The sequence below is a fragment of the Burkholderia sp. KCJ3K979 genome (genome assembly GCF_016759955.1).
GTDB lineage: Bacteria > Pseudomonadota > Gammaproteobacteria > Burkholderiales > Burkholderiaceae > Burkholderia > Burkholderia orbicola.
Window position 1 is genome coordinate 57,672 of sequence record NZ_JACFYV010000003.1, and the last position, 45,580, is coordinate 103,251.

Annotated in this window: 39 protein-coding genes and 3 pseudogenes (1 of these 42 running past the window's edge); 33 read left to right on the forward strand and 9 right to left on the reverse strand. The window is 62.1% G+C overall.

Features of this window, described 5'->3' with window-relative positions; all coding sequences use genetic code 11:
- The 4 genes from H3O04_RS01610 to H3O04_RS35965 all read left to right on the forward strand — a co-directional run.
- Nucleotides 1-601, forward strand: the 3' portion of a protein-coding gene (locus H3O04_RS01610; RefSeq protein WP_202586996.1) for a SphA family protein. 413 nt of this gene lie to the left of the window's left edge; only the last 601 of its 1,014 coding nucleotides appear in the window; the start codon falls outside the window, past its left edge; the stop codon is at nt 599-601.
- A gap of 635 nt (nt 602-1,236) precedes the next feature.
- Complete coding sequence (locus H3O04_RS01615; protein WP_237666137.1) at nt 1,237-3,285, forward strand: hypothetical protein; 2,049 nt, start codon at nt 1,237-1,239, stop codon at nt 3,283-3,285.
- A 3-nt stretch (nt 3,286-3,288) separates the two neighbouring features.
- Complete coding sequence (locus H3O04_RS01620; protein ID WP_202586997.1) at nt 3,289-4,269, forward strand: ATP-binding protein; 981 nt, start codon at nt 3,289-3,291, stop codon at nt 4,267-4,269.
- Nucleotides 4,270-5,213: 944 nt separating this feature from the next.
- Nucleotides 5,214-5,690 (forward strand): hypothetical protein, encoded by a 477-nt coding sequence (locus tag H3O04_RS35965; protein ID WP_237666138.1) that lies wholly within the window; start codon nt 5,214-5,216, stop codon nt 5,688-5,690.
- Between the two features lie 202 nt (nt 5,691-5,892).
- On the opposite strand, the pseudogene H3O04_RS01630 reads toward H3O04_RS35965, so the two are convergent.
- Both H3O04_RS01630 and H3O04_RS36610 read right to left on the reverse strand, forming a co-directional pair.
- A pseudogene (locus tag H3O04_RS01630) lies at nt 5,893-7,755 on the reverse strand (YadA family autotransporter adhesin); the annotation flags it as partial.
- Between the two features lie 95 nt (nt 7,756-7,850).
- Nucleotides 7,851-8,624: pseudogene (locus H3O04_RS36610) on the reverse strand (ESPR-type extended signal peptide-containing protein); the annotation flags it as partial.
- A 624-nt stretch (nt 8,625-9,248) separates the two neighbouring features.
- On the opposite strand from H3O04_RS36610, the gene H3O04_RS01635 reads away from it, so the two are divergent.
- From H3O04_RS01635 to H3O04_RS01715, 17 genes are all read left to right on the forward strand, one after another.
- Nucleotides 9,249-10,946: a site-specific integrase gene (locus H3O04_RS01635; RefSeq protein ID WP_202586998.1), complete on the forward strand. Its 1,698-nt coding sequence runs from the start codon at nt 9,249-9,251 to the stop codon at nt 10,944-10,946.
- A gap of 104 nt (nt 10,947-11,050) precedes the next feature.
- Nucleotides 11,051-11,458, forward strand: a complete 408-nt coding sequence (locus tag H3O04_RS01640) for a hypothetical protein (protein ID WP_202586999.1) — start codon at nt 11,051-11,053, stop codon at nt 11,456-11,458.
- 807 nt (nt 11,459-12,265) lie between these two features.
- Nucleotides 12,266-12,913, forward strand: a complete 648-nt coding sequence (locus H3O04_RS01645) for a lytic transglycosylase domain-containing protein (protein WP_202587000.1) — start codon at nt 12,266-12,268, stop codon at nt 12,911-12,913.
- A 24-nt stretch (nt 12,914-12,937) separates the two neighbouring features.
- Nucleotides 12,938-13,291, forward strand: coding sequence for a TrbC/VirB2 family protein (locus H3O04_RS01650; protein WP_012493064.1), 354 nt, complete (start codon nt 12,938-12,940; stop codon nt 13,289-13,291).
- Between the two features lie 19 nt (nt 13,292-13,310).
- Nucleotides 13,311-13,631 carry a VirB3 family type IV secretion system protein gene (locus H3O04_RS01655; protein WP_202587023.1) on the forward strand — a complete coding sequence of 107 codons (321 nt, stop codon included), beginning with the start codon at nt 13,311-13,313 and terminating at the stop codon, nt 13,629-13,631.
- Nucleotide 13,632: 1 nt separating this feature from the next.
- A complete protein-coding gene (locus H3O04_RS01660) occupies nt 13,633-16,113 on the forward strand; it encodes a VirB4 family type IV secretion/conjugal transfer ATPase (RefSeq protein WP_202587001.1) in 2,481 nt (826 codons plus the stop codon).
- Complete coding sequence (locus tag H3O04_RS01665; protein ID WP_202587002.1) at nt 16,110-17,261, forward strand: type IV secretion system protein; 1,152 nt, start codon at nt 16,110-16,112, stop codon at nt 17,259-17,261. The genes H3O04_RS01660 and H3O04_RS01665 overlap by 4 nt, the downstream gene beginning before the upstream one ends.
- 15 nt (nt 17,262-17,276) lie before the next feature.
- A complete protein-coding gene (gene virB5, locus H3O04_RS01670) occupies nt 17,277-17,984 on the forward strand; it encodes a P-type DNA transfer protein VirB5 (RefSeq protein WP_200161572.1) in 708 nt (235 codons plus the stop codon).
- A gap of 181 nt (nt 17,985-18,165) precedes the next feature.
- On the forward strand, nt 18,166-18,870 hold the full coding sequence (locus H3O04_RS01675; RefSeq protein WP_202587003.1) for a VirB8/TrbF family protein: 705 nt from the start codon (nt 18,166-18,168) through the stop codon (nt 18,868-18,870).
- Nucleotides 18,867-19,691 carry a TrbG/VirB9 family P-type conjugative transfer protein gene (locus tag H3O04_RS01680; RefSeq protein ID WP_202587004.1) on the forward strand — a complete coding sequence of 275 codons (825 nt, stop codon included), beginning with the start codon at nt 18,867-18,869 and terminating at the stop codon, nt 19,689-19,691. Before H3O04_RS01675 ends, H3O04_RS01680 begins: the two co-directional genes overlap by 4 nt.
- Entirely contained in the window at nt 19,684-20,907 is a 1,224-nt protein-coding gene (virB10, locus tag H3O04_RS01685) for a type IV secretion system protein VirB10 (protein ID WP_202587005.1), read from the forward strand. Before H3O04_RS01680 ends, virB10 begins: the two co-directional genes overlap by 8 nt.
- Complete coding sequence (virB11, locus tag H3O04_RS01690; protein ID WP_202587006.1) at nt 20,904-22,055, forward strand: P-type DNA transfer ATPase VirB11; 1,152 nt, start codon at nt 20,904-20,906, stop codon at nt 22,053-22,055. The genes virB10 and virB11 overlap by 4 nt, the downstream gene beginning before the upstream one ends.
- A 363-nt stretch (nt 22,056-22,418) precedes the next feature.
- A complete protein-coding gene (locus H3O04_RS01695; protein ID WP_200161567.1) occupies nt 22,419-24,131 on the forward strand; it encodes a type IV secretory system conjugative DNA transfer family protein in 1,713 nt (570 codons plus the stop codon).
- Nucleotides 24,128-25,975 (forward strand): PriCT-2 domain-containing protein, encoded by a 1,848-nt coding sequence (locus tag H3O04_RS01700; protein ID WP_202587007.1) that lies wholly within the window; start codon nt 24,128-24,130, stop codon nt 25,973-25,975. The genes H3O04_RS01695 and H3O04_RS01700 overlap by 4 nt, the downstream gene beginning before the upstream one ends.
- A gap of 74 nt (nt 25,976-26,049) precedes the next feature.
- On the forward strand, nt 26,050-27,063 hold the full coding sequence (locus tag H3O04_RS01705) for an LPD7 domain-containing protein (protein WP_202587008.1): 1,014 nt from the start codon (nt 26,050-26,052) through the stop codon (nt 27,061-27,063).
- A 6-nt stretch (nt 27,064-27,069) separates the two neighbouring features.
- Nucleotides 27,070-27,588 (forward strand): hypothetical protein, encoded by a 519-nt coding sequence (locus H3O04_RS01710; RefSeq protein ID WP_202587009.1) that lies wholly within the window; start codon nt 27,070-27,072, stop codon nt 27,586-27,588.
- Nucleotide 27,589: 1 nt separating this feature from the next.
- Nucleotides 27,590-28,645: a relaxase/mobilization nuclease domain-containing protein gene (locus H3O04_RS01715; RefSeq protein WP_202587010.1), complete on the forward strand. Its 1,056-nt coding sequence runs from the start codon at nt 27,590-27,592 to the stop codon at nt 28,643-28,645.
- A 510-nt stretch (nt 28,646-29,155) separates the two neighbouring features.
- Here H3O04_RS01715 and H3O04_RS01720 read toward each other — a convergent pair.
- The 3 genes from H3O04_RS01720 to H3O04_RS01730 all read right to left on the reverse strand — a co-directional run bounded on the left by H3O04_RS01720 (nt 29,156) and on the right by H3O04_RS01730 (nt 32,356).
- Nucleotides 29,156-29,965: a TlpA family protein disulfide reductase gene (locus tag H3O04_RS01720; protein WP_202587011.1), complete on the reverse strand. Its 810-nt coding sequence runs from the start codon at nt 29,963-29,965 to the stop codon at nt 29,156-29,158.
- Nucleotides 29,966-30,542: 577 nt separating this feature from the next.
- The gene (locus tag H3O04_RS01725) at nt 30,543-31,133 is read right to left on the reverse strand and encodes a DUF4410 domain-containing protein (protein ID WP_011548462.1); all 591 of its coding nucleotides are present in this window, start codon (nt 31,131-31,133) and stop codon (nt 30,543-30,545) included.
- 221 nt (nt 31,134-31,354) lie between these two features.
- Nucleotides 31,355-32,356 (reverse strand): hypothetical protein, encoded by a 1,002-nt coding sequence (locus H3O04_RS01730; protein WP_202587012.1) that lies wholly within the window; start codon nt 32,354-32,356, stop codon nt 31,355-31,357.
- A 183-nt stretch (nt 32,357-32,539) separates the two neighbouring features.
- Between H3O04_RS01730 and H3O04_RS01735 the strand changes: the two genes are divergently transcribed.
- The 3 genes from H3O04_RS01735 (at nt 32,540) to H3O04_RS01745 (ending at nt 34,057) form a co-directional block, all read left to right on the forward strand.
- A complete protein-coding gene (locus H3O04_RS01735) occupies nt 32,540-32,791 on the forward strand; it encodes a type II toxin-antitoxin system Phd/YefM family antitoxin (protein WP_011548460.1) in 252 nt (83 codons plus the stop codon).
- Nucleotides 32,791-33,210, forward strand: coding sequence for a type II toxin-antitoxin system VapC family toxin (locus H3O04_RS01740; RefSeq protein WP_202587013.1), 420 nt, complete (start codon nt 32,791-32,793; stop codon nt 33,208-33,210). Before H3O04_RS01735 ends, H3O04_RS01740 begins: the two co-directional genes overlap by 1 nt.
- Nucleotides 33,211-33,331: 121 nt before the next feature.
- Nucleotides 33,332-34,057 carry a class I SAM-dependent methyltransferase gene (locus tag H3O04_RS01745; protein ID WP_202587014.1) on the forward strand — a complete coding sequence of 242 codons (726 nt, stop codon included), beginning with the start codon at nt 33,332-33,334 and terminating at the stop codon, nt 34,055-34,057.
- A gap of 162 nt (nt 34,058-34,219) precedes the next feature.
- Here H3O04_RS01745 and H3O04_RS01750 read toward each other — a convergent pair whose 3' ends face one another.
- A complete protein-coding gene (locus H3O04_RS01750) occupies nt 34,220-34,684 on the reverse strand; it encodes a hypothetical protein (protein WP_011548457.1) in 465 nt (154 codons plus the stop codon).
- A gap of 86 nt (nt 34,685-34,770) precedes the next feature.
- Between H3O04_RS01750 and H3O04_RS01755 the strand changes: the two genes are divergently transcribed.
- Nucleotides 34,771-35,031: a hypothetical protein gene (locus tag H3O04_RS01755; RefSeq protein WP_202587015.1), complete on the forward strand. Its 261-nt coding sequence runs from the start codon at nt 34,771-34,773 to the stop codon at nt 35,029-35,031.
- A 266-nt stretch (nt 35,032-35,297) separates the two neighbouring features.
- Nucleotides 35,298-35,669, forward strand: coding sequence for a helix-turn-helix domain-containing protein (locus H3O04_RS01760; RefSeq protein WP_200161559.1), 372 nt, complete (start codon nt 35,298-35,300; stop codon nt 35,667-35,669).
- A gap of 265 nt (nt 35,670-35,934) precedes the next feature.
- On the opposite strand, the pseudogene H3O04_RS35975 reads toward H3O04_RS01760, so the two are convergent.
- Nucleotides 35,935-36,316, reverse strand: a pseudogene (locus H3O04_RS35975) (GNAT family N-acetyltransferase); the annotation flags it as partial.
- Between H3O04_RS35975 and H3O04_RS01765 the strand changes: the two are divergent.
- Complete coding sequence (locus H3O04_RS01765; protein WP_237666141.1) at nt 36,315-38,225, forward strand: ABC transporter ATP-binding protein; 1,911 nt, start codon at nt 36,315-36,317, stop codon at nt 38,223-38,225. The pseudogene H3O04_RS35975 and the gene H3O04_RS01765 sit on opposite strands and share 2 nt — an antisense overlap.
- Nucleotides 38,226-38,243: 18 nt before the next feature.
- Here H3O04_RS01765 and H3O04_RS01770 read toward each other — a convergent pair whose 3' ends face one another.
- Nucleotides 38,244-39,281, reverse strand: coding sequence for an aldo/keto reductase (locus H3O04_RS01770; protein ID WP_202587016.1), 1,038 nt, complete (start codon nt 39,279-39,281; stop codon nt 38,244-38,246).
- 127 nt (nt 39,282-39,408) lie between these two features.
- On the opposite strand from H3O04_RS01770, the gene H3O04_RS01775 reads away from it, so the two are divergent.
- The 3 genes from H3O04_RS01775 (at nt 39,409) to H3O04_RS01785 (ending at nt 42,141) form a co-directional block, all read left to right on the forward strand.
- Nucleotides 39,409-40,290 carry a LysR family transcriptional regulator gene (locus H3O04_RS01775; protein WP_202587017.1) on the forward strand — a complete coding sequence of 294 codons (882 nt, stop codon included), beginning with the start codon at nt 39,409-39,411 and terminating at the stop codon, nt 40,288-40,290.
- A gap of 178 nt (nt 40,291-40,468) precedes the next feature.
- Entirely contained in the window at nt 40,469-40,768 is a 300-nt protein-coding gene (locus H3O04_RS01780) for an ArsR/SmtB family transcription factor (RefSeq protein ID WP_202587018.1), read from the forward strand.
- Nucleotides 40,769-40,788: 20 nt separating this feature from the next.
- Nucleotides 40,789-42,141: a pyridoxal phosphate-dependent decarboxylase family protein gene (locus H3O04_RS01785; RefSeq protein WP_202587019.1), complete on the forward strand. Its 1,353-nt coding sequence runs from the start codon at nt 40,789-40,791 to the stop codon at nt 42,139-42,141.
- Nucleotides 42,142-42,144: 3 nt separating this feature from the next.
- Here H3O04_RS01785 and H3O04_RS01790 read toward each other — a convergent pair whose 3' ends face one another.
- Nucleotides 42,145-43,062, reverse strand: coding sequence for a LysR family transcriptional regulator (locus H3O04_RS01790; RefSeq protein WP_200161554.1), 918 nt, complete (start codon nt 43,060-43,062; stop codon nt 42,145-42,147).
- Between the two features lie 144 nt (nt 43,063-43,206).
- On the opposite strand from H3O04_RS01790, the gene H3O04_RS01795 reads away from it, so the two are divergent.
- The 3 genes from H3O04_RS01795 to H3O04_RS01805 form a co-directional block, all read left to right on the forward strand.
- A complete protein-coding gene (locus H3O04_RS01795) occupies nt 43,207-44,430 on the forward strand; it encodes a Zn-dependent hydrolase (protein WP_202587020.1) in 1,224 nt (407 codons plus the stop codon).
- 121 nt (nt 44,431-44,551) lie between these two features.
- Nucleotides 44,552-45,019 (forward strand): cupin domain-containing protein, encoded by a 468-nt coding sequence (locus H3O04_RS01800; protein WP_006488377.1) that lies wholly within the window; start codon nt 44,552-44,554, stop codon nt 45,017-45,019.
- A gap of 254 nt (nt 45,020-45,273) precedes the next feature.
- On the forward strand, nt 45,274-45,580 hold a 307-nt coding region (locus H3O04_RS01805), incomplete at its 3' end, for a hypothetical protein (RefSeq protein WP_202587021.1).

Below are 45,580 nucleotides of genomic sequence, written 5' to 3' on the forward strand. Positions count from 1 at the left end.
GGGCGGCGGCACGGCATTGGGCGACGTGACGTTCGGACCGCAACTTCAGTATGCGCCCATTCTGGGTTCTTCGGGGGAGCCCCTGTTCGTGCAGCGCTTCGAGTTCGACGTGATTGCGCCGACAGGGCAGTACAAGCACAACGCAGATCTCAACCAGAGTTCCGGCTATTTCTCGCTTAATCCGTACTGGGCAGCGTCGCTGTTTCCGCTGCCCAAAGTCGAGATTAGCTGGCGGCTGCATTACCTGTACAACTTCAGGAACCGTGATCCGGCCGCGAGTTACCCGCTCGCGTTCGACAACCAACCCGTCAGCGACACTCAAGCCGGCCAGGCGGCCTGGATCAACTTCACCACCTCGTATGCGCTCACACCTTCATTGCATGTGGGCGTGAATGGCTACTTTTTCCGCCAGCTTGTGGACAGCCGCATCAACGGTACGTCCGTGGCTGGCCGCGAGCAGGTGCTCGGCATCGGCCCGGGACTCTTCTGGCAGATGACCCGAACCCGCGCGCTGTGGTTCAACGCATACACGGAAACCGCTGTACGTAACCGCACGCGCAACAGCCTCATCCTTCAGGCGCAGGTCGCCACGTCGTTCTGAAAACGCGACGGGCCACTGAAGCGGTCGTATGGCCGTAAGCAGAGGGGCGTGTGGATCAACGGGGTGGGTCATTGTCAAGGCAAGCGGCCCATCGACGGCACTCACGGCTACCTCGGCACAACCGCCGTCCTCTCCGCCCCGCGGGCTTGTATAGCGTGATGACGTTCGACTGTCCGGTGTAGACCGCTTGGATTTCTAGAGCAGATCAGATCGAGTTTGACAGTCGTGAGCCTCAGTTCGGGCAATTTACTCAATCAAACAACGAGATTTCCGACCCGCGCAGAATTCGGTGGAATACACACGCCGATCCAACTCAAAAGTAGCTTGTAGTCCGAGTGCTAGCCGGGGGCTCAATCCGGGACGACAAACCAGACAACGTCGTTGATCATACAAAACGTTGGTTTAAGCAATTTTGTTCCCACCGGTTTGGCGAGAATCGGGCGTCTGACGCCGCAATAGGAACAATTTTTCCTTGATAAATTCTTAGAGAAATTGTTCCTTCGCCGCAGAGGCAAAGCAATTTTGTAACTTTTTCGACGTGTTGCCGAAGAGGCGGCTTGCTTTCTGCCGAATGCCCTCTATCTTTGAACTTCGTCTGCCCCTGTAGCCTCGGTAATTGCTTTATCGGAGGGGCCATGCAAGCAGCCGACGTTGACGACAACCTTCGCTATTCTCGCCGGACGGTGGGTGGGCGGAGCATTGATACGTCGCAATGGGCCACGCCAGACGAGGGAGCGCTCAATGACGCGAGGCGCGCCCTGTATCTTGCGAGAAAGCGGGCTGTCTCACTATATCTTGAAGGTGCTTCGGCTCAGACCATCAGGCAATTGACTTCACTCGGCGCCAAACAAGCCTACCGCCTCATCAGGGAGCGTTGCCTGGAGACGCATCCCGACGGGCAACCTTTCGGATGGCGAGGCCTTGTTCCTTGGTACAGGGTAAAGCGCTACCAGCGACGTACGAAGATTCGCGTCGATCGGTTTGGCAGTGGTGGAGCTGGTGCGCTACAGACGCTGCTGGATCATCGTCCCGATCTGCGTCGGGCATTCGATGCGCGAATTTGCGCAGGTAGCTCGTGTAAACTGCTCGTGGAAACCCGAAAGTCGAGACGGCGTCATTGCGCTTGGTTTTTGGATCAGTTGCGTGTGCTCGGATACGAGGTGCGCAACGAGTGGCCATTCAATACCGCCAGCTTGGGTTACGTTTCGATCTGCCGGTACATCGACGGCGTGCTGGCGGCGGATCCGCGTGCACTGGCAGCCGTCACGGGTGGTCCGGATCGGGTGTCGAAACTGAAGACAGGTGATGGAACTGGGCGTCCTGTTTTGAAATTCATGCAGCGTGTCGAGATGGACGCGCACAAGCTGGACGGGCGCTTCTGCGTTTCACTGCCACTGCCCGGTGGAGGTTTTCGCGACAAGATCATTCATCGTCTCTGGGTCATCGTCATCCTTGAGGTCGTCTCGCGCGCTGTCATAGGCTACTACTTCAGCATGAGGCGGGAGGTTTCCAAGGATGATGTGCTGCGTGCGATGAAGCGCGCGTTAGTTCCATGGAGCCTGCGTCCTGTTAGCTTCTGCGCTACCCCGTACCTGCCCGAAGCCGGGCTTCTTTCCACGTTAGGGGATGAGTTCAACGGGTTGTGTTGGGACGAAACCAGCGTGGACGGAGCTTTGGCGCAGACCTGCCAGCATGTGCGCGAGGCACTACGCGACGCGGTTGGTTCCACGTTGCTCGAGCCTGCAACTTCGTTCTCGAAGCGGCGAAGCAAGGACGATCGACCCTTTATCGAGACGTTCTTCCGCAATCTCGCTGGCCAAGGTTTTCAGCGTATGTCGAACACGACCGGGGCCAAACCGCAGGATCGTAAGGGGAAGGAGCCGGAGGCTGTCGCACTGGCAAGCCGTTTCCAGTACGAATACGCGGAAGAACTGCTGGACGTGCTTATTGCCAACTATAACGCCTCGCCACACAGCGGCATCGGTAACCGTACGCCGCTCGCCTACGCGAGATTTCTGTATCAGCACACCGACCAGCACTTCCGCCGGGCTGACCCCACGGTGATCGAGGCATTGTTCAGCATCCGCAAGCGCTGTGTCGTGCGTGGTGGGGCCGAGGCGGGGCGTGCACCATTTGTCGAATTTTATTACTGCCGCTATACGAGCGAACTGCTACAGAACAGGCATGACTTGGTCGGGACCGGGATTTGGGTAATCTGCCACAAGGAGGATGACTGCAGGGTCATGCTCGCCTCAACGCTGGATGGCACGTCGCTCGGTGTTCTGAGGGCAGCACCGCCCTGGCACATTTCGCCCCACAGTCTTGCCGTGCGTACCGCGATTTGCCAAGTCTGCGCACGCGGACAATTCACGATTCCCGCAGGCGGCGACGCGATCGAGGCTTTCATACATTTCGTAGAAAGCCAAGCTCATAGCAAATTGCCGGTTCACCCCGCCTATCTGGAGGCAAGGCGAATCCTTGCTGCAGCGGCCGAGACCTCAATTGGCCCCGCAATGCTGGATGCTGCGCTGGCCCGTGCCAAACCCGGTAACGTTTCTTCCCAAGCTACTTCGCAAGTGGGAGAAGTAACCGATAGACGTGCACGTCCCGACTCGGCTACATCCAGAGCCTCGGCCATCGGCGACCCAAGGTTACCTCCGCGCCGCATGGCTGCGACGAGATAAGCCGTGGCGTTCGAATTGCCCGAGCGCATTGATCCACGGCACTGTATCGTTACGCGGCAGTATGCGGTTTATACACCGCCCATGCACGAAATGATTGCGCAGATTGGAGACTGGATCGATCAGCAGCGACCCGGCGGCTATATTTATGGTGCTTCCCGTCTGGGTAAAACGCGATGCGTGCAATGGTACCTCGCTAGCGTACTTGAGGAGCGCTTCAAAGCCGTGCTGCCGCTGGTCGTGTGGAACCGGCGCGCGGACAGTCATACGAGTGAAGCGGGATTCTGGCACCAGATTCTCCTGGCTTCTCGATTCGAATTTGCCAATCCGCTGAAGCCTCCTCGAAAGGCAGAGGCGATGTATCTGTGCCGGCAGCGTTTCATTGCCATAGCGAACAATTCCGAAAGAAACTATCTGGTTTTGCTGATCGATGAAGCACAGGACCTTACCCTACGGGAATGGAAATGGCTCGTCGGACTGCAGAACGACCTCGACTACGAGGGCTACCTGCTTAGCGTATTTTCGGTCGGATCGCATCAATTGAGTTACCACCATGAATATATGGCTAGCACGGGGAACGCGCACGTTGCAGCCCGTTTCATGGCGGCGCATGCCCGATTTCACGGGTTGCGATCATGCAGCGAACTCGGCTATGTGATGAACGGCTACGATATCGACTCTGAATGGCCACCCGGCAGTGGGATTTCGTATCTCGAATATTTTGCGCCGGCAGACTTTGCAGCCGGGAGGCGCCTGACCGATAGTGCCGGTGATTTATGGAAGGCGTTGACAGAACTTTCCCCTGATGCTGCGCGCCGGCACATAGAGTTTCCTATGCAGCACGTCGCGAGGGCAACCGAGGCGATGCTGTTCCGGTTATCCAGGGGAGAGGACTGGAACGAGGTAACCTCCTACGAAAGCTGGCTGAATGAACTGGCAAGGGCGAATTTCTCCGACCACATGCGTATCATCTCGACGGGCACCTGAAAAATGTCGGGGTATCCGTCTGTCAACTGGTGGCCTCGCAACCTCCGCCCGTACGAGTCGAGGCTTTCTTTCCTGGCCCGGTTCAGTGAGCTGAACGGCATCAATGCCCGCCAATGTCTGAAGTTTCTCCAGGTCGACCTCGATGGGAGTAAATCGCTTCCCGATAGGGAAATCACGCGCATTTCCTCCGTCCTGAACGAAACGTTGTCGCTTGTCCATGGCGTATTCTCGCCGTCGCTGAACTTTACTGATTGCGGTTACTACGCCCCACCGGGGGCGATGCGCGATCGGAGTTTCATCCGTTACTGCGAAGAGTGCGCGCAGCATGGCTACCACAGCTACCTGCACGAAGCCACATGGCTTTCGCGGTGCCCATTTCATTTGACTGAGCTCAGCATCGCCCCAATTGGGATACACACAAAAACCATCGTCGTGCAGCACGTGGAGGCACTTAAACGCGTCATGCTCAAATGTTGCAGAGGATGGCCGCATGGCGACAGCGACGGTTTTCCTGCGCTCGAACAAGCGCATATTGTGTCGCTGACCGATTGGGTGATACGTGCGAGTGGTGTTGCTGCCAGCCTATCGCGAGGAGAGATATGGCGCTCAGGCGACGGCGCGTTCCTCGGGGATCTATCGCTCGGCCAGGCAATCGGTCAGATACGTATGCTCGCGACAATGCCCGCTAGTATTGAACCGCTTTTCCGCGAACACTGCCACACATGGCGGATGGAGTCACGGCCGTTTGCACGTCAAGCTAGACTCGAACTTGAGCGACTCCGGGAACATCACCTTTCGTTTGATCGTGTCTTTGACTTCTACAAGAATCTCGGTGCGCATCTACCCAATCCCCCGCCGTTTGTTGCACGTTGCCGAACAGTACAAGATGTTCTCAAGAGCCGCCATGGTTCGTGCCATTGCCGGTGGGGACTTGTCTATGGGGGATGGACAACTGGCACTGGATTCCGGTGCATCCAGATGAATGGCCCCACGAAGGCTGCACATGTCCGTTTGAGGTTGCGTACAAAGAACTTGAACTAGGGTGGGGGCGGTTTGAGCAGACGCTTTCCAGCCGCAAGGAGGATCAGGAATATTTTCGCTTCATAGCCCTCTCGAAAGAAATGCGTGATGCCGGCCTGATCAGTTATGCGAAGGATGCAATGGTGACGCCAGACGGATTTTTGCATATCGACCAGGATCTTTGGTCCTGCTGTGAGTGGCGTCAGGATTCACCGCTGACCGATCTTTTCAACACGGCCGCAGCCTGGGAAGTCGAATCGGCCTTTGACGCACAGATCGCATGGCTTGATAGCCTTGAGCAAGGTATTGGACCATCCGAACGCGACGATCCGAAATATTGTGTTCGCCTGCGTGCGACCGAGGAAGGCCTATTGCTCATCCGATGGACCAAAACTGCATGAATCCATGCAACGCGCGCAGTTGTTCGCGAAGCTGAACGTCGTAGAAGTTGATGATTGTGGCAAACCCACGAAAAAGGGCTCCGGATAACCGGAGCCCTCCCCCTAAATTGCGCACGATCCTCGCGTCGCCCTCACTGAAAGGAGGTGTGAACAAGGTTCGGGCGAGACGCGATTCTCGTACGCACTAGAGCCAGCTAACCGCTTACCAGTAGAAGCCGCCGCCGATCACCGCGCCGACTTCGCCGCGGCTGCTGGTGTTGGCCGACGCCTTGACCGTCCACTTGCCGTCACGCGTCATGTACGACACGCCGAGCGCACTGCCGTACTCGCCGCCGTACGTGCTGCCGGCCATCGATACGAAGGTACGGCCCGGGATCGTCGACTGGGGCAACCCGGCCACGGCCATCGCCGCCGCCACGCCCCCCATCGCATCCTGGCGGGCGCTGTGGACCGTGTTGTTCATCTGCTGCACATTGACCGCGTCAGTCGGCGCGGTGCCGGCTGCGACGTTCGTGATCTGCCGTTCGTTGCCGGCCGAACCGACCGACACCGCATTGTCGCGATCCGCGACCGAGCCCGCGCCGAGCGCGACCGAATTGTTGCCGGATGCGACCGAGCCCTGACCGAGTGCCGTGCCGTTCGTACCCGACGCAACCGAGCCTTGACCGAGTGCCGTGCCGTTCGCACCCGACGCAACCGAGCCTTGGCCGATGGCCGAGCTGTTAGCGCCGGACGCGCTCGAATTCTGGCCAAGCGTCGAGCTGTTTTCGCCTGACGCGACCGAACCTTGGCCGACGGCCGAACTGTTGCTGCCCGATGCGACCGAACCTTGGCCGACGGCCGAACTGTTGTTGCCGGACGCGACCGAGCCCTGACCGATGGCTGAGCTCTTGTCACCCGATGCGACTGCACCCTGGCCGATGGCCGAGCTGTACGCACCGGACGCGTCCGCGCCTTCGCCAACGACGACCGAACCTACGCCCGTGCCTGAGCCACCCGTTCCCGTTCCAGGGTTGCCTTCGAGGTCGCCGAGACGATCGGCCATGTCGTCGAAGCGGTTCGACAGATCGCCGACCTGTCCGCTTAACCGGTCGTATTGATCGGCGAACCGCTCTTGCAGGTCGTAGAGCTGGCCACCGTTGATCGCGTCCATGCTCGTTGCGCTGACCTCGCCGGCTGCAACCCGGTGCAGGACCGTCCCGTTCGAGCCGGCAAACGTCACACTATCAAACGACAAGCCGTTGTCGTATGTGACTGCGCCGACTTCCTTGCCCGTGTAGTCGATGAGGCCAGTCGCGCGAAGTTGCGAAACCGTCACGACATCGTCGTCGTCAACGCCGTTCGCGACGCCGGACAACTTGCGCAGCGTGCCGCCTGAGCCGGCGAAGTTCACCGTCGTGCCGCCCGTCGTCGCTGCGACCGTAATCGCACCGGTCGTCGGATTCTGCTGAACGAGGCCGAGCGTGCCACTACCGATGTCACTGGCCAGCTTCGAGATCGCGCCTTCGTTGGTCGTGACGCGCCCGTCAAGGTTTGTGACGACGTCGCCGACCGAGTTGACGACCTTGGTGCCGCCGCTACCGTCGCCGACTGTGAAGGCCGGTGCCGAGATCGAGCCGTCGGCGTTGACCGTCGCACCACCGCCGATCGCCGACGCAACGCTGTCCGATACACCGTGCAGTTGCGAACCGTTGATCGCATCGGTACTTGCAGCCGAGACGTCGCCTACGGCGATGCCCGTCAGCTTGCGATTGCCAGCGGTACCGGCGAAGTTAACGGCCGCGCCGTCGGTTTTCGCGCCGACCGTGAGATCGTCGCCTGCGGCGGCCTGCTGAACGAGGCCGAGCGTACCGCTGCCGATTTCGTCGGCGAGCTTCGAGATTGCGCCTTCGTTGGTCACGACACGCCCGTCAAGGTTTGTGACGACGTCGCCGACCGAGTTGACGACCTTGGTGCCGCCGCTGCCGTCGCCGACCGTGAAGGCGGGTGACGAGATCGAGCCATCGGCGTTGACCGTCGCGCCACCGCCGATCGCCGACGCAACGCTGTCCGATACACCGTGCAACTGCGAACCGTTGATCGCATCAGACCGCTGCCTCCTTGCCCGGCTGCGCGATCCGCGACCGAGCCACTTCCCAGCGCGACGCCGTCGTTGGTGACGGCAGACGCACCGGTGCCGAAAGCCATCGCCCGATCCGAGCTTGCTCGCGCGCCCGTACCGAACGCGATCGAATCGTCACCCGAGGCGGCTGTATTGTCGGTGGTGTTCTGGCCTGTTTCAGTACCTGCGCCGTTAGTCAGGTCCGTCGCCGCGGCACCGATTGCGATCGAGCGCTTGCCCGACGCGTTGGATGACGTGCCGATGGCAGTGGCATCCGTGCCGTTACCGGTGGCTAGTGTACCGATGGCCGTGGTGCGAATACCGTTTGCGGCAGAGAAGGAGCCAATGCTCAGTGCCTGGAGGCCCGTGCTGTACGCGCCTGTACCCAGAGCCGTGCCGAATCGGTTTATTGCATTGGCATATGTGCCGAGGGCCACACTACCAATACCGGAGCTCGTGGAATGTGATCCGATGGCGACCGCGCCTGGAGAGCTTGCATTGGCGTTGTCGCCGAAAGCGGCTGCATATCCATAGCCACTGATCATGCCGGGCATGAGGCCCAAATTATCAACCCGTCGTCCCCCCATGTTGAGTCCGATGTCCCAGCCGCCCCCATCGGCGGCGGCACTGTCCCCATACTGCGTCGCGGCGGCGGCTACAGGTTGGACAAACAGCAAACTCGTCATTCCGGCAGCCGCGGCGATAACGCATAGGCGGCCTGCGATGCGGCGAGGCGATGACGAGACGCCTTTCGAGCGAGACTTCGCCGTTTCGGCTGCGGCCGTCCACGTGTTCGTCTCTGCGTTCCAGATGCTGCGATAGATCTTGTTCATTTCCCCAATCCTTTCAGTTTGTCAGGTAATAAACCCATGGTAGGGATCGGCCGCGTTCCAATCTGTCGTCCGCGACCTATTCGAGATAGCGACTACGTAGGCCGAGTCCTACGTGTCGCTTTCGTCGACGAAGACCTATCGCGAAGACGCTCGGGCAGAAAAACGGGATGGGTCGGAGAGGTGAGCCGCGCAGGGCGGGGCGGCCAAGCAATATGCAGATAGACGGCGCTTGTGTCGCGCAAACAGAAGCCGCTGCCGGGTACAGCACGTGCGCGGTCACGTCTCGCGACGGCCGCGACCTTGTTGTACGTGGCGGCCGCTCAGTGGCGTACTCATTTGGCGAAGCTCAAGCAAAATCCGGAAAGGGACGGGCAGACGCGGCGCCAAAGCCGCCTCTGGCCAACGCTGCGCCAATGCTGACTGCAGCCTTTGATTGGCCGCCCGTCATCGGCGGCGGTGCCGACGATCATGGCACCACATCCCGACCGGTAAGCCGGAGCCGACTGCGGTCACGGCGGGTACCGGAAAGCGAAGATTGAAAGGAGCGTGTCAGGGCGCTCGTGACGAATAGGCAGATAAATAACATTATCAGACCATCATCAAATTTGATCTAAACTGGCAGTCATGAAAACGCGCGACACCCTCCCCATCGACCAGACCGGGCCTGGTTTTCCCGACGAAGCCGAACTCGCCGCATTGCGCAGTTGGTATGCCGGCGTGGACGCGAGGGCAGCCGTCGCCCGCTATCTGGGCGATCGCCGGGCAGTCGGGGCATCGTCGCGCGGCGTGCTCGGCCGGATTCGCAGGCGGCTCATTGCGTACGCGCAAGCCCGCCATCGTGCTGACATCGCAGCCGTATTCGTTGCTCGCTCGACGAGCGCGTCGGCCGAAGGCGTCGCCCGCGCGATCGAGCTCCTTCGCAACCTGCCCATACCGGCGCCGCTGATCACCGACACCGTCGAGCAATGGCTGCCGCCCCGCATCGTCGAAGCGCTGCACGCGTACGGTGTTCGGACACTTGCGGACCTGACCGTGCGGATTCAGCGACGACGTCGCTGGTGGTCGGCGATCGCTGGACTCGGCGTCTCCGGAGCGCGCCGCATTGAGGCGTTCTTCACCGAACATCCGGCACTGACCGAACGAGCGCGCGCATTGATCGTGGTGGCGCCGTCCGGCAGCATCGTGCCGTGGGAACAGTTGTGTGTGCCGCACGAGGTCGACGGTTCGCGCGGCCAGTTCCGCGCCCCGGCAAGCGCCTGCCTGCTGAAGGCTTCGAACGACTACGAGGCGGTTCAGTCGTGGCTGTCGCTGCACGAATCGGCCGCCACGCAGCGCGCCTACCGGAAGGAGGCTGAACGCCTGATCCTGTGGGCAATCGTCGAGCGCAGTTGTGCACTATCGTCGCTCACCACCGACGATGCGATCGCCTACCGGAGTTTCCTGCGGCGGCCAACGCCGTGCGAGCGCTGGATTGGTCCATCACGGCCCCGGCACCACGTCGAATGGCGGCCGTTCACCGGTCCGCTGTCCGCCCGCTCGGCAGCGTATGCCCTGAACGTCTTGTCGGCGCTGTTTCGATGGCTCGTCGAGCAGCGCTACGTGCTCGCGAATCCGTTTGCCGGTGTCAAGATCAAGCGCCACGCGCAGCGCGCAGGACTGGATGTGTCCCGCGGCTTTACTGAAGGTGAGTGGCTGCTGATCCGCACGCTTGCCGATGGCCTCGAATGGTCATACGGCTGGAGCGCGCCGGCCGCCCAGCGCCTGCGGTTTATGCTGGATTTGGGCTACGCGACTGGCCTGCGCGTGAGCGAACTGGTCAGTGCAACGCTCGGCGATGTCCGTCGCGACGAGCACGGCGATCACTGGCTGCATGTGCTAGGCAAGGGCGGCAAGCTCGGCAAGGTGGCGTTGCCGTCGCTCGCGCGAACCGCGCTGGATCAGTATCTTGTGCAGCGCGGACTGCCGGTCACGCCGGCGCGTTGGAACCCGGCGACGCCGCTCGTCGTGAGTCTCGACGAGGATGGCGCGGGTATCGAAAGTACGCGACTGGGGCGCGTGCTGCGCCGGTTCTTCGTGCTGTCCGCTGACGCAATCCAGGACGAACGGCCGGCAACCGCTGAGAAGCTGCGGCGCGCGAGCCCGCACTGGATGCGGCACACGCACGCGTCGCACGCGCTCGCGCGCGGCGCCGAGCTGATCATGGTGCGGGACAACCTGCGCCACGCGTCGATCTCGACGACGTCGACCTATCTGCATAGTGACGAGGTGCAGCGAGCCCGGCAATTCGATCGGGCGTTTCGGTCACGGGATTTCCAGCGGTAGGCTAGGGCGCCGGAAGACGCGGTTTCGCGAAATCGCCGTCTTGAAAATTGTGCTATGTAGAAGATTCGAAGACTGTCGAATGTCCGTTGGCGAGAGGAAATACCATGTTAAGCAGGGGTGATCGGGCACAGGTCGTCAAGGAGTTTCCCGAGCACTTGGCCCGGATGAGGAAATGCCTGGCGGACACGGGACGTATCGTGTCTGACAGTGACATCGCGCTCGCCTGGGCCAGATATTCAGATAGCCTATGCGCTAGCTGGCTGGAACCGCCGCACGACGATATCGCCTTGACCGAGACGTTGCTTCGATATTTGCCGCAGACCGACGCTGCCGCGGAAGGCGCGTTTCGGGCGCGACTTGAGGACGCTGACGACGATACAGGCGACGCCATCCTTGAGTTGCCTTTGCAATGTTTGGATCGGCTCGGGTGGGAAATCGGAGACACGCTGTCGATCAGTCAGGACGCGCAAGGTAGATTGATATTGCGTCGAATCTCAGATGAAGAGGTTTGACGTTGTATGTTCTTGATGTACGCACGGCCATGCGAAGTTTCCCGCCTAGGGGGCTGGGAACAAAATTACTTTAAAAGCGGGAACAAGATTGCTTAAACAGACGCAAAAGTCAAACAGACACTCCGATTCCGAGGAATTTGACATAATTGTATCTGTCGTCGGAAAGCCTTGTAGTGCCTAGGTCGAAATTTCCGCACTTGAACGCACCGACATACCGAGTATTCGGTTCGCGGCGATATGGAAGTAAATCTCAGCTGGACATTGGGGCTTCAATTACGCCGATGCCGCCACCCGGACAGTCCGCTGGTTAGTCTAGGAAGCGAGCCCTGATAGTGCCGGGGTCGGGCACAGGCCCGCGCATTGTTGTGTCTGTGGACAACGCGACGAGCCGGTTCGGATGCGGTACTTCACGCAACCTGAATCGACCTTCAGCTGCTTCGGAGCGACGTGAGCGGGTATCGAGCGGCGCGGCAAACCGGCGCGCACTGACACGGTTTAATAGACACACACGTTCGAGCCGATTCCGTTTTCAATCGGCGATACAGAGCCAACCCGACGGGAAAACCCGTCGACAAGACGGGTTTGGGTCTGTGCTTGACCGCTGCTTGAATTCCCTCGTGTTCCCGCCATCGTTTGCGCGGGACCAACGGCGAGGGGACAGATCATGCGTGTGAACGATAATATGGACGTGATATCGCTTCGCGGCCGAGCCGAGAGTGCGACTGCCATGCGGATGGCCGGTCCGGCCGTATTGATGATATGTCGATCCGATAATATCAGCGCGGGCTGCGCCAGCGGAGATGGGCGATGACCACGCAGGACTTCGTGGCGATGGCTCAGCAGTGTGCGCCCGCCGTCGCTCCGCAGACGTTGGCTGCCATTGTGCGCATCGAATCGGGATTCAATCCCAACGCTATCGGCGTCGCCCATGGTCGATTGGCGAGACAGCCTCGGCATGAGGACGAAGCGATCGCCACGGTCGAGGCATTGCAAGCGGCAGGCTGGAACTACAGCGCCGGCCTCGCGCAAATCAATCGCGAAAACTGGTCTCGTTACGGATTGACCGCGAGGACCGTCTTCGACGTCTGTCGGAACCTGAGCGCTGGTGCGGCGATTCTTCGGGCATGTTTTCTGCGCGCTCGCGTCATTCATATCCATCCACAAGAGGCGTTGCGCGCTGCGCTGTCGTGCTATGCGAGCGGGAATTTCGTAACCGGATTTCGCGTCGGATATGTGCGACGGATTACGGAAGCAGCGGCGTCGGGCGACACTTTCGTCCCTGCGCTGACGTCAGTTGCAAAGCCGATTCCGGTGATACCCGACCGTGTGACTGGGTCTCGGGCTGAGAGCCGCGGGCGCTCGACTCCTGTGTCTCCTCCACCCTCGAACCCGAACGACGATACAGCGCGAAGCCAAAATAACGGTGGAGTCGCAGGCAGTGCCGTGATCTTCTGAGCAAGGCAGGCAGAATTCGGCCGGATGGAGTGCATCATGAAATCTGTATTCCTAATTAATATAAGCGTCGTGAAATTGAGAAAAACGTATGTTGCGTGGATCTCGTTGAATTGGCGCCGCATCGCAGTGCTCAGCGTGCTTGTCATGGCAACCCCCACGGCATCTGCGCAACTCAGTCAGGTCAATACCTTGCTGATCACTATCCAGAACACGTTGCTCGGTGTAGGCGGGGTGGTGTGTTCGATTTCCATCATCTGGGCTGGCTTCAAGATGATGTTCCAGCACGCCCGGTTTGGCGATATTGCGCATGTTTTCATCGGCGGCCTTTTCGTTGGGTGTGCAACGGTCATTGCTGGCATGTTGATTCCGACGGCCTAACGTGAACACGGAGATGATTGTGGACACACTCTCTGATCCCGTATTCAAAGGCTGCACGCGGCCAGCGATGCTATGGGGCGTTCCACTTGTACCGCTGTTGACGGTCGGTGGCGGTATGCTGATCCCGGCAATCTGGGTATTGATGGCGAGTGCGGCTTTGGGCGTCGCAATCGTACTGTTGATCGTTCCCGTGTTCGCGACGATGCGCATGATTACGCGTCAGGACGACCAACGTCTCGCTCAGCGCATGCTACGCGCGAAAATGAGACTGCGCCAGCGCAACCGGCGCTTCTGGGGCGCGCATGCCTATGCGCCGATCCGATTGAAGGCGCGAGGGTGACATGAGCACACCGTCGGCACACGCAACCCTCGTACCGCGCGAAGTGGTGCTCGCAGATTTCATCCCATTTTCGTCGCATGTCACGGACCGCGTGATTCGCACACGCGAGGGTGACTATATACAAATCTGGAAAATTCCCGGGATTGCATTCGAGACGGCCGATCCTGCCGATATTCTCGCGCGCCATGTCACCTTCAATCAGCTGGTGCGCAATCTGCCGGGTGGCCACGTCGCGCTATGGACGCATCGGCTGCGGCGGCGTACCGCGGACAGGTTCGAGACGACCTATCTCAACCGATTCTGTCAGGACTTAGCTGAGCGCTACTACGCGAGCTTTGCCGGTTACACGATGATGACCAACGAGCTCTACGTGAGCGTCGTATATCGTCCTCACCGGACGCGATTGGGGCGGCTGTTCAGCCGTGCAGCACGCCGTACAGTTGACGACATTCAGCGCGATCAGCAAGACGCATTGCGTGCGCTGGCCGATATCGCCGCGCAGATCGAGACTGGTCTCAAACCGTGGTCGCCATGCGCGCTCGGTGTGTATGAACGCCGCGATCCATTGACCAAGCGGCTCTGTCGCTATTCCGCCGCGCTCGAGATGCTTGGTTACCTAGTCAACGGAACGTGGGAGGCGGTACCGGTTGGATACGGTCGAATTTGCGACACGTTACCAACCTCGCGCCTGTTCTTCCACCGTGAGAAGCTCGAGATCCGCACACCTACGCGCACCCGCTATGCGGCGTTGCTCGACCTGAAGGACTATCCGGAGCAAACCGAGCCAGGCATGCTCAATGGATTGCTCTACGGCGACTTCGAGTACATCGAAACGCAAAGCTTTACCGTGCTTGACCGTCCCAGTGCCAAGGAGGCGCTCGAGCGCCAGCGCAACCAACTGATTGCGGGAGATGACGTTGCTGTCTCGCAAATCGAGGCAATGGATCAGGCCGCGAACGATCTCGTCAATGGCGATTTCGTTTTGGGCGAGTACCACTACACGTTGGCTGTGCTGGGAGATACCTTGGATGAGGTAGTGCGGCATGTCGCCCAAGCACGAACGAAGCTTGCAGACGCCGGCTTCCAGAGTGCGCTCATTGATCTGGTCGCCGATGCTGCGTGGTTCGCGCAGTGCCCCGGCAACTGGCGATACCGACCGCGAGAGGCGAAGCTCACATCACGCAACTTTTGCGCGATGGCCAGTTTGCATAATTTCGCGACTGGAAAGCGAGAGGGTAATCCGTGGGGCGAAGCTATCACGATTGTCAAAACGCCCAGCGGGCAACCGCTCTATCTGAATTTTCACGCGACGCCCGAGAAAGTCGACTCAAACGACGAGAAGGCGCTTGCCAACACGCAGATCATCGGCCGAGCCGGCGCAGGCAAGACTGTGCTTGAACTGTTTCTGCTCGCGATGGCAATGAAGTACGGTGTGATGGGCCTGCTCTTCGACAAGGACCGAGGAGCGGAAATCGGGATTCGCGCCATGGGTGGTCAATACATGGTATTTCACCGTGGTGAGCCCACCGGCATGAACCCGTTCCAGTTGGAGGCGGACGAGGCGACACACAGTTTTTGGATACGTCTCGTGTGCAAGCTGGTCGACAACGGAGTACCGCTGTCCGCGAAGGATGAGCTCGATATCTCTCGCGCGATCCGGGAGGTTGCACGCATGGATCGATCGCTGCGTCGGTTGTCTATGGTCAGGCAACTGTTGCCAAACGTTGGAGATAACAGTCTTCATGCGCGGCTTGCCAAATGGTGCGCCGGCGGGCGCCTCGGGTGGGTGCTCGATAACCCGGTTGACCGGATTGATCTAGATGCGCACCGATTGTTCGGTTTTGACGACACGGAACTGCTCGACGATCCGGAGGTATGTGCGCCACTGACGATGGTGCTGCTGCATCTGACCGAACGCCTGATCGATGGGCGGCGTTTCATCTATGTGATGACGGAGTTCTGGAAGCGCCTGCGCGACCCGGTGTTCAGCGAGTTTGCCAACGACAAGCAAAAGACCATTCGCAAGCAAAACGGCCTAGGTATTTTCGATACCCAGTCCCCTGCGGATGTGCTTAGCAGTCCAATCTCTCGTGCGCTTGTAGAGCAGACGGCTACATTTTTCTTCCTCCCCAACCCGAGCGCAGACCACGATGATTATGTCCACGGTTTCAAGCTGACCGAAGCAGAATTCAACATTGTGAGACGCATGGGTGAGCACAGCCGGCTGTTCTTGGTCAAGCAGGGTCATCGTTCGGCAATCGGGCGACTCGATCTCTCGGGAATGGGCGACGTGCTCGATGTCCTGTCGGGCACGTCAGACAATGTTGCGTTGCTCAATACGATCCGGGCGAAGGTCGGGGACGACCCCGATGTGTGGTTGCCGCGCTTTCATGATGCCCTGACTGCTCGCCGGCGCCAGACGAGTGCGTTTCAAACCGCATTGTCGAGCATTGCTACACACGTGCAAGGTGGTGTTCTATGAATGGCCTCTTCAGCGCGGTGGGCGGTACGCTCGAAAATGGTATGCACACGTACGTGAGCGATGCATCGTCTGCGTTGTCGTCCGCGTTAGTACCCGCCGCTACCACGGGAGTGGTGATTTGGGTTCTCGCGTATGGCATGGCAGTGATTCGCGGAGAGGCACACGAGCCGGTGCCGGCATTTGCGTGGCGAGGTATGAAAGTCGTCATCACGCTCGCGTTTGCGTTAAGTGCGGGGCTGTACCAGTCCCAGGTCGTCAGTGCCGTGAGCGAGACGACAACCGGCGTCGCCCAGGCAATTCAGACAGCAGCCGGTCGTACCGGCGCAGGAAATGTTGGATGCGGGTCAGTAGAACAAGCGAGCGAGGCAAGCGAGCATGCTGTGGGCATTTACCGGACGCTCGATTGCTATGATCGGCAGCTTAACCTCGTGGTCGACGCCTATTTCGACAAGGCGACCCATGAAGGTCTGAGCATGAGCGGCATCGTCGCAGGTATCGGCGACCTCGCTTGTGGTCTGGTTGCCGCCTTCGGGGGCGCAATCTTTCTGATGGTGCTCGGCGTCGAAGTGATGATGGCACGCATGCTGCTCGACCTCGTACTTGCGCTGGGTCCCATATTCATTGCGTGTGGAGCATTTAGTTCTACTGTTAGATTTTTCGAAGCATGGACTGCCAAGCTCGTGAACTATGCGCTGTTGCAAGTGTTGGTTGCGGCTTTTCTTGGTCTCGCGCTCGCGGCGTTCTCGGCCAACCTCGCACCGTTTCAAGTAACGACTGCTGATCCGGACGCTTCTGCCGATGCGTTGGCCGCTGCCGCCCGTCAAGCACTTCAAGCAAGCGCCCCGTGGGCGGCGGCTTTCGGCATGTTTGTTACATCCATGCTACTGGCGACGATTGGGTGGCAATTGCCGGCCGTGGCTTCGGGGCTTGCGGGCGGTGCGACTATCTCAGGCTTTGGAGCGTTTGTCGCCGGCTACGCATCCAGACAGGCAGCCGGTGCGATGGCCTTCGCACTGCGCAGTGCAAACCGAAACGCGTCTTCCGGCGGTCGAATATCTAGGCCTGGCGCATTGGTGAGCACCGTCTCGCCGCATCCTCCAGCCTATCAACGGGCTGCACGCGAGCAGCTTGACCGTGCGCACGACTGAACAGGAAGCGTAGCCATGAAGCGATACCTATTCACGCATGTCCTGATGTGCGCCATTGTCGCGGGCTCGGCGTCGTTTATTGAGCCGGCGAAAGCGGAAATCTATTCGGTCTATGACGAAAAGAACGTCGCCCAGGCGATCGCGATGGTCGGGCAGCTCAAACAACAAGTGCAGCAGGAGATGGCCTTGTACCGCTCAATGAGCGGCGCGCGCGGCTTTGGTGCGTTGCTGGATAGACCGGGGGTGGTCAATGCGTTGCCGGGTAATTGGCAAAGCGTGTATGCAGCGATTCGCGAGGGAGGGTATGCCGGGTTGACTGGTCCGGCCCAGGCGCTGCGTGCGCAAAGCAAGCTCTACGACTGTGAAGATCAGCATGGCATCGATCAGCGAATTTGTCAGCGTGCATTAAACAAGCCATTTCAGGATAAGGCACTTGGCCTGCAGGCATATCAAACCGAGCTTGCTGAACTCGACCGGATTGAACGTCTGATGCGGCACATCGATACGACACGGGATCCGAAGGGTATCGCGGAACTGCAAGCACGAATCCAGTCGGAGAGCGTGGCGGTCGGAAACGAAATGACGAAGTTGCAGATGTTCAAGATGCTCGCGGAAACCGAGGATCGCTTGATTGCCGAGCAGCAGACTGAACTGCTTCTTAAGCGAGCGGGCAACACGCGGCGACTTCAGGATCAGATGGTGCCGATCACGTTTGGTCGATAAGGAGAACTGCAATGACGCGACGCCGGATGATATGCGTACTTATCGGGCTAAGCATGTCGATGTTCGGATGCAACGGTGTGCCGTCCAGGCTCGTGCTACCCGATGGAGCTCACCGCGTACCGGTCAATCAGCAACTGCCGGTGCCGCCGGGGGTGAACCTGCGGCTGGATGGAGCTTGTCCGTGAACGATCAAAGCGATTATCGGCGTGCGCTTGATTTTGAGGCGTCGCTCACCGCGTTGCAGGCATGCTCTGAGCGTCGCGCATGGCAAGTGGCGTTTGCCGCCGTTATTGTTGCGATCGGTTCGGTAGCGGCGCTTGCCGTGATGATGCCGTTTTATCGCGTGGTGCCGTTGCCTATCGAGGTGAACAAGCTCACCGGCGAGGCGCAATTCATCGAGGTGCTCGACGCAAAACACGTGCCGCTGCGTGAGATCGAAGATAAGCACTGGGTCGAAGTCTATGTACGCACTCGCGAGCGCTACGACTGGGGACTGTTGCAAATGGATTATGACCGTGTCCTGGATATGAGCGACGAATCGGTCGCGCGCGCATATCGTCAAATCTATAGCGGTCCGAACGCGTTGGATCAGCAACTGGGCGCGTCAGTTCAATACCGCACCCGAATAGTATCGACGACGCTCGTGCCCGACGAGCCGGGACATGCTGTCGTGCATATCGAGCGCACGGTGCGCAAGAATGGCATCGATACCGGTGAGCCAGCAAAGCGCTTTGTGATTACGCTCGCCTTTACCTACCGCCCCACGGTGCTGGTGCGGGAACGTTCGGCCATCGAAAATCCATTCGGCTTCAAGGTGACGGCGTACAGCCGAGATGCGGAGGATACGCCACCTGCTCCACAGCCCGGTGCAGGAGCTGGCCGATGAATACGCTCGCGACCATGGCGATCCTGTTGGCGTGCTTTGCGGCGCAAGCAGTCGACGCACACATCATGCCGGACTGGACGCGCGATGCCAGGGTGCGCAAAGTGCGTTATGTGCCGGACGAAGTCGTGCGCATTATCGCGCAGCGCGGCTTTGCCACCCACGTCGAGCTGGATCCGACCGAGCACATTCTTGTGGTTGCGCCAGGGGACCGCGACGGTTGGTATGTGGTAGCCAATCGGGGAGACCATGACGTTTATCTGAAGCCGAAACTCGCCGCTCATGACACGAATCTGATTGTCCGGACCGATCGGCGCAGCTACAGCTTTGATCTTCTCGTTCTGCCCCTGAAGGCACGCTTTGGCAACGCGCACGAGATGTACCGGGTAAGTTTCGTGTACCCGGACACCGCTGCGTCGGATGCGTTTATTGCCGCGCACTTGGCGTGTTTGCAGAAACGGCTGTCTCAGCCGTCCGTCGTGCGTAACGCCGCGTACTCGATGCAGGTCATGCCACATGCAGAGGATATCGCACCGTCCGCAGTATGGGACGACGGTCGCTTTACGTACATTCGAATCCCCAACAATCGTCGTATACCCGCGATCTTCCGAATTGAGGACGATGACACCGAACGCGTGGTGGACAAGCACATGGACCGTAATGTGGTGGTCGTCCATGAGCTTGCTCGCCGACTCGTGTTGCGTCTGGGCGATGAGGCGGTTGGTTTGTGGAACGACGCATTCGACATTGATGGTGTCGCGCCGCAGCACGGTGTGACGGTCGACGGTGTGCGCCGCACGCTGCGGAGTCGCGAACATGACTGAGGACACTTCGCCCAACGGCGCAGCGACGGACGACAGGATCCGTCGCAACAGATCGGCAGATATGGATACAGGTACGGGATCCGAATCGTCTGTCATGCTCGATCGCGGCATGCCCAGCTTGGATGGGTTCGGGCGACGATCGTTCATCAACTGGCTAGTGCCGCTCGCGGTCATCGTACTTGCGCTAATAGGCGCGGTCTGGACAGTTCATGGTGTGCTCGCTCACCGAGACGATGCTGCGCGTGCGCGCCGTAGTGCGCTCCATGCGCGAGGCGCACACGAAAAGGTGTTCGACGAGGTGCCGGCACTTGCCGAGCCTGCATCGGCCGCTGCGATGCCTATACCGACGCCAGCACCGGCTGCGGTGCAGGCTGCGCCGCTCAGTGATCGCGCTGCACCTGTACACAGCTACTACGACGCGCCGTTGCTTGCCGTGGGGACCAGCAATGGGCACATGGCAGGCGCGAGCGATAGTGAGTCAGTTGCCCCCGGTACTTTGCCCGTGCAGGCGGACCAGCAGCCGTCGAATGCGACCGCCGGTATGGCCCAGGAGCGCTTGAAATCCTTCTCGCAGCCGCTGTCACAGACGCTCACGCCGACGCGCGTACCGAAGGTGATGGCAGCGTTTATCGGCAACCGAAGTTTGCTACTCGCTCAGGGCACGAAGATCGATTGCGTGGGCGACACCGCGTTCGATTCGACCCAGGCAGGTATATCGACTTGCACGGTCGCACGTAACGTCTATTCCGACGACGGGCGCGTGGTGCTCATCGAGCGCGGCTCGCAAATTAATTGCGAATATCGCGCGAATCTTGCGCCTGGGCAACGACGTGTATTTATTCTGTCAGCACGAATTGCTACTCCGCACGGGGTAGCCGTACAGATCGATTCGCCGGTAGCCGACGCACTGGGCCGCATGGGTATGGATGGATCGATCGAGAATCACTGGGGCGCGCGCGTGGGCGCGGCGATGATGCTCGGACTGAGCCACGATGCGATCGGTTATCTGGCCACGCGCGGGGGCAATGGCAACGGCACGATTGTCTACCAGAACACACAGGCGCAAGGCAGCGACATGGCCACACGCGTACTCGATCAGACCATCAATATTGCCCCGACGCTCAAGCAACATCAGGGTACCGAGTTTACGATTGTCCTTGCTCGCGATCTGGACTTCAGCTCGGTTTATGCACTGGAGCCGGAGGGGGTACGATGAAGGCATGCAAGGCAACACTTCAGCCACAAACCGATCGCGTAGCCGAGACAATATCGGTATTGCCCGATGATGCGTCGGTGACGGAGCTGATGCGTTCGTTCGCACCGTTGCTCGCCGACGAAGCGGTAACGGAGCTCGTAATCAACCGACCACAGCGTATTCTGACAGAGACCCATCGGGGGTGGCAGGCACACGATTCACCGGAGCTTGATTTCGAACGACTCATGGCGTTCGCCGTGGCGATTGCCACATTGACGAATCAGGGCGTCTCGACCGAGCATCCGCTGCTTTCCGCGCTATTACCGGATAACGCGCGCCTCCAACTCGTGGTGCCGCCCGTGGTTCCACCGCGGACGGTATCGATCACGATCAGGCGCCCGAGCGCGGATGAAAAGACGCTTGAGTGCCATCGTGCCGACGGCATGTTTGAGGACACGGTTTGGCGACACGTTGACGGTCTCGGCAAGACAGGCCTAGCGTTGCGCGGAGCCGATCGGATGCTCGTCGAGCGGCTCGAAGCGCGTGATTTTTCCGCCTTCTTTGAAAGCGCCGTGCGAGCACGCCGCAATATTGTCATTGTCGGCAGCACGGGCTCCGGCAAGACGAGCTTTATGCGCAGCTTGTGCCGATACCTGAGCGCAACCGAGCGCATCGTGACGATCGAAGACGTACGCGAGCTGTTCATTCGGCATCTCGAAAACTGCGTCCATCTCCTCTATAGCAAAGGCGCTCAGGGGCGCGCACACATAACGCCTGCAGATTTGATTGCCTGCGCCATGCGCATGCGTCCCGACCGGGTGTTGCTTGCCGAGCTCCGCGGGGCGGAAGCGTACGACTTCCTGAAGCTTTTGACCACGGGGCACGCCGGCTCGATGACGAGTTTTCATGCGTCCAGTGCGGGCATTGCCATCGAGCGTTTTGCGCTCATGGCAAAGGAGCATCCCGAGGCAGCCGCCTGGGACATTGCTTCGCTCAAGCGTGTGCTGCGCTTGACCATCGACGTGATCGCTCACATGGAGGCGCAGCCCGTATTGGACTCACACGGTGTGCAGGTCGGCAAACGCTGGGCGATGACCGAAGTCTGGTTCGACCCGCGCGAGAAGGCTGCCATCGAGTTTGACCCAACCGAGAGGTGCTGCGATGCATGACATGTCCGGGACGCTTGCTCCAGTGTGGCGTGTGACGATTCTTACGCTTGCCATCACGATCGGGATATACGTCGGATTGGCCGCAGCCGAATGGTTAGCCTCGTGCATGCTATATGCAAGCATGCACCGCAATCCCATTCGCGCAAGCTGGTCAACGTGGCTTGATGCATTAGTGGCATGGTACGACGGCCGTCTTCCGAATATGGGGAGACGTGTGGCCGGTGCGGGCCTCATGGGTTTGCTTGTCGCCTTCGGCGGCCCTGCGCTTGCCGTGTATACGTGGCTAGAACAAGCAGGCCGCAGACCCTTGTATGGCGACGCGCGCTTTGCGAACGATGCGGAGATTCGTCGGGCGGGGCTGTTATGAGACAGATTGCACCCGCGAAGTCTCAACCGACGCTTGTGGTGGGCCGTTGGCGTGGCCGCTATCTGCGCTTTGCCGGTCAGCAATTCGTGCTACTTGCCGCGCCCGCTCGTTCAGGAAAGGGCGTGGGGATTGTGATCCCGAATCTGCTGAGCTATTCCGACTCCGTGGTCGTGCTTGATATCAAACAGGAAAATTTTCGTCTCACGGCAGGCTTTCGGCGCGCGCACGGACAAGCCGTGTACCTGTTCAATCCGTTTGCAGAAGATGGCTGCACGCACCGCTACAACCCGTTGTCGGTCATTGCAGACGACATGTTTCGCGTCGGCGACATTCTGGCGATCGGTTATGTGTTGTATCCGGCCGGCGGGCATGACGAATTCTGGAAAGACCAGGCACGCAACCTTCTGTTGGGACTGGTCCTGCTGCTGTGCGATTTGCGTGAGGCGCGTCGTGCTGGCGCGAGCGGGGTGCCCGACTACCCGATCACAATGGGCGAGGTATTGCGGCAATCGTCGGGAAATGGTCAGCCGGTCAAAACCTACTTGAACCGGATGCTTATACAGCATCGACAGTACTTGAGCCGCGCCTGTATTGATGCACTGAATCGATTCCTCGCGAATGACGACAAGGTCCTGGCGAGCATTCTGGCCACTTTTAATGCGCCACTGACGATCTGGGCCAACCCGATTGTTGACGCGGCGACGAGCGCGAACGACTTTGATCTGCGAGACGTCAGACGCCGCAAGATGTCCGTATATCTTGGCGTGACGCCCGATCACTTAAGTGAGGCGGCGATACTGATGAATCTGATGTTCTCGCAGCTCGTGAATCTGAACACGAAGGAGTTGGCAGAGGACAATCCGGCATTGAAGTATCAATGCCTGCTGCTGCTCGACGAGATGACGGCGATCGGAAAAATCCAGATTATCGCGCGTGCGGTCGCCTATATGGCGGGCTACAATCTGCGCCTACTCTCGATCGTGCAGTCCGACTCGCAGCTCGAGTCTGTGTATGGCCGAGCTGACGCGAGGACCATTGTCACGAATCATGCGATGCAGATTCTTTTCGCCCCGCGCGAACAGAAGGACGCCAATGCCTACTCCGAGATGCTCGGCACGCGCACGGAGCGATCGCGCAGCACCAGCCGATCGAATGGCATGTTCGGTGCGCGCGGCGGTGCGAGCGAGAGCTTTTCCGATCAACGTCGTGCGCTGATGTTGCCGCAGGAGATCAAGGAGCTCGATCGCGACAAGGAAATCATTCTTCTCGAAAATACCAAGCCGATTTTGGCTGACCGGATCTGCTATTGGCGCGATCGTGCATTTACTTCACGGGTAATGGACGCGCCGGCGGTGCCTGCACTCGATCTCGTGCGATTTGGTGCACAAATCGAGCAGCGGCTGCGCGAACTGAGCGATGACGACGTCGATGAACAGACGGGCGAGCTGACGCATGTGCGAGCGGACTATCTGGAACTTGTACACGCCTGGGATCCGCGCGAGCTGCCGCAGGCGCTGGACAATGTCAGTTGCGAGGAGGCAGCCGCGTATGTGGATCGGCATTTCACGCTGCTGGGCGTGCCGGCCGAGGACGTAGCGCGCGCCGGACGTCGGTTGGCGCGCGGCGAAGATGGCATGACTGATACTGAGACGGGCGCGCGCAAGCGCGACCCGAGCCCCGTCGCCCGGGCAAGTGGTGGTGTTCAATGAGCGTTGCATATATCAGTGAGGCGGATCGAGTGCGGGCTGCTTTGGCGACGATTCCGGCTGACGACTATACGACGTGGGTCGACATGGCGTTCGCCGTGAAGCATGGGCTTGGCGAGGCAGGTTTTGAGCTGTGGGATGCATGGAGCCAGACCGCGCCGAATTACGATGCACGATCGGCGCGTGCGACATGGCGCTCGGCGAGCGAAAGTGGGGCGATCACGCTTGCGTTGCTGTTTTGGCTGGCCCGCGAGCATGGGTTCGATCTGGCCGGCTCGCGCGCGTTTGGCGATCGCGCGGCGCGGTCCGCGTCGGCGCATGCCCCCATTGTGGGCGCCGACGCCTCACTCCAGCGCAAGCGCCGGACGCGCCGCGCCGCGGTCGCTCGGGATGCGCTGAGTATCTGGCGTTGGGCACGGCCGGTGGCACCTGACCATCCTTATCTGGTGCGCAAGCAGATTGCGCCGTTGCCTACCCTGTGCGAGCTTGAAGCAGAAGAGTTGCATGTGCTGCTCGGCTACGCCCCGAAATCCAATGATGCCGCTCTCGTGGGACGTGTGTTGATCGTGCCTGTTCGTATCGGTCATCAGATTTCGACACTCGAGCTGATCGATTGCGAAGGGCGTAAATCATCGCTGGCAGGCGGTGCGAAGGCGGGAGGCTGGTGGGCGGTTACGCCCGAACAGTGTCGACGCGACGCGTGCTTGCCGGTGCTGATTGCCGAGGGCGTGGCGACTGCCGTGTCGGCATGGCAGGCGACAGGGTGGTACACGCTTGCGGCTTTGTCGAGCGGAAATTTATCCAAAGTGGCTACGGTATGGCGCGCGCAGCACCCAAAGGATGCGCTTGTGATTCTGGCCGATCTCGGTGCTGGATTTACGCATGCGGAACATGCAGCGCGCGATGCCCATGCGCGACTGGTCGCTCCTAGGTTCGCATCAGGGGCGCATATTGCGGATCAATTGCCGACCGACTTTAACGATATGGCGGTGCTCGACGGAACGGAGGCGGTCGGCGAGCTGTTGCGGCGTGCGGTACTGGAGACGCCGACGCCTGCATCGGCTGACTCGAAGGCGAGCCGGACGCAAACCGAGGGCATGTCGTTTTACTTGACGGGAGACGCAGACATGGGATCGAGGAAGACGGACCACGGCACGGGGGCGGACGACGTGCGCCGGCACGCCGAGGCCGACCGCTCGGGCGGTGATTGCGCGTCGACGCAGCCATCTGGTACTCCGGAGGAAGGGAAACAGGCTTTCACCCACAAACCGGCGGCGAGCCCAGTCACCGAAACCACGGACGACGGGCAGCATTCGAACCAGGGGCCACGTCATGCGATGGGCGAACTCATATACGGGCTCGACGCCGTGCCCACGGAGGTCAAGATGGCGGCCGAGCGGCGGTTTGGGTCTGTACTGAGGATGTCCACACCACGAGAGAATGGAGGTCCCTATCGCGGGGAGGTGCTCAATACCGAGCATTTCCTTGTTCAAGAGGTGGCACCACGCAGCGTGGTGTTTCATGCGAAGGGAAAGATGACATTCGCGTCGGACCGGTTACGGTGGATGGACGAGCACCATCGCCTAAACGGCGCAGACGTACAGATCGTCTACGAAGGTGAGCGCGCGAAGCTCTACCCGTGGGACCGGGCTCGCGATCAGCTTGAGCGGGCGGTTGCGTCACTGAAAAAATCTGCGCGGGAAATGGGGCTCGACGACATGGACGTGAAGCTCGATGCGCTGCATGCAGCGTCATGGGCGCGCGTGAAAGCTGCACGTGCGGCCGCGCTCGCGCAAGCCAGGTCACGCGTGGACGGGCGTGGTGAGATCGATGACCCGCAGCGGTAGCGATTCGGTCATGCGCAATATGGACGGTGACGCCGCGCAGCTGAGCATTGCGCGACGCATAACCGGTGAGGTACATGATGGATGATACCCAGTCGCCGGCGCTTTTCGCACCCAGTGCGGACTTCGCCATGAACGCCATCGAGCCCGAAAGGACTGCGGACGTTGACATAGCGCGACGCCGCCCGTCGGACCACGTTCCGGTACAGCAATTTGGCTACCTCGCAATGCTTGCGCGTCGGCGCAGCAAGTTTGATGCGGCGCGCGCCCTGCTACGAGAGCAGGCTGGTGGCAGCCGCTTCGAGGCGGGGGGTGACGATGCAGGCACGGATGGTGTGTCCGATCCCGGCGCGATAAATTCGGTGCCGAAGTTCACGGAAATCGCCGACGCGCCAGAGCGAGTTAGGCGAAGCTACCTGCGCGCCGGCAGTCAATATTTCCTGAAGGAGGCCCCGTACCCGCTGGCGTTCGAGGATCGGGGGCGATATCTCGTCACGATGCAAACTCGTACAGACATTGTTGCTTCCATGATGGATATGGTGCAGGCGAAGGCGTGGACGCGCATTCGCGTGTCGGGGCACGACGCCTTTTGCCGCGAAGTATGGCTGCTGGCCGTTTCAATCGGTATTGAGGTAAGCGGGTACACACCGAAGCCTGCCGACCTGGCGCGTCTTTCTGAGTTGAACGCGCCCACGGAACACACACGCGATCGCGACTCCGAGCGTCCTGGGTTGCAGCCGCAAGCAGCGACGACTGCAACGCCTGGGGGTGCCCGCGACGAAAGTCCAGACCGTCCCATGGGCGCATCGGTGCGCCACTCGAGATCGCTGGACGATGGGATTCAGCTCGCGGTGATTGTGGCGGCCATGCGCGAGCAGGGTTTCAGTGATCGTTCGGTCGATCGTGTCAAGCGTCGCGCTGTGCGCATGCTCGATGCGCTTCGCGCCGAAGGCGTCGAGCTTCCCCGTCCTCGCGTGTTCGATCCGGCGGCTCCGTCCGCGCGAGCGGAAAAGGGCGAAAATCCGCGATCGTCTGCCCCGTCGCGAGAAATCAATCACGCGCCCGCCATGCAGTTGCCTGGAGAACGGTAGACGAACATGCAATCGCGAAACCGAGCGCGCATTGCGGTCGAACTGGGCGCGCTAAAGCCTTTGTGGCAGGCACGATGTGCGCAGAACGGGGTGAGCGCCGGTGAGGGCATCAGGCGGCTCGTGGCCGAAGCACTGGACATCCCCCATGACCCGCCGGACACGGCCGCAATACTTTCGACGCCGAGCGAGCCGTTTGTACGGATCGGCGTGGGTCTGATGCCGGCCGAGTTGGAATGTATCAAAGGGCTGGCACATGTCCAGGGGTTCACCGCCAATCGATGGATTGCTGCGTTAATTCGCGCCCATCTGACCGGAGAACCGCAACTGGGAAATCGGGAGATGATGCTGCTTGCGGAATCGAATCGGCAGCTTGCTGCGATTCGTACGCGGCTGGGTGAGCTCGCGCGCAACACGGGCGAGGGCCACCACGTGCCCGAGTGGGAGCACGCGCGCGCCATGATCCTTACACATCTGCGTTTTGTCGCACAGTTGCTGCAAACCAACCTGGACCGATGGAGCCGTTGATATGCCGTTTCCCAGACTGTACGTCGATGCGCTGCTCGTCAACTGGGGCGATCGACTGTTTCACGATCCGCTGCGGCATGTGCGCGCCCCGCATCTGCCCGGCGTGGCATTGCCGCGCGATGCGCGGCGTTTGCGCGAACGGCTGGCTTTGACGCTTCGACGCGCGCCCGAGGTCATGGTCAAGATTACCAACAAAGCGTCAGGCGCACAGGGCATGGGTGCGGTGCGTCGACACCTGCAATATATTTCACGCGATGGTCATGTCGAGCTGGAAGACCAGGACGCGCGAGTGTTGGTTGGAAACGCTGCCTTGCAGGACCTTTTTGACGAATGGCGGTGGGGTGGTTGGGGGATGCCGGAAGAGAGCCGGCGTCGGGAAACCTTTAATTTGATGCTATCAATGCCCGCAGGCACGGACCGCGCGGCCGTCCGAGAGGCGTCAAGGGCGTTCGCGCGCGAGATATTCGGCGACGGACGATTGTACGTGTTCGCACAGCACGATGACCAACCGCATCCGCACGTCCATCTGTGTGTTCGGGTGCGTGGTCCTGACGGGCGGTGTCTGAATCCGCGCAAGCGGGATCTGCGTACATGGCGCGAGGTGTTTGCGCGCCAGTTGCGCGAACACGGGGTCGATGCGAACGCAACGCCGAGGCTGGCTCGCGGTGAGACACAACGCTTTCCGACGCAGGCCGTGTTACGAATGCAGTCTCGTGGAGTTGCCCCGCGTTTTTACCGATCGGTGCTCGATGAGCGCGCAGAAAAGGCGTTATGGGATGCGCATATCGAAACATTGGCAGTCTGGCGTGGGGTCGCACAAGCATTGGCCCAGTCCGGTGTCCCTGAAGACCGAACCATGGCAATGGCTATTGTGGATTTTGTACAGCACATGCCGGCGAGGCAATTGGAGCGCCGCGCTACCCGACTCGACCCGGCCACCACACGCTCACATCGTGACCGCCCGTATGAGCACAGGTATATTGCCCGCTTCACGGGTAAACAGCGCAGTGTTGATGACAGGCCACCCGAACCGGATCCGCTATTTGACCGAGATTGATCGCATTTCCGTCAGCCATGTTTGGGTGTCGGGTGCGCGATCCTGCACGCATGACGTATGCCGCCGCGAACGGCGATTCGTGTGCACACGCTGTTGGTTCACGGGCATCGTGCGATTGTGGTAACGCGGGTGATGGGCACTGGGTAACGTGATGGCGTCCGTCGGCCTGGCCGGCTCGCCACGTAGACTGGCGCCGTCAGCGTTCACGCATGCAGCGCTTGCATCTGCTTTCGCGCATGCTCTGACCTGGCGTCGAAGTCACGCGGTTTCATGTCGAGCCCTTCGGCGTGGGCGGATTCCACATCGGCGGTGGCATCAGGCGGAGTGCCACATACAGATACGGCGTGAAGGCATCCGTCTCCTAGCCGATGTGTAGGCCGTTGCGCGAGTTGGACACGATCGCGCTGACGCTTTCGACGAGGCCTATCGGATCGGTCTTCGTGTACCGGTGGGTCGCGCTCGAAGCTCGGAAGTGATGAAGCGGCGTCGCTTGTGGTCCGCCGCCGGGCATTACTGCCCGAAGCGCTGCGTGATGGTGTCCTTCAGGCGCGCGGCGGTCAGCTCGCCCATGTGCGATTCGACGAGTTCACCTTTCGCGTTGAAGAACAACGTGGTCGGCAGCCCGCGCGAGCCATACGCATGCATCGCGTGCAGCGACGGATCGAGCAGCACGTGATCGAAACGCAGGTTCTGCTGCTCGAGGAACGCACGCACGGCGTGCGCGTTTTCTCCCTGGTTGAGCATCAGCACCGTGATGCCCGGATGGTCGCGCTGCGCCTGTTCGAGGATCGGCATCTCGCGCCGGCACGGCGCGCACCACGTCGCCCACAGGTTCACGACCACCGGCTTGCCGACGAAGCCCGCCGGCATCACGGGCGTCGAATCGAGCGCCTGGAGCGGTATCGCGGCAAGCGGCGGCGCGCCCCGCTGCAATGTCGCCAGCGTACCTTGCGCGATCCCCCACGCGCCTAGGCCCGCGACGATGCCGGCTAGCACCGGCCGACGCAGCGCCGGCAGGCGGCGCAAGCGCCAGGCGGCGAACACCAGCGCGGCCGCGATACCGATGCGCGCGTCGAAGCCCCCATCGCCGAGCGCGACGATCGCGCGCGGCGACACCGCATAGTCTGGCCACCATTGTGCGACATACCCGAGTCGTGCGGCGATCAACCCGAGCAACAGCACGTCGAGGATCACGCTCGATGCGGTCTTGTGATGCCCGTCAGGTGGACGGCGCTGGATGAAGTGCGCGACGAACCACGCCAGCAGCGCGGCGACGGCTACCGCGACGACGCGAATCGAGAAGGGACCGATGCTCAGCATGAGATTGGAAGCGTGGGCGTGATCAAGCGGGACAGGAGAGCCGGAGGTCCGTCGCAGCGATCAAGCCTTCGACGGTCGTGCGGCGTTTCGACCGGTTGTCGCGTATGGGGGTTCCCTCCGAGAACGTAACGGCGTATTGCGGATCGCGAGGGGCGCCCAAGGCAGCTCAGGAGTGCGTGATTTTCACGCCCGCATACCGCGAATCAGACCGGTCCGATGGTCAACGGCATACCGTTCATCAACAATATGCAGGCCGGTCTGGTGTGGTGTCCGCCGGTATCCCGCCTAGGGATCTCTCCTTGACGGCCGCTCCGCTTTGGAGCGGCCGCTTTTTATCGACATGCGTGCGCGCGTGAATGCCTTGTGGCGGTCGGTGGGCGCGGCCGCACTCCGATGCATATCGGCTGATTTAACGGAATAGGACCGCTGCCAGATGCGAGCACAGGGCATTCACTCGCGCATTGCAGGACGCATGATGGTCGGTTCGCGACCGGCGAGGCCGTGCGTTGATGGCAGCACCGGGTCTGCCGCCATGGCCCGACGGGCCGCGCATCCGCGATCCGTCGGGCGGCGGGCTTTACAGCTTCCTCGACGCTGCCGGTGCCGCGTCGCCTTGCGTGGCGGCGGTCGTCGGATCGAGCGTCGCGAGCGTCTTCTCGGTGAATTTCTCGTACAGCCAGTCCATACGCATGCTGTCGATGCCGGCGATACCGCCGAGCGCATACGACGCCGACACCTTGAAGTGGTCGACCGGGTGATTGTCGGCATCGGTGAACGTGACGGTGCCGTCGACGTAATCGCTGCCGGCCATGAAGCCGAACATGACGGCCGAGAAACTCGAGCGCACGCGAATGCCGGTGACTTCGACGTTCAGGTGCATCGCATCGGTTGCATCCGCTTTGGCCAGCAGCTTGCGTGCGTCCAGTGCATGTTCGATTTTCTCCTGGAGTTTCTTTGCGTCGAACTTCAGGTTGTCTTTCAACGCTTCCTGCGCGGCATTGTCGAGCGTGACCGTCACGATCACGGGCTTCTTGCCGAATGGGGTCGTCGATGCGGTCACGGCGGCCCCGGCCGTATCGCTGGCGTCGCGCGTCACGCTGCTGGCGCAGCCCGATAGGAAGCCGATCGTCACGAATGCCAGAGCGGCATGGCGGATAAGAGATTTCATGATTTGGTCTTTGATTGAGGTTATTGGAATGGGCTCTGTGGCCGAGCGGGAATCTAGCACGGAGCGATTCCATTCAAATCGTCGAATAGATCGAAAATCGATGCGGTGTTTGGTCGACGCGGCGCGATTGCACCGAGGAATGGTCGAAATAATGGGCAGTGCGTGATGAACGGCGGTGGAGATTCGCTATAGCTTGCGCGGCGGCGTCTCCTGGCTGGCGATTACTGGCCGTTGCCCGACACCGCTTCACCCAGCCGATACGCCGTAAAGAACTCGTACCACGGCGAGCCTTGCGTGACCGGCACACCGAGCGCCGTCGTGCGCTGTTTCAGCGCGCCGAATACGTCGTTGATGAGCGCGCTCTGCGCGCCGTCGCGGAACGGAACCGGTTGCGTCCGCCCCGCCGCGAACGCGCCATACGCGATCGCCAGCAGGCGGGCGCGGTCGTCGGTGCCCGCGATCGTCGCGTTGATCGTTTCGACGAAGCTCGACCGGTCTTCCGCGCGCGGCGCGGACAGGCACAGGTACACGATTGCCGAGAGTGCATGCCGGTCCTTCACCCGCAGCAGCGCGGGTAGCCGCGTAATGATCTGTTCCACTGGTTCGTCGTGCAGCGCATCGCCGAAGTCGAGCACGGCGGTCATCGGGTTCGTGTCGGCTTTCAGGCGGTCGAGTGCCGGTTGCGGGGGCCACGACGCGCCGTCCTGCATCCCCGCGGGCGCGGACCGCAACGCATCGGCCACCTGCTGCGTCCATTCCGGAAAGATCATCCGCACGTTGCCGAATTGCTCGCCGCCTTCCGCGGACGGATTCCAACGATAGACGATCGTGCCGCCGCGAATGAACGGCGAATACAGATGCTCGGCCGTTTGCGGTAGCGGCCGCCTGTTGATCGGCAGCCACGCGAGCGTGAGCCAGTCGTAGCGACCCGTCGCGGGCACCGCCGGGCTCGAACTCGCGACGACCTGCCACGTGCCGCGATTCGCATAGCGGCGGCGCGCGTCGGGTACCGGGACGGTCTGACCTTTCGCGGTGTCGAAATACGTACTGCCCGTGACGCGTGCGCCGCTGTCCGCGGCCGGCGTGATGATCGAGATGACCCATGACGCGCCGTCCGCCGATCGGTAGTCGGACAGCTTCAGCGTCGCTACGTCATGCACCATGCGCGTTTCCGCCGCGACGGGGCTCGCGGGGAGATTGGCGGGGGCCAGGATGCTCGGCATGGACTTTCCTCGGAATCGGATGCGCATCGTCGAGCGGGGGCGATGCGCGGCGGTGCGGGTCGTTTCTCGTAACTGTAGGACGTTGCCGCAGGTATCGCGAGGAACCCGCCGCGCAGGGAGAGGAATGCATGGACTCGTGTGGTGTAGTAACATACCTACATATATGGATTCTAGGAGTTCATCGTGACCATCACCACACTCTCGAGTCGTGAACTCAACCAGGACGTGACCAAGGCAAAGAAGGCGACAAAGGACGGCCCCGTGTTCATCACCGACCGCGGCAGGCCTGCCCACGTGCTGCTGAGTTTCGAGGAATACCAGCGTCTCACCCGGCAGCAGCGCAACATTGCCGACTCGCTCGCCATGCCAGGTGTCGAGGACGTCGAATTCGACCCGCCGCGCGCGAACGTCAAGATCAAGGAGGTCGATTTCTGATGATGTTCGTTCTCGATACCAATGTGGTTTCGGAACTCCGGAAAGTGCGGGCGGGCAAGGCGGACAGGAACGTGGCAGCCTGGTGTTCGACCGTCGATGCGTCGGTGCTGTTTGTCTCGGCGATCACGATCATGGAGCTGGAGACAGGTGTCTTGCAGATCGAGCGCGGAGATGCGGAGCAGGGCGCGCTGCTCAGGGCATGGCTTGACGGGCACGTCCTGCCCGAGTTCGCCGGTCGCGTGTTACCGGTCGATACTGCTATCGCGCAACGATGCGCACGGCTCCATGTGCCGGACCAGCGATCCGAGCGGGACGCGCTCATTGCCGCCACGGCGATCGTGCACGGCATGACGGTCGTGACGCGCAACGTTGCCGATTTCGTTGAAACCGGTGTCGCGATCCTGAATCCGTGGGATTGAGCGAAACAACCAGCTTGCTCACGAGGGAAATCGGATGCCGCTTGTATGCAAGCGCGCGTCGATTCGCTTCGGCTTACCATGCGCATCCTGGGCCAACGACGCAGACCGATCGGGAGCACGCATGACCGGCACGAAAGCCATTACCGAACACTGGACGCGGGTCGCTGACCAATGGATCGACTGGGCTAGCAAGCCAAGCCACGATGCGTTCTGGAAATATCGCGCGGGGCTCGCGGCCTACATCGGGCGCGGCACCGGCGTCGCGCTGGAGATCGGCTGCGGCGAAGGCCGCGTGAGCCGCGAGCTGAAGGCGCTCGGCTACGACGTGACCGCAAGCGACGCGGTGCCCGCGATGCTCGATGCCGCGCGTCATGCGGATTCCGCGCATCGCTATCGACTGGCGGACGCGGCCGCGCTGCCGTTCGACGCGGCAAGCTTCGATCTCGTGATGGCGTACAACGTGCTAATGGATCTCGACGACATGCAGGGCGCCTTACGCGAGGCGCGCCGCGTGCTGAAGCCGGACGGCACGCTGTTTATCTCGCTCGTGCATCCGTTCCGCGATCGCGGTAGCTTTGCCGGGCCGCAGCCCGATGCGCCGTTCGTGCTGACGGGCAGCTATTTCGGGCGCGAGCATTTCGACGGAGTGGAAACACGCGACGGGCTGTCGATGCACTTCGCGGGCTGGTCGCTGCCGCTGCAGGCGTACATGGAGGCGCTGGAGGCGGCCGGGTTCGCGATCGTGTCGTTGCGCGAGCCGCCGCCGGATCATGCCGATACGGATCAGCTGAAGCAGTGGGCGCGCGTGCCGCTGTTTCTGTGGATCAAGGCGCGGCCACTGCGTTGAGCGCGTGCGAATGATCGGCGACGTGGATGTCTCGTGCGGTTTTCAATTCGGATAATTTATCGACTCATCGGGTGCTTCTCTGCTAAACAAGCGTGAGCCAACGCTGCGCTTTCGCACCTCGACGCCTTATCCGCGCGAAGTGTCTGCATCGTTGAACTTGCGTTACACAACCTGCTGATCGTCGCTGGTTTCGATCGAAACAGACAAGAACTGTTTGCCACGCGCTGGTGCACCCGCGGGTTCCAGTCGCAAGAGAAAATCGAAATATCGTTCCGGGAGCTTTCCAAGTTGTTCCTGGATCGCTGCCAGCTTGATGAGGCACTGGGCGTCCCAGTTCATTCCGACAACAAGCTCGCTCGTCACGCCGTTCCACTCGCTAAGTAGAATAGAGGCCGCACGAGCATGCTCTTCGGCGAAGCGTTCGATGCGTTGTTCGATGTAACGCGCATCGTCACGCATCAACGTACCCGAGATGCACAACGAAACGGTATGCGCGACGGTATCGTGTTTCACGTACACGCTGGCGATACCGCTCAGGTGCCGGGATACCCGATCGAGTTGCTCATCGTCCAAGTCGTCCTGGACGGACAGTGCGCCTGAGAGGCTGTACGGTGCGGGCTCTTCCATTGCGAACCTCCAGAGGTTGGGGTGAAACCAATGTCCCGATTGGGTCGAGAATCTCAGCTTTTAGGTAGGCTAGGCGGATCGTCCGAGTGGAGCTGCCAGTACCTGAGTGTTTTGAGTATCAGAATGTGGCGGCTAGACGCGTGATGCCGGACGTATTCTTTCGCCGGATCCTGCAACTGTTCGACCTGTCGGCCCGGCGTGAGGGGCATGAGAGATTGTTCCCCGAACCGTATGCGACTGAATACGGCGGCGGTTCGGGCCCACTTCTGGGAGAATTCTTTCAACTTGCCTTCAATGGAGGCGACCTCTTGATCGGTAAGTGCACCGCGAAGGCGGATCATGACTGAATGCGTGACGGCGTCGGTGACGCAGTACACAGTCACGGAAGCGGGCAAGCTTTGCGCGAACTGCTGTGCGTGATTGCGTCGGAAGCTACCGACGACCGGGAGTGCGCCGCAGATTTCGTACGTGAATGGCATGAGTCCTCCGATGCATCGAGATCGTCTGCAGGCAGGAGCCGGAGCTTCTCAGTGCTCTTGTCCATCCCGAGACACAACTGAGTACATGCAAACGATAGTCAACAAATGAGTTCATGTCAACAGAAAATCCACAAATGAATTCCTTTTCGCTTCGCTTGAAGCAGGAGCGACGACGCCTGCAAATGAACCAGGCCGAATTCGGCGAGGCAGGAGGTGTTCGGAAACAGGCTCAGTCCAACTATGAACAGGGCTCGAGGATTCCGGATGCCAGCTATCTGACCCGACTTGCTGAGATTGGCGTCGACGTTCAGTATCTGCTGACCGGTCGCCCGTCGGATCCCGGAACTTTGGCGCTAACCGGCGACGAAGAACTGCTCCTCGCGGGCTTTCGAGAACTGAAGCCGCGAGAAAGGCGCGGGGTGCTGGCGCTCGTGGCTGCGATCAACGGTACGCCGACGGAACGATCGGGGACGGGGCAGGCGTCGGAGGAGGCCGAGGACGTTTGATTCGTTGGACGTGCGGGGAATGTATAGCCGACGTTTGACGCTGCAGAGCAGGGGAATGGCCGGTCAGGAGAAACGTTGCGACCCCATTAATGGCAACGAAAACCGACACATCGAAATGGTGTTCCCGAGGATACAAAAATCCAGTGAAAGGACGAATTTGTATCCCGCGGGCTACCCGGGGTCGTGAGGCCATGTCCGCCCGACGGTCGGGGTGTACGTGGCGGGTCGTCGATGCGCTATGTGATCCGTCACGTGCGGCTGCCAGCCAGTGCACGCGTTCGGCACGATGCCGGCGCGCGGTGTCGTACACGGCTTCGATCAGTGCGCGGCCGACACCTTTGCCGTGTTCGCTGTCGAGCGTGGACAGATCCTGCAGATAGCAGGACGGCCCGATGTGCGTCGTGCTGCGGCCGTATACAGGGAACGCGCGAACCCGACGGGCCTGCAGTGACGCTGCACGACCAGCGCGTACACCGGTTCGTAGCCGTCGAAGAAGCGCGACCACGTGAGCTACGTGATGTGCGGCGGTAGCGCGTGTGGCGTCGAAGCGGCTATAGAAGCGGTTGTGATCCCACTGCGGCAGCCATTCATCGTAGTCGTCTACTCCCAACCACGCGTACGGTCGGGCCGGTATCGGTAACGTTCATGCTCGCGAACCTTTCGAGGAGGGAAGGGCGTTGCCACTCGGACAGGAAAACGTCGCACGTCACATCGATACGAGCTCCGGACGCGATGGGTAGGCCCACGGGTGCGCGCGCTTTTCCGATGCCACGAGGGCAATTGCGTGTGGCTACCGCCGTGCAGCTCGAACGGCGCGGTGGGCTTTCTTTCAGTCTGCTAGACTTTTTGGCCGCCTGTCGCCATCCGGGCCGCGCCCCGGTTCATTGCGCCATGAACGAACACCACGCACCGAATCCGATCACCGAGGTGCTGCGCGCCTACTGGAAGGCCGATCGCTGGATGTTACTGACGGTTGCGGCCGTCGTCGTGCTATCGAGCGCCACCGCCGTTGCCGCTCCGTATCTGTTCTCGCGCCTGATCGACGCGCTGTCGCATCGCGGCGCGCCGTACGCGCTCATGGCGGGCTTCGTGGTCTACGCGGTGCTGCTGGGCCTGTCCAGCGCGCTGCAACGTGTCGTGCAGTACCTTGCCTTCATGAGTTCCGGGAATCTGGGATTTATCACCAGCACGCGCTTTTTCGAGCGCGTCCTGAAGAAGACCACGGCGTTCTTCGTCGAACACAATCCCGCCGAAATCCAGAGCGCGAACACGCGCGGCAGCCGCGCGCTGTCGGTGCTGGTGCAGCTTGCGCTGATGGACCTGATCCCCGGCACGCTGCAGATCGTCTTCACGCTCATCACGCTGGGCGCACTGATTAACCTCGAAGTGGCAGCCATCACCGCTGCGTATGGCGCGATTGCGGTGACGATCGCGATCGTGTCCGCGCGGCGCTCGCGGGTGTACCTCGATCGCGCGATCGAGGCCGGGCAGGAGAATGCGCGGTTCGTCGGCGGCGCGATCAACGCGATGGAAACGCTCCGGCATTTCGGCAGCCATCGCTGGATGAGCGAGCGTTTCGCGGAGAAGGCGCGCGCCGAGCGCGACAACTGGCGTGCGTACGTGATGCAGCATGTCGGCTTTCTTGCACTGGTGGGGCTTGGCCTCGCAGTCCAGTTCTCGGTGACGTTCTGGCTGTTGTTACCGCGTCATGCGGCCGGCGCGCTGTCGATCGGCGACATCGTGCTGTTCAACACGCTGCTGCTGCAACTGAACCTGCCGTTCGACATGCTTGCGCGCTCGATCGACGAGAGTGTGCGCTCCCGCGCAGCGCTCGTGCCGTTCACGGCCCTGTGGACGGCACCCGAGGAGCGGCAGGTGTCGCACGCGTCGTCGTTCATGCCGCGTGAAGGGCGCATCGTGTTCGAGCGCGTCGGCTATGCATACGGCAACGGGCGCGGCGTGCGTGACGTCGATTTCGTGGCCGAGCGCGGCGGTATCACGTTCATCGTCGGCGAAACCGGCGTGGGGAAGTCCACTGTCTTCAAGCTGGCGTTGAAGTCGATCGAGCCGACCGCCGGGCGCATTCTCGTCGACGGTGTCGATCTCGCGACGATCGATCGTGCCGACTGGTACGGCGCGGTGGCCGTCGTGCCGCAGGATGTCGTGCTGCTGAACGAAAGCCTGGGGGACAATATTCTGCTCGGCCGGCCGCGCGATGCGAAGCGCCTGCGCGACGCGGCCGCGAAGGCCACGATCCTGCCGTTTATCGAGGGCTTGCCGGACGGGTTTCGCACGACGGTCGGCGAGCGTGGGCTGAAACTGTCCGGCGGCGAGCGTCAGCGCATCGCGATCGCCCGCGCGCTGTATGGCAACCCGACCGTGCTGTTTCTCGATGAGGCCAGTTCCGCGCTCGATGAAGCCACCGAGCACGACATCATGGCACACGTGCGGCTGCTGGCCCGCGACGTCACGGTGATCGCGATCACGCACCGGCGCTCGGTCATCGGGCCGGCCGACAAGGTCGTGCGGCTCGGCCACGCACGCGTGCCGGCCTGATGCCCGTGTCTCGGCGGCTTACCCGCGCATCGGCGGATTGAGCCGTGCGAACGCCGCCTGCCGGCGATACGGGAAGTACGGATACGGCGCTTCGACCGCGCTCGCCGCGTCCAGCTTCGCGACCTGCGCATCGGTCAGCGCCCAGCCGACCGCGCCGAGGTTCTGCCGCAACTGTTCCTCGTTGCGCGCGCCGATGATGACCGACGACACGGTCGGCCGCTGCAGCAGCCAGTTCAATGCGATCTGCGGCACCGTCTTGCCGGTTTCCTCCGCGATCGCATCGAGCGCATCGACCACGTCGTACAGGCGCGCGTCGTCGACCGGCGGCCCGTAGCTGGCCGTTTCGTGCAGGCGGCTGCCTTCGGGCAGCGGCGCATCGCGCCGGATCTTGCCGGTGAGCCGGCCCCAGCCGAGCGGGCTCCACACCAGCGCGCCGAGGCCCTGGTCGGCGCCGAGCGGCATCAGGTCCCATTCGTAGTCGCGGCCGACGAGCGAGTAGTACACCTGGTTCGCCACGTAGCGCGTCCAGCCGTGCCGGTCGGCCGCCGCGAGCGACTTCATGATCTGCCAGCCGGCGAAGTTCGACACGCCGATATAGCGCAGCTTGCCCGCGCGCACGAGATCGTCGAGCGTCGACATCACTTCCTCGACCGGCGTGCCGGCGTCGAACGCATGCAGTTGCAGCAGGTCGATGTAGTCGGTGTCGAGGCGGCGCAGCGCGTCGTCGACGGCGCGCACCAGCCGTGCGCGCGACGTGCCCGCGTCGTTCGGGCCGTCGCCGGTCGGCAGGCCCGTCTTGGTCGAGATCAGCACCTGGTCGCGGCGCCCCTTGAGCGCGGCGCCGAGCACGCGCTCGGACGCGCCGTCGGAATACACGTCGGCCGTGTCGAACAGGTTGACGCCGGCTTCTAGACAGATGTCGATCAGGCGGCGCGCTTCGTCGACTCCGGTATTGCCCCATGCGCTGAACAGCGGGCCGGTGCCGCCGAAGGTGCCGGCGCCGAAGCTCAGGACGGGGACCTTGAGGCCGGAGCGGCCGAGCGTACGGTATTCCATGTGCGTTTCCTTTCGTCGTGTGAGCGCGGCGCGGCCGCGCGTCGATCGTCCGGCGACCAATGTACCGTTTGCGCCTTTCCCGGATAATCCAGAAGATGGCGAAAATATCCTTCGGAAGGAGCGAACAATGCTGCTCGACAACCTCGCGCTGTTCCTGCGCATCGTGGAGAAGGGCGGGCTGGCCGCGGCGGGCCGCGAGGTCGGCCTGTCGCCGGCCACGGTGTCCGAGCGGCTGACGGCGCTCGAGCGTCACTACGGCGCGGCGCTGCTCACGCGCACGACGCGCGCGATCAGCCTGACCGACGAGGGGCGCACGCTGATGGACGGCGCGCGACGCCTGCTGGCCGAGGCCGACGAACTCGAAAGCCGCGTGCGGCTGGGCGTGCAGACGCTGTCGGGGCCGGTGCGGCTCAGTGCGCCGGCCGATCTCGGGCGCGAGCGCGTCGTGCCCGTCGTCGATGCATTCCTGGCCGACCATCCGGGCGTCACGGTCGACCTGCATCTCGGCGACGGGTATGTCGACCTCGTCGGGCAGGGGCTCGATTTCGCGATCCGCCGCGGCACGCTGGCGGACAGTTCGTTGCGCAGCCGTTCGCTCGGCCGTGCGCGGCGCGTGGTATGCGCGTCGCCCGCGTATCTCGCCGCACATGGCGCGCCAATGCACCCGGACGAACTCGCCGCGCACGACTGCATCGTGATGCGCTTCGGCCAGGAGCTGTACGCCGAATGGCCGTTCAGCATCGACGGCGTCCTGAAGCGCGTGGTGGTGCGCGGCCGGCGCGTCGCCAACGACGGCGCGCTCGTGCGCGCGTGGTGCATCGCGGGGCACGGCATCGCGTTGAAGTCGCTGGTCGACGTCGAGCGGGATCTGGCGTCGGGCGCGCTCATCGAGGTGCTCGGCGCGTTCTCGCCGGGCGACGTGGATCTGCAGATCGTTTATCCGGGCGGTGTCGCGCAGCCGCGGCGTGTGCGGGCGTTGATCGACCGGCTGGCGCAGGCGCTGGCGTAGAGGCACGTTGCTTGCGCGGCCTGCGAGCCGTTGGAGCGTTGATCTCGCCGCGATCACATCGAATGTGCGCCGGTGCATGCCGGCGAACGTCATCATGCGTCGAAAACCCCCTTCGACTCCATTGCCCACATTTCGTCATTTAGCTAATATTCAAAACGTCAAACGAATCCGAATCCCGATGGACGACGTCACTCGCATCAGCGCCCTGGCCAACGAAAGCCGTCTCGCCGTGATGCGCTGGCTCAGGCAGCCGCGCAAGCATTTCCCGCCGCAGCCGCATGGCGACGTCGACGAGCTCGGCGTGTGCTGTACGTACATCACCGAGAAGCTCGGCATCGCGCCGGCCACGACCACGCGCCACATGCGCATCCTTGCGGACGCCGGCCTCGTGCAGGCGACCCGCGTCGGCAAGTTCACGTACTACAAGCGGATCGACGGCGCGCTGCAGCAGCTCGGCCGCGATCTCTCGCAACTCTGACCCTGACCGAGGCACCCGACATGGACGAACTGGCACTGCTGGCCGACGCCGACCGGCGCGCGCATGCGTATCTGGCCGCAACGAACGAGCGCCGCGCGTTTCCCGATGCGGCCGCACTCGCCGGCCTCGCCGCGTTCGACGAGCCGCTGCCCGATACGGGCCGCCCGGCGGACGACGTGCTGCGCCTGCTCGACGAGCACGGTACGCCCGCGACGGTCGCATCGAACGGCCCGAACTACTTCGGCTTCGTGATCGGCGCGACGCTGCCGGCCGCGGCGGCGGCCGAGCGGCTGATGCTCGCGTGGGACCAGTGCGCGTCGTCGTATGCGAATTCGCCGGTGGCCGCGACGCTCGAGCGCCAGGCCGCGCGCTGGGTCGTCGATGTGCTCGGGCTGCCCGAAGGCAGCGCGGTCGGCTTCGGCACGAGCGCGACGGCCTGCACGCTCGTCGCGCTGGTGGCCGCGCGGCGCGCGCTGCTCGCGCGCAAGGGCTGGGATATCGACGAGGACGGGCTGATCGGCGCGCCGGAAGTGAAAGTCGTGATCTCCGCGCTCGCGCACATCACGGTGAAGAAGGCGCTGCGCGTGCTCGGCTTCGGGATGAAGCGCATCGTCGTCGCGCCGGTCGATACGCACGGCCGGATCGACCCGGCGCAGTTGCCGCCGCTCGACGACATGACCATTTTCTGCGTGCAGGCGGGCGAAGTGAACACAGGCGAATTCGATCCGTTCGCGGCGTTGATTCCGCCCGCGAAGGCGGCCGGCGCGTGGGTGCACGTCGACGGCGCATTCGGCCTGTGGGCGCGCGCGTCGTCGAAGCGCGCGCTGACGGACGGCATCGACGGCGCGGACAGCTGGACGACCGACGGTCACAAATGGCTCAACACGCCGTACGACGGCGCGATGGTGATCTGTCGCGACGCGGCCGCGCTCGCCACCGCGATGAACAGCGACGCCGTCTATCTGAGCGGCGCGCACGATGCGCAGAAGAACCTGAACCTCGAATTCTCACGCCGCGCGCGCGGCATTCCCGTGTGGGCCGCACTGCGCTCGCTCGGCCGCGCCGGCGTCGCGACGATGATCGAGCGGCATTGCGCGCAGGCGGCGCGGGTCGCCGACGGCTTGCGGGCGGCCGGCTACGACGTGCTGAACCGCGTCGTGCTGAACCAGGTGCTCGTGCGCGCCGGCACCGACGAGGAAACGGCGGCGATCCTCGAAGCCGCGCAGGCGTCGGGCGACGTGTGGTTCGGCGCGACCGTGTGGCAGGGGCGGCCGGCGTTCCGGATCAGCGTGTCGTCGTGGCGCACCGAGGACGTGCACATCGATCGTCTCGTTGCGTTGCTGACGAAGCTGCGCGGCGTGCACGTGGGTTGAGCGTCACGCGTCGTCCGCGGCCGACACGGTTGCAGACGCACCTTTCAGGCACTCGATGAAGTGGAGCGCGGCCGGCGTCAGCAACGCATGCCGCCGCATCACGATCGCGACTGTCAGCGCCGGCATCGGCTCGGCGAGATTCAACGCGACGATCCCGCGCGACTGGCGTTCGACCTCGGCGAGCGGCCGCGCGAACACGCCGAGCGCATCCGTCTGCGACACGAGCCCGAGCGTCGCGGCAAACGACGGGCAGTGCACCACGCGTTTCGGCACGTCGAGGCCGAATGGCATGAAGATCGAGCGGATCAGGTCGTCGCCGCCTTCGCCGTAGCGCGGCACGCACCAGTGCGCATCGACGAGCTCGCGCAACGAGCGAGCCCGCGCGAGCCGATGCCGGCTTCGCGCGACGACCGCGAACGCCGTGCGGAACAATGGAATGCTCGCGAATTCGTCCGGGTCCGGCAGCGCGTTCGACAGTTGGTGCGTGACGATGAAGTCGAGCGAGCCGTCGCGCAGCCGCGCGAGGTCCGTCGCGGTCAGTGCATCGTCGACGTTCAGCGTCGCGCCGGGCAGGTCGCGCGTGAAGGCCGCGAACGCGCGCGGCAGGATCGTCAACGCGACGGTCGGGCTGACCGCGATCGATACCGAGCCGGTCGTGCCCAGCCGCAACTGCTCGATCTCGTCGCGCGTGCGCTGGATCTCCTCGACGATCAGCCGCGCGCGAATCGCGAATGCGCTGCCGTAATCGGTCAGCGCGATCCCCTTGACGCTGCGCACGACGAGCGGTACGCCCAGCTCGCGTTCGAGCTCGTGCACGATGCCGCTGACGGCCGGCTGCGTGACGCCGAGCGCACGCGCCGCACCGCGAATGGTGCGATGCTCGGCGACCGCGAGAAACGCATCGAGTTGCTTGAGCTTCATGGGCGATCGATCCGATGAGAAAGAAAGCACGGGGTTCCGGGCGGAATGCCGGGTGATAAGCAAAAATTATCGCTCATAACGAAATCTTGGATTTTTCTTATTGGGTCGAGTGTATATGCTCGGTGCTTTTCAGGAGCGGCGACGATGATGCGCGTGAACCAGCAGAGGCTATGGGATTCGCTCATGGAAATGGCGACGATCGGCGCGACCGCGCACGGCGGCAGTTGCCGGCTCGCGCTGAGCGACGACGATGCGCAAGGCCGGCGCCGCTTCATCGCATGGTGCGAGGCAGCGGGCTGCGAGGTCCGCATCGATCCGATCGGCAACGTGTTCGCGCGCCGGCCCGGCACGCAGCCCGGCTTGCCGGCCGTGATGTGCGGCAGCCATCTCGACACCCAGCCGCTCGGCGGCCGCTTCGACGGCGTCTATGGCGTGCTCGCGGGCCTCGAGGCGATCCGCACGCTGAACGAGCACGGCATCGCGACGCGGCACCCGATCGACGTCGTCGCGTGGACCAATGAGGAGGGCTCGCGCTTCACGCCGGGCATGATGGGCTCGGCCGTCTATGCGGGCGCGCTCGATCTCGACTACGCACTGGCGCGCCCGTGCATGCAGACGGGCGTGCTGCTGCGCGACGAACTCGAGCGCACCGGTTTCGCCGGCCCCGCGCGCGAGCGACAGATGCCGAAAGCGTATTTCGAAGCGCATATCGAGCAGGGGCCGGTGCTGGAGCAGGCCGGCTTGCCGATCGGCGTCGTGACGGGGGTGCAGGGCATCTACGAGCTCGACGTCACGGTGACCGGCTTCGAGTCGCATGCGGGCACGACGCCGATGAGCGTGCGCCGCGACGCGATGGGCGTGGCGGCCGCGATGATCGCCGCGATCGTCGAGCACGGCCATGCGTTCGATGCCGACGCGCGCGTGACCGTCGGCCATGTCGCGTGCGAGCCGAATTCACCGAGCACGATACCGGGCAAGGTGCGCTTCAGCGTCGACGTGCGCCACCCGTCGCGGCCGGCGTTGCAGCAACTCGTCGCCGATATCGAGGCAATCTGCATGGAGCGCACCGCGCTGCGTGGCACGTGCGTGCAGGTGCAGACGATCGCCGAATACGCGCCGGTGGTGTTCGATGCGGACTGCGTCGTGCGTGTGCGGCAGGCGACGGCCGCCGCCGGCTATCCATACCTGGAGATGTGCAGCGGCGCGGGGCACGACGCGGTGAACCTGTCATACGTCGCGCCGTCCGCGATGGTGTTCGTGCCGTGCAAGGCCGGGCTCAGCCACAACGAAGCGGAAGATGCCGATCCGGTACACCTCGCGCAAGGCGCGGCGGTGCTGGCGAACCTGCTGGCCGATTGCGCGCGTTAACTGCGTCGCCGGGTGCGGTTCGGCGCGCCCTTGCCAGCGTGAAAATGTCGGACAATGGCTGCTGCGCGCGCCGCGCCGGCGCCGTGCGTTCAACCGAAGCATTCACGCTTGCGAGATCCCCATGTCGACTCCCTTTCCCCGGGAACTGCTGAAGGCCGCCGATATCGCGAAGATGGAACCGACGCGCGCGGTGCATTCGCTCAATCCCAATGCCGTTCGTCTCAAGCGACCGCTCAGCGACCTGACCGGGCTGACGCAATTCGGCGTGCACCTGCTCACGCTGATGCCCGGCCACGAATCGGCCGAATATCACCGCCACCTGTACGAAGAGGAATTCGTGTACGTGCTGTCCGGCACCGGCGCGGTGACGATCGGCGAGCACGCCAGTGAAATCGGCCCCGGCGATTTCATCGGCTTTCCGCGCGGCGGCGACGCGCATACGGTGCAGAACACTGGCGATGCGCCGCTGGAACTGCTCGTCGGCGGCCAGCGGCTCGAGCACGACGTGTGCGAATACCCGCGCATCGGCAAGCGGCTTTATATCGCGGGCGAGCTCGAGGAGTATGTCGAGCTGCCGAAACAGCCGTGACGGCCGGTTGCACGTCATTTTCCGAGCAAGCTGTTCGTACAAAGTGCGCGCGGGAATTACCGCGGACAGATAGTGCGTGCACATCTAATACTCGGTGAATGTCCCGATCTCGGACGAGTGAGACGATACCCGTCGCCGGCGTATGCATCGCGAAGCCACGAAGGTCGTAAACGTGGCCGCGCGAGATGCGCGATTCGTGCGCCGAATGCTCTTGATTTCAATGGAATGGTTGCCGTCGGCTGCTGCCTATATCGATGCGTCAGATACCTTTTCTTGCTTTTGCCCTTTCGGCCCTTGTGCCCGGTCTGGTGTGGTCGTATTGGGCCGATGATCCCGGGTCGCTCAAATACTCCATCCCAATCGCCTACCTGGGCACGGCAGCGTTTGCCATTCCACAATATCTGCTGGTCACGAAATACTGGCGCGTTTCGATGATTTCATCGTGCCTGTGTGGCAGCATCACGGGGTTGTTGACCTGGATTGCCACTTATTTGATTTACACCGCGATCTGGGATGACGATGTTTTCAAGGCCGGTGTGGCGGTCGTTCTCGGGTTCATGG

What these genes read in the sequence shown, in the direction of transcription:
- H3O04_RS01615 (WP_237666137.1), top strand. Translation starts at nt 1,237, where the DNA reads ATGCAAGCAGCCGACGTTGACGACAACCTTCGCTATTCTCGCCGGACG.
- H3O04_RS35965 (WP_237666138.1), top strand. Translation starts at nt 5,214, where the DNA reads ATGGACAACTGGCACTGGATTCCGGTGCATCCAGATGAATGGCCCCAC.
- H3O04_RS01635 (WP_202586998.1), top strand. Translation starts at nt 9,249, where the DNA reads ATGAAAACGCGCGACACCCTCCCCATCGACCAGACCGGGCCTGGTTTT.
- H3O04_RS01640 (WP_202586999.1), top strand. Translation starts at nt 11,051, where the DNA reads ATGTTAAGCAGGGGTGATCGGGCACAGGTCGTCAAGGAGTTTCCCGAG.
- H3O04_RS01645 (WP_202587000.1), top strand. Translation starts at nt 12,266, where the DNA reads ATGACCACGCAGGACTTCGTGGCGATGGCTCAGCAGTGTGCGCCCGCC.
- H3O04_RS01650 (WP_012493064.1), top strand. Translation starts at nt 12,938, where the DNA reads ATGGAGTGCATCATGAAATCTGTATTCCTAATTAATATAAGCGTCGTG.
- H3O04_RS01660 (WP_202587001.1), top strand. Translation starts at nt 13,633, where the DNA reads ATGAGCACACCGTCGGCACACGCAACCCTCGTACCGCGCGAAGTGGTG.
- H3O04_RS01665 (WP_202587002.1), top strand. Translation starts at nt 16,110, where the DNA reads ATGAATGGCCTCTTCAGCGCGGTGGGCGGTACGCTCGAAAATGGTATG.
- virB5 (WP_200161572.1), top strand. Translation starts at nt 17,277, where the DNA reads ATGAAGCGATACCTATTCACGCATGTCCTGATGTGCGCCATTGTCGCG.
- H3O04_RS01680 (WP_202587004.1), top strand. Translation starts at nt 18,867, where the DNA reads ATGAATACGCTCGCGACCATGGCGATCCTGTTGGCGTGCTTTGCGGCG.
- virB10 (WP_202587005.1), top strand. Translation starts at nt 19,684, where the DNA reads ATGACTGAGGACACTTCGCCCAACGGCGCAGCGACGGACGACAGGATC.
- virB11 (WP_202587006.1), top strand. Translation starts at nt 20,904, where the DNA reads ATGAAGGCATGCAAGGCAACACTTCAGCCACAAACCGATCGCGTAGCC.
- H3O04_RS01695 (WP_200161567.1), top strand. Translation starts at nt 22,419, where the DNA reads ATGAGACAGATTGCACCCGCGAAGTCTCAACCGACGCTTGTGGTGGGC.
- H3O04_RS01700 (WP_202587007.1), top strand. Translation starts at nt 24,128, where the DNA reads ATGAGCGTTGCATATATCAGTGAGGCGGATCGAGTGCGGGCTGCTTTG.
- H3O04_RS01705 (WP_202587008.1), top strand. Translation starts at nt 26,050, where the DNA reads ATGATGGATGATACCCAGTCGCCGGCGCTTTTCGCACCCAGTGCGGAC.
- H3O04_RS01710 (WP_202587009.1), top strand. Translation starts at nt 27,070, where the DNA reads ATGCAATCGCGAAACCGAGCGCGCATTGCGGTCGAACTGGGCGCGCTA.
- H3O04_RS01715 (WP_202587010.1), top strand. Translation starts at nt 27,590, where the DNA reads ATGCCGTTTCCCAGACTGTACGTCGATGCGCTGCTCGTCAACTGGGGC.
- H3O04_RS01720 (WP_202587011.1), bottom strand. Translation starts at nt 29,965, where the DNA reads ATGCTGAGCATCGGTCCCTTCTCGATTCGCGTCGTCGCGGTAGCCGTC.
- H3O04_RS01725 (WP_011548462.1), bottom strand. Translation starts at nt 31,133, where the DNA reads ATGAAATCTCTTATCCGCCATGCCGCTCTGGCATTCGTGACGATCGGC.
- H3O04_RS01730 (WP_202587012.1), bottom strand. Translation starts at nt 32,356, where the DNA reads ATGCCGAGCATCCTGGCCCCCGCCAATCTCCCCGCGAGCCCCGTCGCG.
- H3O04_RS01740 (WP_202587013.1), top strand. Translation starts at nt 32,791, where the DNA reads ATGATGTTCGTTCTCGATACCAATGTGGTTTCGGAACTCCGGAAAGTG.
- H3O04_RS01745 (WP_202587014.1), top strand. Translation starts at nt 33,332, where the DNA reads ATGACCGGCACGAAAGCCATTACCGAACACTGGACGCGGGTCGCTGAC.
- H3O04_RS01750 (WP_011548457.1), bottom strand. Translation starts at nt 34,684, where the DNA reads ATGGAAGAGCCCGCACCGTACAGCCTCTCAGGCGCACTGTCCGTCCAG.
- H3O04_RS01760 (WP_200161559.1), top strand. Translation starts at nt 35,298, where the DNA reads ATGAATTCCTTTTCGCTTCGCTTGAAGCAGGAGCGACGACGCCTGCAA.
- H3O04_RS01765 (WP_237666141.1), top strand. Translation starts at nt 36,315, where the DNA reads ATGCTCGCGAACCTTTCGAGGAGGGAAGGGCGTTGCCACTCGGACAGG.
- H3O04_RS01770 (WP_202587016.1), bottom strand. Translation starts at nt 39,281, where the DNA reads ATGGAATACCGTACGCTCGGCCGCTCCGGCCTCAAGGTCCCCGTCCTG.
- H3O04_RS01775 (WP_202587017.1), top strand. Translation starts at nt 39,409, where the DNA reads ATGCTGCTCGACAACCTCGCGCTGTTCCTGCGCATCGTGGAGAAGGGC.
- H3O04_RS01780 (WP_202587018.1), top strand. Translation starts at nt 40,469, where the DNA reads ATGGACGACGTCACTCGCATCAGCGCCCTGGCCAACGAAAGCCGTCTC.
- H3O04_RS01785 (WP_202587019.1), top strand. Translation starts at nt 40,789, where the DNA reads ATGGACGAACTGGCACTGCTGGCCGACGCCGACCGGCGCGCGCATGCG.
- H3O04_RS01790 (WP_200161554.1), bottom strand. Translation starts at nt 43,062, where the DNA reads ATGAAGCTCAAGCAACTCGATGCGTTTCTCGCGGTCGCCGAGCATCGC.
- H3O04_RS01795 (WP_202587020.1), top strand. Translation starts at nt 43,207, where the DNA reads ATGATGCGCGTGAACCAGCAGAGGCTATGGGATTCGCTCATGGAAATG.
- H3O04_RS01800 (WP_006488377.1), top strand. Translation starts at nt 44,552, where the DNA reads ATGTCGACTCCCTTTCCCCGGGAACTGCTGAAGGCCGCCGATATCGCG.